At 44.2% G+C, this 57,671-nt stretch carries 49 protein-coding genes (2 of these 49 cut by a window edge); 15 read left to right on the top strand and 34 right to left on the bottom strand.

What is annotated here, in order from left to right:
- The 3 genes in view from KIT51_16830 to KIT51_16820 are tightly spaced (at most 13 nt apart) and all read right to left on the bottom strand, a layout consistent with a single transcriptional unit that may run on beyond the window.
- On the bottom strand, positions 1-316 hold the 5' end (the start) of the coding sequence (locus KIT51_16830; protein UYN86504.1) for a hypothetical protein. Its footprint begins 1,022 nt before the window's first position; 316 of the gene's 1,338 nt are visible here — the first part of the coding sequence; its start codon is at positions 314-316; its stop codon lies beyond the left edge, outside the window.
- Between the two features lie 13 nt (positions 317-329).
- Entirely contained in the window at positions 330-1,607 is a 1,278-nt protein-coding gene (locus tag KIT51_16825; GenBank protein ID UYN86503.1) for a hypothetical protein, read from the bottom strand.
- Complete coding sequence (locus KIT51_16820) at positions 1,594-2,316, bottom strand: type III pantothenate kinase (protein ID UYN88618.1); 723 nt, start codon at positions 2,314-2,316, stop codon at positions 1,594-1,596. Before KIT51_16820 ends, KIT51_16825 begins: the two co-directional genes overlap by 14 nt.
- Before the next feature lie 25 nt (positions 2,317-2,341).
- Here KIT51_16820 and KIT51_16815 point away from each other — a divergent pair, with 25 nt between their 5' ends.
- Positions 2,342-3,421: an anhydro-N-acetylmuramic acid kinase gene (locus tag KIT51_16815; GenBank protein UYN86502.1), complete on the top strand. Its 1,080-nt coding sequence runs from the start codon at positions 2,342-2,344 to the stop codon at positions 3,419-3,421.
- A 34-nt stretch (positions 3,422-3,455) separates the two neighbouring features.
- Positions 3,456-4,682, top strand: coding sequence for an amino acid dehydrogenase (locus tag KIT51_16810; GenBank protein UYN86501.1), 1,227 nt, complete (start codon positions 3,456-3,458; stop codon positions 4,680-4,682).
- Positions 4,683-4,697: 15 nt separating this feature from the next.
- Here the strand turns inward: KIT51_16810 and nhaD are convergent, their stop codons facing one another.
- From nhaD to KIT51_16780, 6 genes are all read right to left on the bottom strand, one after another.
- Complete coding sequence (gene nhaD / locus KIT51_16805; protein UYN86500.1) at positions 4,698-6,077, bottom strand: sodium:proton antiporter NhaD; 1,380 nt, start codon at positions 6,075-6,077, stop codon at positions 4,698-4,700.
- A 143-nt stretch (positions 6,078-6,220) separates the two neighbouring features.
- Positions 6,221-7,543 carry an aspartate kinase gene (locus KIT51_16800; GenBank protein UYN86499.1) on the bottom strand — a complete coding sequence of 441 codons (1,323 nt, stop codon included), beginning with the start codon at positions 7,541-7,543 and terminating at the stop codon, positions 6,221-6,223.
- A 99-nt stretch (positions 7,544-7,642) separates the two neighbouring features.
- On the bottom strand, positions 7,643-9,556 hold the full coding sequence (dnaK, locus tag KIT51_16795) for a molecular chaperone DnaK (protein UYN86498.1): 1,914 nt from the start codon (positions 9,554-9,556) through the stop codon (positions 7,643-7,645).
- Positions 9,557-9,795: 239 nt separating this feature from the next.
- Entirely contained in the window at positions 9,796-11,502 is a 1,707-nt protein-coding gene (locus KIT51_16790) for a hypothetical protein (protein UYN86497.1), read from the bottom strand.
- Positions 11,503-12,155: 653 nt separating this feature from the next.
- Complete coding sequence (locus tag KIT51_16785) at positions 12,156-13,268, bottom strand: DUF4249 family protein (GenBank protein ID UYN86496.1); 1,113 nt, start codon at positions 13,266-13,268, stop codon at positions 12,156-12,158.
- 5 nt (positions 13,269-13,273) lie between these two features.
- Complete coding sequence (locus tag KIT51_16780) at positions 13,274-15,976, bottom strand: TonB-dependent receptor (GenBank protein ID UYN86495.1); 2,703 nt, start codon at positions 15,974-15,976, stop codon at positions 13,274-13,276.
- 133 nt (positions 15,977-16,109) lie between these two features.
- Between KIT51_16780 and KIT51_16775 the strand changes: the two genes are divergently transcribed.
- Entirely contained in the window at positions 16,110-17,693 is a 1,584-nt protein-coding gene (locus tag KIT51_16775; GenBank protein ID UYN86494.1) for a peptide chain release factor 3, read from the top strand.
- Here the strand turns inward: KIT51_16775 and KIT51_16770 are convergent.
- Complete coding sequence (locus KIT51_16770) at positions 17,690-18,571, bottom strand: serine hydrolase (protein UYN86493.1); 882 nt, start codon at positions 18,569-18,571, stop codon at positions 17,690-17,692. The two genes, KIT51_16775 and KIT51_16770, sit on opposite strands and share 4 nt — an antisense overlap.
- A gap of 83 nt (positions 18,572-18,654) precedes the next feature.
- Here KIT51_16770 and KIT51_16765 point away from each other — a divergent pair, with 83 nt between their 5' ends.
- Both KIT51_16765 and KIT51_16760 read left to right on the top strand, forming a co-directional pair.
- Positions 18,655-19,347 carry an RluA family pseudouridine synthase gene (locus KIT51_16765; GenBank protein ID UYN88617.1) on the top strand — a complete coding sequence of 231 codons (693 nt, stop codon included), beginning with the start codon at positions 18,655-18,657 and terminating at the stop codon, positions 19,345-19,347.
- A gap of 68 nt (positions 19,348-19,415) precedes the next feature.
- Positions 19,416-19,727, top strand: coding sequence for a prolipoprotein diacylglyceryl transferase (locus KIT51_16760; GenBank protein UYN86492.1), 312 nt, complete (start codon positions 19,416-19,418; stop codon positions 19,725-19,727).
- Positions 19,728-19,780: 53 nt separating this feature from the next.
- On the opposite strand, the gene atpC is transcribed toward KIT51_16760, so the two are convergent.
- The 12 genes from atpC to KIT51_16700 form a co-directional block, all read right to left on the bottom strand.
- Positions 19,781-20,026 (bottom strand): ATP synthase F1 subunit epsilon, encoded by a 246-nt coding sequence (gene atpC / locus KIT51_16755; GenBank protein ID UYN86491.1) that lies wholly within the window; start codon positions 20,024-20,026, stop codon positions 19,781-19,783.
- Between the two features lie 75 nt (positions 20,027-20,101).
- On the bottom strand, positions 20,102-21,610 hold the full coding sequence (gene atpD / locus KIT51_16750; GenBank protein UYN86490.1) for a F0F1 ATP synthase subunit beta: 1,509 nt from the start codon (positions 21,608-21,610) through the stop codon (positions 20,102-20,104).
- A 165-nt stretch (positions 21,611-21,775) separates the two neighbouring features.
- Positions 21,776-23,008 (bottom strand): HAMP domain-containing histidine kinase, encoded by a 1,233-nt coding sequence (locus tag KIT51_16745; GenBank protein ID UYN86489.1) that lies wholly within the window; start codon positions 23,006-23,008, stop codon positions 21,776-21,778.
- Between the two features lie 83 nt (positions 23,009-23,091).
- Complete coding sequence (locus KIT51_16740; protein UYN86488.1) at positions 23,092-24,417, bottom strand: ABC transporter permease; 1,326 nt, start codon at positions 24,415-24,417, stop codon at positions 23,092-23,094.
- 20 nt (positions 24,418-24,437) lie between these two features.
- The gene (locus tag KIT51_16735; protein ID UYN86487.1) at positions 24,438-25,352 is read right to left on the bottom strand and encodes an ATP-binding cassette domain-containing protein; all 915 of its coding nucleotides are present in this window, start codon (positions 25,350-25,352) and stop codon (positions 24,438-24,440) included.
- Between the two features lie 65 nt (positions 25,353-25,417).
- Positions 25,418-26,317, bottom strand: a complete 900-nt coding sequence (locus tag KIT51_16730; GenBank protein UYN86486.1) for a hypothetical protein — start codon at positions 26,315-26,317, stop codon at positions 25,418-25,420.
- Positions 26,318-26,437: 120 nt separating this feature from the next.
- Positions 26,438-27,553 (bottom strand): molecular chaperone DnaJ, encoded by a 1,116-nt coding sequence (gene dnaJ, locus KIT51_16725; protein UYN86485.1) that lies wholly within the window; start codon positions 27,551-27,553, stop codon positions 26,438-26,440.
- An 11-nt stretch (positions 27,554-27,564) separates the two neighbouring features.
- A complete protein-coding gene (locus tag KIT51_16720) occupies positions 27,565-28,143 on the bottom strand; it encodes a nucleotide exchange factor GrpE (protein UYN86484.1) in 579 nt (192 codons plus the stop codon).
- 176 nt (positions 28,144-28,319) lie between these two features.
- The gene (gene obgE / locus KIT51_16715; GenBank protein UYN86483.1) at positions 28,320-29,309 is read right to left on the bottom strand and encodes a GTPase ObgE; all 990 of its coding nucleotides are present in this window, start codon (positions 29,307-29,309) and stop codon (positions 28,320-28,322) included.
- A 6-nt stretch (positions 29,310-29,315) separates the two neighbouring features.
- Positions 29,316-29,897: an adenylate kinase gene (locus KIT51_16710; protein ID UYN86482.1), complete on the bottom strand. Its 582-nt coding sequence runs from the start codon at positions 29,895-29,897 to the stop codon at positions 29,316-29,318.
- A gap of 91 nt (positions 29,898-29,988) precedes the next feature.
- Positions 29,989-30,513 carry a hypoxanthine phosphoribosyltransferase gene (gene hpt / locus KIT51_16705; GenBank protein ID UYN86481.1) on the bottom strand — a complete coding sequence of 175 codons (525 nt, stop codon included), beginning with the start codon at positions 30,511-30,513 and terminating at the stop codon, positions 29,989-29,991.
- A 60-nt stretch (positions 30,514-30,573) separates the two neighbouring features.
- Positions 30,574-31,938 (bottom strand): Gfo/Idh/MocA family oxidoreductase, encoded by a 1,365-nt coding sequence (locus tag KIT51_16700; GenBank protein UYN86480.1) that lies wholly within the window; start codon positions 31,936-31,938, stop codon positions 30,574-30,576.
- A 35-nt stretch (positions 31,939-31,973) separates the two neighbouring features.
- Between KIT51_16700 and KIT51_16695 the strand changes: the two genes are divergently transcribed.
- Complete coding sequence (locus KIT51_16695) at positions 31,974-32,504, top strand: Uma2 family endonuclease (protein UYN86479.1); 531 nt, start codon at positions 31,974-31,976, stop codon at positions 32,502-32,504.
- Here the strand turns inward: KIT51_16695 and KIT51_16690 are convergent.
- Positions 32,501-33,457, bottom strand: coding sequence for a M20/M25/M40 family metallo-hydrolase (locus KIT51_16690; GenBank protein ID UYN86478.1), 957 nt, complete (start codon positions 33,455-33,457; stop codon positions 32,501-32,503). The two genes, KIT51_16695 and KIT51_16690, sit on opposite strands and share 4 nt — an antisense overlap.
- Positions 33,458-33,725: 268 nt before the next feature.
- Between KIT51_16690 and upp the strand changes: the two genes are divergently transcribed.
- Genes upp through KIT51_16675 form a run of 3 tightly spaced genes read left to right on the top strand, consistent with a single transcriptional unit; the run spans position 33,726 to position 36,061 of the window.
- On the top strand, positions 33,726-34,370 hold the full coding sequence (gene upp, locus KIT51_16685) for a uracil phosphoribosyltransferase (protein UYN86477.1): 645 nt from the start codon (positions 33,726-33,728) through the stop codon (positions 34,368-34,370).
- Positions 34,371-34,376: 6 nt separating this feature from the next.
- Positions 34,377-34,826, top strand: coding sequence for a hypothetical protein (locus tag KIT51_16680; GenBank protein UYN86476.1), 450 nt, complete (start codon positions 34,377-34,379; stop codon positions 34,824-34,826).
- An 8-nt stretch (positions 34,827-34,834) separates the two neighbouring features.
- Positions 34,835-36,061 carry an alkaline phosphatase family protein gene (locus KIT51_16675; GenBank protein ID UYN86475.1) on the top strand — a complete coding sequence of 409 codons (1,227 nt, stop codon included), beginning with the start codon at positions 34,835-34,837 and terminating at the stop codon, positions 36,059-36,061.
- 81 nt (positions 36,062-36,142) lie between these two features.
- On the opposite strand, the gene KIT51_16670 is transcribed toward KIT51_16675, so the two are convergent.
- The 4 genes from KIT51_16670 to KIT51_16655 all read right to left on the bottom strand — a co-directional run bounded on the left by KIT51_16670 (position 36,143) and on the right by KIT51_16655 (position 39,595).
- Positions 36,143-36,913 (bottom strand): prohibitin family protein, encoded by a 771-nt coding sequence (locus tag KIT51_16670; GenBank protein UYN86474.1) that lies wholly within the window; start codon positions 36,911-36,913, stop codon positions 36,143-36,145.
- A 341-nt stretch (positions 36,914-37,254) separates the two neighbouring features.
- Positions 37,255-38,160, bottom strand: a complete 906-nt coding sequence (sdaAA, locus tag KIT51_16665; protein ID UYN86473.1) for an L-serine ammonia-lyase, iron-sulfur-dependent, subunit alpha — start codon at positions 38,158-38,160, stop codon at positions 37,255-37,257.
- Positions 38,161-38,214: 54 nt separating this feature from the next.
- On the bottom strand, positions 38,215-38,724 hold the full coding sequence (locus tag KIT51_16660; GenBank protein ID UYN86472.1) for a hypothetical protein: 510 nt from the start codon (positions 38,722-38,724) through the stop codon (positions 38,215-38,217).
- Between the two features lie 55 nt (positions 38,725-38,779).
- Positions 38,780-39,595 carry a sulfite exporter TauE/SafE family protein gene (locus KIT51_16655; protein ID UYN86471.1) on the bottom strand — a complete coding sequence of 272 codons (816 nt, stop codon included), beginning with the start codon at positions 39,593-39,595 and terminating at the stop codon, positions 38,780-38,782.
- Positions 39,596-39,634: 39 nt separating this feature from the next.
- Here KIT51_16655 and KIT51_16650 point away from each other — a divergent pair, with 39 nt between their 5' ends.
- From KIT51_16650 to KIT51_16640, 3 genes are all read left to right on the top strand, one after another.
- Positions 39,635-40,066, top strand: a complete 432-nt coding sequence (locus tag KIT51_16650) for a hypothetical protein (protein UYN86470.1) — start codon at positions 39,635-39,637, stop codon at positions 40,064-40,066.
- Between the two features lie 59 nt (positions 40,067-40,125).
- On the top strand, positions 40,126-41,499 hold the full coding sequence (locus KIT51_16645) for a M20/M25/M40 family metallo-hydrolase (GenBank protein UYN86469.1): 1,374 nt from the start codon (positions 40,126-40,128) through the stop codon (positions 41,497-41,499).
- Between the two features lie 66 nt (positions 41,500-41,565).
- Positions 41,566-41,721 carry a hypothetical protein gene (locus tag KIT51_16640; GenBank protein UYN86468.1) on the top strand — a complete coding sequence of 52 codons (156 nt, stop codon included), beginning with the start codon at positions 41,566-41,568 and terminating at the stop codon, positions 41,719-41,721.
- A 183-nt stretch (positions 41,722-41,904) separates the two neighbouring features.
- Here the strand turns inward: KIT51_16640 and KIT51_16635 are convergent, their stop codons facing one another.
- From KIT51_16635 to gcvP, 4 genes are read right to left on the bottom strand one after another with little or no spacing between them, the layout of a single operon-like run.
- A complete protein-coding gene (locus tag KIT51_16635; protein UYN86467.1) occupies positions 41,905-42,369 on the bottom strand; it encodes a DUF3299 domain-containing protein in 465 nt (154 codons plus the stop codon).
- 8 nt (positions 42,370-42,377) lie between these two features.
- Entirely contained in the window at positions 42,378-42,644 is a 267-nt protein-coding gene (locus tag KIT51_16630) for a type II toxin-antitoxin system RelE/ParE family toxin (GenBank protein UYN86466.1), read from the bottom strand.
- Positions 42,641-42,838 (bottom strand): hypothetical protein, encoded by a 198-nt coding sequence (locus KIT51_16625; protein ID UYN86465.1) that lies wholly within the window; start codon positions 42,836-42,838, stop codon positions 42,641-42,643. The genes KIT51_16630 and KIT51_16625 overlap by 4 nt, the downstream gene beginning before the upstream one ends.
- A gap of 26 nt (positions 42,839-42,864) precedes the next feature.
- Positions 42,865-45,744, bottom strand: a complete 2,880-nt coding sequence (gene gcvP / locus KIT51_16620; GenBank protein ID UYN86464.1) for an aminomethyl-transferring glycine dehydrogenase — start codon at positions 45,742-45,744, stop codon at positions 42,865-42,867.
- Positions 45,745-45,942: 198 nt separating this feature from the next.
- Between gcvP and KIT51_16615 the strand changes: the two genes are divergently transcribed.
- From KIT51_16615 to KIT51_16605, 3 genes are read left to right on the top strand one after another with little or no spacing between them, the layout of a single operon-like run.
- On the top strand, positions 45,943-47,433 hold the full coding sequence (locus tag KIT51_16615) for a M28 family peptidase (protein ID UYN86463.1): 1,491 nt from the start codon (positions 45,943-45,945) through the stop codon (positions 47,431-47,433).
- A gap of 8 nt (positions 47,434-47,441) precedes the next feature.
- Positions 47,442-49,028 carry a D-aminoacylase gene (locus tag KIT51_16610; protein ID UYN86462.1) on the top strand — a complete coding sequence of 529 codons (1,587 nt, stop codon included), beginning with the start codon at positions 47,442-47,444 and terminating at the stop codon, positions 49,026-49,028.
- Between the two features lie 58 nt (positions 49,029-49,086).
- Positions 49,087-50,733: a serine hydrolase gene (locus KIT51_16605; protein ID UYN86461.1), complete on the top strand. Its 1,647-nt coding sequence runs from the start codon at positions 49,087-49,089 to the stop codon at positions 50,731-50,733.
- Positions 50,734-50,749: 16 nt separating this feature from the next.
- Here KIT51_16605 and lipA read toward each other — a convergent pair whose 3' ends face one another.
- The 3 genes from lipA to sprA form a co-directional block, all read right to left on the bottom strand.
- Entirely contained in the window at positions 50,750-51,637 is an 888-nt protein-coding gene (gene lipA / locus KIT51_16600; protein UYN86460.1) for a lipoyl synthase, read from the bottom strand.
- Between the two features lie 77 nt (positions 51,638-51,714).
- Positions 51,715-52,095, bottom strand: a complete 381-nt coding sequence (gene gcvH / locus KIT51_16595) for a glycine cleavage system protein GcvH (protein ID UYN86459.1) — start codon at positions 52,093-52,095, stop codon at positions 51,715-51,717.
- Positions 52,096-52,159: 64 nt separating this feature from the next.
- Positions 52,160-57,671, bottom strand: partial view of a cell surface protein SprA gene (sprA, locus tag KIT51_16590; GenBank protein UYN88616.1) — the 3' portion only. 1,418 nt of this gene lie beyond the right edge of the window; 5,512 of the gene's 6,930 nt are visible here — the last part of the coding sequence; its start codon lies beyond the right edge, outside the window; its stop codon occupies positions 52,160-52,162.

The raw sequence follows: 57,671 nt of genomic DNA, 5'->3' as shown, positions 1-57,671 counted from the left end.
AAAGCGAATCGACCAAAGCATTTTTCCTGGCTGCATCTTTTTCTGCGCTGGCCAGCTTTTGGTAAATCTCGGCACCGTTGATGTAGATGCTGGTGTTTAGGTTCGGTGTGTTGGTCAACAACCAGTTAAGGTGAGGTTTTGCTTTTGCAAACTCACTGTTTTTGCGGTAGTCGTCATACAACGAAACTTTTTCTTCTGCTTTTGCTTTCTGCTCAGGTTCAGTTGGCCACTTCCATTCTTTGCACTGGGCAAACAATGCTGGAGTGTTTGAAATGAACACGATCAGGATAAGGGGCGCAAAAAACTTTTTCATCATTTCTAGTTTAATATTAATCAAATCGTCTCCTAATAAACCACTGGTCGTTAAATGTGATGCCAAAGTAAACCCTGAAATAGGATTCTTCTAAAACATTTTTTGACTTATTGCCGCGTTTGCCCGTGCTAAAGGCAAAATCGAGGCTTGAACGGCCAGCCGGCATAGATAAGCCAATATTTATGCCAAGATCCCTAACCGGGTTATTATTGATCAAAAATGGGGAGTTTTCGTAGTGAAATCCAGTTCTGTAAGTGATTCTTTTGAAGAAATTGTCGGCCAGATAATCAGGGGTTATTTCGCCACCTGCTGAAAAACGCCACAAACGACCTAAATTTTCATTGTCTTCAGCATTTAAGCTACTGAATTTCGACCAATCTTGTAAGGTATATTCAACGCCAGCGCTCCATTTGGCCGCTTTACTTATGGAGGCGCCAGCCGTAAAGGAGGCAGGAAGGGAAACACTTCCTCTTCGCAGCACCAGGGTGTCTGATGTTATTGGATTGCCACCGAAATTCCTTCGTTCGAAAACCGTTCTTTTTGATGCCTTTAAATTTGTGGCAAAACTGTATGTTAAACCTGCACTAATGCGGTACTCATCCTTGCTGCCAATCGAATCCTGGCTAAAGGATAACCCTCCGGTAAATTGAAAATCTTTTAGAAAAGTTTGTTCGTTTACTGCAATGATGTATCCAATCGGTTGAGGGACGTTGAATAATGTGTTAGTGTAATCATTTACTACTGATCCGAACAAATAAGCAGCCTTTAATCCAACAGACCAGTTATCATGAATCCTAACGCCATTTGACCAATATACTTGTGTTAGCCCTCCACTACCTTGCTCACTAACAACTACACTATCAACCGGGTTGGAATTTTCAACCACGTCAAAATACTCCAGGCGGTAATTCACATTAGTGTATGGCATTAACCCAACAGAGGTTGTCCACTTGCCCGGTTTTATCGGTAATGCTGTTACCAGGTAGCTCATGTTTCCGTTGGTGCTCTTTACATTGGTAGTATCACCGGAAATAGTTTTTGACTCCACCAATGCACCTGCCTGAAATACCGTGTAGTAATTGAACACCAGTAACGCAGGGTTTTGGTTGTTCACAAACCAATATTGTGGGTTGCTAACACCTGTTCCGCCCATGGCCTGGGTTTGAATGAGTGCATTCCCGTAGGGATCGCCAATGCCGAAAGTAGAGAAAGGAGACCGGGCTGCCTGACCCGATGCCACAAACCATAAAACAGATAATGCGAGGGTGAATAAATACTTCTTAACGAGCGACATTATGTAGCAAAATGCGGTTTAAACCTATTAGCACCAGATTTGGGCACGCAAATATGGACGCTTTCAGCTTGTTTTCAAAAAAGGGTGTATCACCACCGCACAAAATCACCCGTAATTGCGGGTATTTTATCCGATAGCGATCAATAATGCCATTTATTTCGTCAATAGTGCCCAAAACAATTCCACTTTGTATACAAAGTTCCGTGCTGTTCCCAATCAATTCAGGGTATTCTACCGGTTTCACTAACGGTAGTTTTGCCGTAAACGTATGTACTGCTTGAAATCGCATGCTTAAGCCTGGTGAAATCCCGCCACCGAGATAATTTTTGTGCTGATCGATGAAATCGTAGGTAATACAGGTACCGGCATCTATTGCAAGAGTATCCTTATCCGGAAAAAGTTGTACGGCCCCGCACACCCCGGCAATCCGGTCAACACCCAATGTGCGTGGAGTAGCATACTGGATTTTGACCGGCAAGGGCAATTGGTAATGCAGTTTAAGTTTGGTGGTTGCCTGTTGCACGTAGGCCAACAAGTCATCACCCTCCATGTTTACTGAACTTATAATAACATTTTTTGCTGTTGATTTAGCGAGGTATTCTTTCAAATCATCTGCTGAGGTAAATACGATTTTTTCAAGCAGCGTATCGTGATCGAAAATGGCTACCTTAGTTGATGTATTGCCGGAATCAACAACAAGATTCATGATTGGGCTTTAAGCAAGCAATAAAAGTATGGATTCAAAACAGAAATATAAAGTGCTCGGATTGATGTCGGGCACTTCGTTGGATGGTGTAGACGTAGCCTTTTGCACTTTTCAATACAAAAACCAACAATGGCAGTTTAAAATTGAGAAGGCCATTACCGTTGCTTATAATGCTTCATGGCTAAAAAAACTCTCTCAAGCTCATCAGCTTTCAGCACAACAACTTTTGCAGTTGCATGCCGAGTATGGCAAATACCTGGGCACTCTTTGCAAGCGTTTTTTTTACTTGTACGGAATTAAGAAAGTAGATTTTATTGCTTCGCATGGCCACACTATTTTTCATCAGCCCGTTAAGGGCTTTACATTTCAATTGGGTTGTGGATATGCCTTGCATGCCGCGGCAGGCAAGCCTGTAGTGTGTGACTTTAGAAGCATGGATGTTGCCCTGGGTGGAGAAGGTGCGCCTTTGGTGCCCATCGGTGATCAGTATCTTTTTTCAGATTATGATGTTTGCCTGAACCTTGGCGGCATTGCAAACCTTTCGCAACAGGTAAAGGGCCAACGTATAGCTTACGACATTTGTTTTGCCAACATGGGCCTGAATTATTTGGCGGAGAAGAAGGGCAAGTTGTTTGATCGTGATGGTGCACTGGCTGCTGATGGCACCATGGATGAGAATATGTTGAAGAAGCTTTCCATGATTTACAAAAGAATTGAAACGAAAAGGCCTTCATTAGGGCGTGAGTTTTTTGAACAACACTTTGTTCCGGTACTTAATGATGAAACAATTTTATTGAACGACAGACTGCACACGTTTACCGAATCAGTTGCCCTGCAGATTGCATCGGCAGTAAATTATAGCCGAAAGCGTATTTCTGTTTTTTGCACGGGTGGAGGTGCATTCAATGCATATTTGGTTTATCGGTTGGTTGAGCATTTTGGTGATCGTGCAGACCTGATTATTCCTGAACACGATATTATCAAATACAAAGAAGCCCTGGTTTTTGCCTTTTTGGGCGTAAAACGTGTACGCCATGAACCAAATTGTTTGATGAGTGTAACCAAGGCAGAACGCGATAGCAGCGGAGGTGTGTTGATTGGTTTCTGAGGGTTTACCATCTTTGCCGCCAGATTTTTACTGTATGCAGGAACTCCTTAAAAAATTCGAGAACAAACGTCCCGAAATTGTATTTGAGTGGAAAGATGCCGAGACCGATGCCGAAGGTTGGGTGGTTATAAACTCACTGCGTGGAGGCGCGGCCGGAGGAGGTACACGCATGCGTGTTGGGTTGGATAAGCGCGAAGTAGAGTCGTTGGCCAAAACCATGGAGGTGAAATTTACTGTTTCAGGCCCTCCGATAGGCGGTGCAAAATCAGGCATAAATTTCGATCCGAACGACCCGCGTAAAGAAGGAGTGCTGCAACGTTGGTACGCGGCTGTAATGCCATTATTGAAATATTACTATGGCACCGGTGGTGATTTGAATGTGGATGAAATCCATGAAGTAATACCCATAACCGAAGACGTGGGCATCTGGCATCCGCAGGAAGGTGTGTTTACCGGCCACTATAAACCCACCGAGGCACAAAAGGTAAACCGAATTGGCCAACTTAGGCAAGGGGTTATTAAAGTTATTGAAGATGAACGCTACTCACCTTCTCTTTCAAAAAAGTACACGGTTGCCGACATGTGTACTGGATATGGTGTGGCAGAGGCTGTAAAGCATTTTTATAAATTTTGGGGAGGCAACCTGAAGGGGAAACGTGCAGTTGTACAGGGCTGGGGCAATGTCGGGGCAGCGGCAGGCTTTTACCTGGCCAAAATGGGCGTAAAAATAGTGGGTATCATTACCCGCGATGGCGGTGTGGTTCGCCATGAAGGCTTTACGCTGGAAGAAATTACACAGTTGGTTGTAAACCGCGTAAACAATAAGATACAAGCGACAGATCTTATTCCTTATGAGGAGTTAAACAAGAAAATATGGGATCAGCGCTTTGAGATATTCATCCCTGCGGCCGCTTCACGTTTAGTTACACGAGACCAGGTTGACCGTATGATGGCTTCCGGCCTGGAAGTTTTTTCTTGCGGGGCAAATGTTCCCTTTGCCGATCCCGAAATATTTTTTGGGCCAACCGGGTTATATGCCGATGAAAAGTTTTCCGTAATACCGGATTTTATTGCCAACTGTGGCATGGCCCGTGTTTTTGCCCATTTTATGGAAAGGGAAGTGAGCATGGATGATGAATCCATTTTTTCGGATATATCCGAAACGATCGGGCGTGCCCTGGCGAAAACTTATCAGGTACATAAATCCAAAACCGGCCTGGCGCAAGCTTCCTTTGAGATAGCGTTACAACAACTCGTATAAGTTAATACAGGTTGTTTAATGTACTGCAAAGAACGGATACGTAAGCAGGTAAACTGCAGCTCCTGCGAAATATCCCATTAGTGCCAAAAGCGTTATCCGTTTCAGGTACCAGATAAAATCAATTTTTTCCATGCCCATAGCGGCCACACCTGCAGCCGAGCCGATAATCAACATGCTTCCGCCAGTTCCGGCACAATAGGCTAAGTACTCCCATATCATGTGGTCTGTAGGGTAGATGTTCATATCATACATGCCCATGCTGGCCGCTACCAGCGGCACGTTATCAACGATGGATGAAAGAATACCGATCAGGGTTATAATAATGCTGATGTTACCCACCTTTTCAGTAAGCATTTCTGCGAAATTGTGCAACGTGCCCATAGCCTCCAACGATCCGACCGCAAGCAAAATCCCTAAGAAGAAAAGCACACTGGGCATATCAATACGGGTTAGCGCATGGGCCGCTGTATACTGTTTTTTTGTGGCTTCATCCATATCGGGATTAATCAATTCCGACACTACCCACAAAACGCCAAGGCCTAACATCATGCCTAAGTAAGGAGGCAAATGCGTTACGGTTTTAAAGATGGGTACAGATATGAGCGCACAAACACCGACTATCAACATTAAGGTGCCACCGCCACTGCTTTGGTGGTCTTCTTCTTTTGTTTTTTGCGGAGCCTCGCCAAGCTCTCCCTTCAATTTGAAGTTGAGATAGATAAGCGGTATAACAGCACACACAATGCTGGGCAACAATAAAGTCTTTACAATATTTACCGCGGTTATTTGCCCGCCAATCCAAAGCATGGTGGTCGTAACATCACCAATGGGCGACCAGGCGCCACCGGCATTGGCAGCTACCACAATCATACCGGCAAAGAACAACCGCATCTCTTTGTTCGGTATCAGCTTTCGGATAAGCGATACCATAACAATGGTTGTGGTCAGGTTATCCAGTATGGCCGAAAGAATAAATGCTACACCGCACACAATCCATAAAAGTTTCTTCGGGTTTTTGGTACGTATGCGATCAGTAATGAATTTAAAACCATGGTGTGCGTCCACCAATTCAACGATGGTCATGGCCCCCATAAGAAAGAACAGGATTTGTGCAATTTCATCGAGGTGTTCACCTAATTGTTCAAGAACAAATTCGCGGTGAATTTCGCCAGTTGAAAGAGTACTGAAATCGGCTGCGGTTCTTTTCAGGTCATCTAAAAAATGATTATAGTGCGAACTGTCCAACAACGTTTGTGGAGAGTCGGCCACCATAAAGAGTGTCCAGCAGATAACACCAGTTAACAGGGCCGAAGCTGTTTTATTGATTTTAATGGGGTGTTCAAGGGCAATGGCAAGATACCCTATGATGAAAATGATAATGATGGCCAGTTCCATTAATCCAAAAGGTTTAGTATCAACGCACTAATATTAGCGCATCAGGGCAGCATCACCAAATTAATTTGTGATTAACGGAAAGTGACCGAATAAACCCTGCCGGGAGCCTGATTTTTACAAATTTTTTGAACGGTAAGGGCAGCTTAGCCGAGCTTAAAAATACCCTCGTTTAACTGTATCAAGGTTTTCTCTTTATACCGGGTATCTACCAGTATGGATATGTTGTTGTATGAACCACCCACAGAAACCATGCGTATCGGAATGTCGCCCAGGCAGCCGAACAGTTTATCTAATATTCCATGTTGGTTCCCGATCCGATGCCCTACAATACAAACAATGGTTTGGTTTCGGTCAATTTCCACATTGCCAAAGGTGGTAAGTTCTTCAATGATTTTATCCAGGTGTGTATGGTTGTCGATGGTTAACGATACGGCCACCTCGGATGTGGAAATCATATCAATCGGGGTTTTGTATTGTTCAAACACTTCAAATACCCTTCTCAGGAACCCGTAAGCCATGAGCATGCGTGATGATTTTATCTTAATTGCGGTAATGCCGTCCTTGGCTGCCACTGCTTTGATTGTACGCTCAGTTTCCTTGTTGCTGATAAGGGTACCCGGGGCTTTTTCGTCCATCGTATTTTTAAGCCGCACAGGCACATTGTATTTCTGGGCAGGAACTATTGTGGAAGGGTGAAGGATTTTTGCCCCGAAGTAGGCCAACTCAGAGGCTTCATCAAAAGTGAGTTCACTGATCGGAACGGTTTTTTTAACAACGCGCGGGTCATTGTTGTGCATGCCGTCAATATCAGTCCATATTTGTATTTCTTCTGCGCCAATAGCGGCTCCCATTAACGATGCCGTATAATCACTTCCGCCCCGCTTCAGGTTGTCGATTTCGTTGCGATGGTTGCGGCAGATATAACCTTGCGAAATAATAATATCAACTTGTTGCAATGACTTGAGCAGGGGCTTAAGCCGCTGCGAGATTTTTTCCAGTTCAGGTTCTTCGTTTTCGTCAATAGACATAAAGTAAAGCGCGGGCAAAAGCCGGGCGTTTATTTTTTGCTCCATCAAATACTGATAGAAAAGCTCTGTTGAGATTAGTTCACCCTGGGCCAGCAATTCGCGGTAGCTCTTATCATCAAACTGCCCGGCTGCCAGCAAACGGATGAAAATGAAAAACCGGCTAACAATTTCCTGGCCTATGGTTTTGAAATTTTCAGATGCGTATAATTCTAGTATAAAGGCCTGATAATGTTTTTCCAGCGAGGCAATTTCTTTTTCGGCCGCATCCAAATCATTTTTCAACAAAAAATCACCGATGGATACCAGGGCATTGGTGGTGCCTGAAAGGGCTGAGAGTACAACTACTTTTTGTCCGGGTGTTTCCGTTACAAGTGAGGCAATTTTTTTCATTCGCTCGGGCTTGCCAACCGAGGTGCCGCCAAATTTGAGTACAAGCATATACCTGAAATTGAGGCGACAAAGTTAGGGAAGGTGACAAAATAAAAAAGTCCTGACGGTTCTCATCAGGACTTTTCAAGTTTACAAGTCAACCAGCGATTACTTCTTGTCGTTCACCTCTTCGTATTCAACATCCGATACGTTATTGCTATCGGTGGAAGCACCAGTGTCTGCTGTGTTAGCACCGGGTTGTGGGCCTGCGCTTTGTTGTGCCTGGTAAATTTCCTGCGAAGCAGCCTGCCAGGCGCCATTAAGGGCAGCCATGGCGGCATCGATAGCGGTAATATCCTGGCTCTTGTGCGCTTCCCTTAGTTTATCAAGGGCGTTGGTGATGGCACTCTTATTTCCATCAGAAAGTTTATCGCCATATTCTTTCAATTGTTTTTCCGTTTGGAAAATCAACGAGTCGGCTTGGTTAATCTTTTCAACGCGTTCCTTGGCTTGACGGTCGGCTTCAGCATTGGCTTGCGCCTCACGTTTCATTTTTTCGATCTCGGCATCGGTAAGCCCACTGGAGGCTTCAATGCGTATCTTCTGTTCCTTGCCGGTTCCCTTATCCTTGGCCGAAACGTGCAGGATACCATTCGCATCAATGTCGAAGGTTACTTCAATTTGTGGTAACCCGCGTGGTGCCGGTGGTATGCCATCGAGGTGGAAACGGCCTATGGTACGGTTATCTTTCGCCATGGGACGTTCGCCCTGCAACACGTGTATTTCAACCGAAGGTTGGTTATCGGCTGCAGTGGAAAAAACTTCCGATTTTTTAGAAGGAATGGTTGTGTTGCTTTCAATCAATTTGGTGAATACACCACCTAATGTTTCAATGCCCAAAGAAAGCGGGGTAACATCCAGCAAGAGCACATCCTTAACTTCCCCGGTTAATACACCACCCTGAATGGCCGCTCCGATGGCCACAACCTCATCGGGGTTAACACCTTTGGAAGGTTTCTTGCCGAAGAACTTTTCAACTTCTTCCTGTATGCGGGGTATGCGGGTTGAACCACCCACTAAGATCACTTCATCGATTTGGCCAACGGAAACACCGGCATCTTCAACCGCTTTGCGGCAAGGTTCCAAGGTCCTGCGCACCAAATCGTCAACCAGTTGTTCGAACTTGGCACGGGTCAGCTTTTTCACTAAGTGTTCGGGAACACCATCGATTGATGTGATGTACGGCAGGTTTATTTCGGTTTCCTGCGAGCTTGACAATTCAATCTTGGCTTTTTCAGCAGCTTCCTTTAAGCGTTGAAGTGCCATCGGATCTTTACGCAAGTCAATGTTGCGTTCGGATTTGAATTCATCGGCCAGCCAGTTAATGATCTTCATATCGAAGTCATCACCGCCAAGGTGTACATCACCGTTGGTTGATTTTACTTCAAATACACCATCCCCTAATTCAAGGATGGAAATGTCGAATGTACCACCACCCAGGTCGTACACGGCAATCTTCATGTCTTTGTTTTTCTTATCGAGGCCATAAGCCAATGCAGCGGCTGTAGGCTCGTTTATAATACGCTTAACATCCAGCCCGGCAATCTGACCGGCTTCTTTAGTAGCCTGACGCTCGGCATCATTGAAATAGGCCGGAACGGTAATAACAGCCTCGCTTACGGTGGTGCCCAAATAATCTTCAGCAGTGCTCTTCATTTTTTGAAGGATCATGGCTGAGATTTCCTGTGGGGTATAGAGGCGATCTCCGATGCGAACACGCACGGTATCGTTGTTGCCGCTTTCTACCTGGTAGGTAACAATTTTTTTCTCCTCGCCAACATCGTTGAATTTTTTGCCCATGAAACGTTTAATGGACATAACGGTGTTTTTGGGGTTGGTGATGGCCTGACGTTTGGCCGGGTCACCCACTTTGCGTTCACCTTTTCCGCCATCTAAAAAGCCCACTATGGATGGCGTTGTTCTGCGACCTTCGCTGTTGGGTATAACAACGGGTTCGTTGCCCTCCATTACGGCTACGCAGGAGTTGGTCGTACCCAGGTCAATTCCAATAATTTTTCCCATGATTATGCTGTATTTTATAGATTCAAATTCTTAAAACTGCTAAGGGCTTATCAATGGGTATGCCAGCAGGTTTTTTGGGGTAAAAGGGTGACACAATGACAGAATAGGAGTGTGCATTGTTCTTTTACAGATGCCATAATTAAGTGCTTTACGCCCGATTATGACGTTAGACCAAGAAATAGCAAAACGCAGAACCTTTGGGATTATCAGCCACCCCGAAGCGTGTTTGAGTAGATTGATTACTTCCTTTGAAATTGAACAGTAAAATCTCTTTTTAAGAATATCGGGTTCCGGTTTTCAGAAATGCCCTGTAAAACTATTATCATATCTCCCAGGTCATCGGATGTGAACACAGAATGACCCCCATCCGCTCCATTGGAAGCTTTAGAAAACGGCTCCCAAAGCAAGGTGGACTGTAGAACGGGCACATGATTACTTTGCTCGAATGAAGGTGGGGATTTAATAGGCCGGCTTAGCCCGACTTGTAAGGAATAATTGCTTTTTAGTAAAGCTTGCGCAAGATTTCCTTTTTTTGATTCAACCAGGATAACACCATTTTTACCCACTAACCCTAAGCGAGAGAGTTTATTAGGATTATTCATAATTTTAATTTTTGCCAGATCAACAGGGTTAAGAGCAATAAAATAGTGTGTGTCGCGGGTCATTAAACCATCGATGATGTAAAGCGGGTTAGGATCGTATATTTTGGTGCCAGAGTTATTTCGAAACATTACCCGCACAATTGATTCTCCCGCTTTTTCTCGATGCTTTACAAATGGGATCACTTCTTTGATTAGGTCCTTCATGTTCGAAAAAGTCACAAAATCATTAAGTCTTACTTCATAATCAGCGCCCCCAAATTCATCCTCAAATTCTGAATTTGGATTACCCGGACGGTTAACTCTAGCAGATTCATGATTTTCATGGAACGCGTACGATTTTTTTACGATCCTTCTGTTTTCAGAGTAGATTCCGTAGGATGAAAGACTATTATTTTGAGAATAGCCCCACGGCATGACAAGCTGAACGCTGTCGGAGTATATGGTTATTGTATATTCTTTATCGAGAATAGAATTTTTTCGTTGTAAGCCCATAAAGGCATAATCCTCTCCCCAAAAATCATTTACAAATGGTATTTTGAATTCACCATTAATTACCTGAGTTTCGTAGCCCTTTGTATTTTTTTGAAAAAAAATAAGGAGCATGGTAGAATCTGGAGGAGGTTCGCCAGTTGTCCGATCGTGAACTGTACCCTCAATTTTTAGGGTACTTTCAAATGTTGCGGTAATTGGTTTGGCTATATTTTTAGTAATAGCATGCCAATCTATTCTATCCCAATGTTCGGTAATTAAATAGTTGTTTATAGCCTGGGCTGAAAGATCTCCAGTATTTTCCAACCACTCTAATGTTCTGGGTAAATCTCCATATTTGAAAATATTTTGAGGGTGAAAATCAGGGAAGAGTCTTTTCTGCAAAATGGAAACAGCATACTCGCCTGCTAAAGGTTGATCCAAGTTGTTTTGAAGTGTGACCCTAAAGGGCACAGTTTCTCGTTGCGCTACGGTTTTGGGTAACTCGATAAATCCAATCACACTTGGCGAAGTTTCAGGCAAAAAAATTCGTTCCCCAATCATTTCTCCGGAAGAACTGAAAAGATAGAGTTGATGGTATTCATCAGTTAAGTTATTAGGCAAGTATAACTGCTGTAAAAGGGATTGGTTAAACCGGATTTTTTTGCGGAATATAATTTTACCCTTGCAAACGATTAAAGCGCCAATTTCTTCATTTACATATTTTGAATTCTCTGATATGTGAAATGTAAAACTTTGTTGGGACCATGTAACGCCAACTCCATCTTTGTTTACCATTGGTATAGGCCAATTTCTCCCCGCTCCAGAAATGGAGGCAGTGAAATCTGATTCCAAATCAGGCGTGATGGTTGCCACACCCAGCCCGGTCGAGTCAATGTAAACACGAGCGATCCGTTCAGAACCTTTTTCAATGTTAACCCAAGTGTTGGAAGGCCCGGTTATGGCAATCTTACACGGTACGTTGGCGATGAGTGAGCCTCCCTCAGGAAAAATGGATAACAGGTTATTGGCATTTAAATGTTGTGAAAAATTTTTGGAGGAAATTATGGATACCTTCTTTCTGAAGAACCATTGTTCGCCAGCATTTTTCATCCTATCACTAAAGGCGGTAAATTCATAGATACCAGCAGAAAGTTCGGCTGGAATAATGATTTGATTTGAGGTTTGTCCCTCTGTTAGTTTAAAACGGTTAACCTTAACGATATCTCCTTTATTGCTGATTACTAAGAGCGTTATTATGTGGCTTCCAACAATGGGGGTAAAATCTTCTTTATGGTACCAGGCGCTAAAGTATGCAGTATCGCCTGGTGAATAGGCGGGTTGGTTAAAAACGAACGTAAGCCTAACGGGTTGAAAATTAGTTTGATAACTTTCAAACCTTTTCTCCAACTCATTGAGAAAGTCATTCGTGCTTAGGCTTGTTAATGTAAATAACACCAAGAGGGCTGAGAATGAAGCCTTGGATAAACTGGCTAATAAGCACATAATGGATTTTATTGGTTTAAGCATCATTCTTCCCAATATTCGGGTTTTATATTAGTTGAGAACGGAAATAGCTTTAAGCATGAGTCCGAGAACGGCATTTGCTGCACCGGAATTATGCTTTGATTGGAAATATCGTTTCGTGATATGTAAACCGAATTTTTGAAAATGGAAGTGGCAAAAAATAAGCCTTCTATCGGTCCTTTCTCTCCACTGATTTGAATGAAATTGCTGGGGATTTTTCCTGTTATGGGTTGAAAAATATTTGAAGCAGCCTCTTTTTGGGTTCGAATCGCTTTCCAAAAAGCAAAGGCATTACGGGACAAGCTCATTTGTTGTATTTCGGCATGTACTTTATGCATAAATGTCCATTGGTTTATCGGAACTCTGGTTGCCTTTACGCCAATAAATCTGCCGGTTTGATTAAATTGATTATCGCTTACAAGAGGCAGGGTATTAAAAAAATTAACCCAGCATGTGCAGCATTCACAGGGCTTAACCCATTCTAACCCATTCGGTCCAAGCACGTATGAGCTACAAAAAAGTGGTGCCGGGCATCGGCTCTCGCCACATGACCGTGTGAAGAATTCCGGGTTTGTTTCTATTTGATATGTGCCTACAAATTTCCATAAAAACCTGTAAGAGCTGAGATTTTTGGCATTGGAGTCAAAGAAAACATCAAAGCCATATGTTGTCTGACCTTCTGGTGTTTTCTCGGCAACAAATTGATGGTAAACGCGCTCAACCTCACCTGCGGGCATCAATGAATCCGGTATTGATTCATAAATACGGTCATCAAGTAATTCAATCCGAAGTTTATAGACTCGTCCAACAACACCCCTAATACCATCAGCATTTGTGCGATAAATACCCCGACTTACTTCCGATAGCTCCTCTTCATTACCCGTATTATCGGAAATAACTACACGTTTAACCGAAACGTATTCTTTAAACGATGATTTTGATTCAATGTCAAAACCTCTAGTTAGTTCAATGGTATAGGGCCCCGGCTGATCGGATATCATCCCATCAACAACAATCGAGAATTTTGCAGGAATCTCGAAATCGAGCATTACCCGGTCAATACAGGCGGCCATAAAGACAATTAATAGAATTGAAAACAAAGACTTTTTCCTCATGAAGTTTAAAATTTCAGATTGTAGGTAATGGAGGGTAGCGCTGTTCCAATAATTGATAAGCGGTATGGCCTGAAAATTCCGGGGCGAACCTCTTTAAAAAAAACTGTGTAGGGATTTCTCCTTGCATAAATATTATATACCGAAAAGGTCCAGGTACCATCAAACAGTTTTTTTCGTTTATGGCTACCCTCAACAACTAGTCCTAAATCTAATCGATGATAATCAGGTATTCGGTATTGATTTCTTTCAGAGAATGAAGATACCGTGTTGTTACCTACATAAAATGCCGACAACGGGAGGGAGATTGGGCGCCCGGTATGGTAGGTAAATCCTCCGGTAAAATAGATACGTTTAGAGGCCCGGTGACTCCAATTCAGATTGATTACGTGTGGCTGATCAAAATTTGAAGGGAAGGCCAGCCCGTTATTTATAATCTCCTCAGGAAATTGCCCGTTAAGGGTAAGAAATGATCGTGAAAAGGTGTAACTTATTGAACCTGTTAGCTTCCCGTTTTTCTTGCTGATTTGTGATTCAACGCCATAGGCTTCGATAGACCCCTGTAAAAGATCCGTTTCAATATGTGGGTTAAGTATTAGTTGGGCTCCATCTTTAAAGTCCAATACATTGTTTATTTTTTTGTAGTACACTTCTACAAATGCATCATAGTTCTTTTCCTTAAAATCTTGAAAGTATCCTAAGCTTATTTGATCTGCTTGCTGAGGCTTAAAATAGTATCCACTAGGCTGCCAAATGTCAACGGGTGTGATAGCAGTTGTATTGGTAACCAAATGAAGATATTGGTACAATCGATGATAGCCTGCTTTAATGGAAGATTTTGGTGATAGTTCAAAACGTAACCCCGCACGTGGTTCAAAATTATTAAATGACTTCATTGACTGTCCCTTTTTGAAAGTCAGTGTATCTACCACATTCTGGATATCTTTTGTGCTGTTTTGGTTATAAATGTAGACATTACCAGGGCCTGTTTGTGCAAAACCCGAAAGCCGAATGCCTGCATCAAGCGCAATCCTATGGCCTACTTTTATTTGATTTGCAATGAATAAGCCTGATTCAAACGCGTGTTGATCTTCAATATCAATAAATGGTTTATTGGAGTCGGGAGAACCCGGGGTCAAGGTTCCCGGATTGAACTGATAAAGCATACCCTGAAAGCCAAACGATAATTTGTATTGATTTTTTACAACCAGGAATTCAAGTTTAGTGGTTGGGTAGGTAACCTTATAATTTAAATTAAATCCCGTTACCGGATCGGAACTCGATAACTTGTATGTGTATTCGCCTAATCCAAGGGTAAGTGCACCACTTATAGTTTTATTGAATTCATGATCAATCCTCGCAGAACCTAACGTTGTATTCCACCTGAAAGTGGAGTCACCCGACAAACTAAATTGGTCATGACTTTTATAAATGGAAATGTTAAATTTTGTCTTCTTTGAAAATATATGCGTGAATTTAAGGGTGCCATCATAAAAGGATGCTGAAGTGCTTGATAGGTTTACATAATCGGTTGGTATGGCCTTCAATAACCAATTTGAATATGTTGTCCGCAAAGACAAAGCAAGCGAGTTCTTGCTTTTAACGATGGGCCCATTGGCTGAAAGGCTGCTTGATATAAGACCGATTCCTCCTTGAAATTTCCATTTCTCAAGGTCACCTTCCTTGGATCGTATATCCAAAATAGATGAAGACCTTCCGCCATATTCTGCCGGAATTCCACCTCTGTAAAAGCTTACATCACGTATTGCCTCTGCATTGAATGAAGAAAAAAACCCGAAGAGGTGAGCACTATTAAATACGGGAAGGCCATCATATAAAATCAGGTTTTGATCAACCCCACCACCACGAACATTAAAACCCGATGCCGCCTCGCCAACGGAAGTCACACCGGGCAGCAGTTGAATCTGCTTAATGATGTCAACTTCTCCTAAAAGGGCCGGAGCCCGTTTAAGTTCTTTTAAGTTAAGCTGAACCAGACCAATTTCGCTGGTAACTAATTCACGCGATGCTAAATCCTGGATAATGACATTTTCAAGATAAATTGGTATTTCCTCTAACTGAAAAGTCAAGAAACCATTTTGATTAATTTCAACATCTACTGTTTTTTCTTCGTAATTGACATAATTTAACTTGAATGCATACGAGCCGGCCGGAATTTGAAGGGTAAATTCACCTTTATCATCCGTAATGGCTTTACTATTATTATCGCTAGATTGGACACTAACACCAGCAAGTGGTATTTTGCTTTTGGCATCTTCAACTTTACCTGTAAGTGTAACCAACTTACTAAATGTTGTACCGTCTCGCGTTCCAATGACTATTTGATCAATCTTTTTTTGTTCTCTTCTTGCCTCGTTCAGCATGGCAACGCGTTGAAGGGCTTGGTCTGTATCCGTTACGATAATAATCGTGTGTTGATTTAATTCAATGAAGTTCAGTTTTGAATCCAAAAACAGCTCTGACAAAATAGTTCGTAAACTTTTTCCCTCATCATTTTTTTGCAAAATGAATCCATCAATCCAATCTTTCTGATAGTAAAATTTAATCGGATACTGCTTTTCCAGCTCCGTAAAATATTCAACAAGTTTTTTAGAATTAGTTAACTCTTTTACAGAAACATCTAATATTGATTGTGAATGGCATAAGTTTATGATAAAAAAGAGACTGATAACGACAGCAATCCTACTCATGAGCTAATTAATGATGCGCTGAAAGATAAAAAGATTTTACAGCATCAGCTTGCAATGTTTATTTATAGTTGAAGAAAAATCAATTGCTCTGTAATGTTTTGTTTTTATTTACTTTTGCACCCACTTTACACGAATGTCGCTAGAAACAGAAATAGCAAAACGCAGAACCTTTGGGATTATCAGCCACCCCGATGCCGGAAAAACTACCTTAACTGAAAAGCTGCTCCTCTTTGGTGGGGCCATTCAAAAGGCGGGCGCTGTGAAGTCATCGAAGATAAAAGACCATGCCCGAAGCGACTGGATGGAGATTGAAAAACAACGTGGTATTTCGGTGGCCACTTCGGTGATGGGCTTTAATTATAAAGATGTTAAAATCAACCTGCTTGACACGCCCGGCCACCAGGATTTTGCAGAAGATACCTACCGCACGCTAACGGCTGTGGATAGTGTGATCATGGTCATCGACTGTGTGAAGGGTGTGGAGATTCAAACCGAAAAATTAATGGAGGTTTGCCGCATGCGCAATACCCCGGTAATTTGTTTCATCAATAAGCTCGATCGCGAAGGCCGTGATCCGTTCGATTTGTTGGATGAAATTGAAGAAAAACTAAACATCAGGGTGCGGCCACTCAGTTGGCCAATCAGCATGGGTAAAACCTTTAAAGGGGTGTATAGTATGTATGAGAAAAGCCTGCATTTGTTTACACCCAGTAAAATTACCGTTGAGGAAGGTATCGAAATCAAAGACATCAACAACGAGGAAGTTGACCGGCTGGTTGGGGAAAACAATGCCAGGCAACTTCGGCATGATGTTGAGTTGATCGAAGGGGTTTATCCCGATTTTCAGGTGGAGGATTACCTGAGTGGAAAAGTTGCCCCGGTTTTTTTTGGCAGTGCCGTGAATAATTTTGGTGTAAAGGAATTGCTCGATACGTTTATTCGTATTGCACCACCGCCTGTTCACCGTGAAACCACGTTGCGCATGGTTGAACCAGAGGAGCGCAAATTCACCGGATTCATTTTTAAGATTCACGCGAACATGGATCCGAAACACCGTAACCGTATAGCGTTTTTGCGGGTGTGCTCCGGTAAGTTTGAACGGGGCAGCAACTACTTTCACGTTCGCCAGGAAAAGAGCATTCGCTTTTCAAATGCTACGGCATTTATGGCCCAGGATCGCGAAACCGTTGAGGAAGCCTGGCCAGGCGATATTGTAGGTATTTATGATACAGGCAATTTAAAGATCGGTGATACACTTACAGCGGGCGAAAAGATGATCTATACGGGCATCCCCAGTTTCTCACCTGAAATTTTTAAAGAGGTCCAAAACCTGGATGCGATGAAGACCAAGCAGTTGGAAAAAGGTTTGGTGCAGCTTATGGAAGAGGGTGTGGCGCAGCTTTTTACCTACGAGCTTGGCAACAAGAAGGTAGTTGGCGTTGTGGGTGCGCTTCAATTTGAAGTGATCCAATTCCGGTTGAAAAATGAATACAGTGCAACGGTTCAGTTTGTGCCACAAAACATTTACAAAGCTTGCTGGATCAGCAGCAAAGACCCTAAAAAACTGGATGAATTTATAGCTTCCAAGCAAAGGCACATTGCCCGCGATAAGGATGGTAAACTTGTGTTTATGGCCGAATCAAAAGGCTGGCTTCAAATGGTACAAGAAAATTTCCCGGATATTAATTTTCACTTCACTTCAGAGTTCAGGGATTAATTGCGGATCACGTAGTCATAAATCATCCGCGACACAGTGGCCATGGCTTCAACACCGGCTTCGGGGTCTGTCATCCCTTTCGAAAGCAACACCAGAACATATTTCCTTCCATCGGGCAGAAAAATTATTCCTGAATCATGCCGCACCCCTGTAATGGAGCCTGTTTTGTGGGCAACCTTAACTTCAGCGGGTAATTTTGCAGGAATGATCTCTTTGAATTTCTGGTCCATTAAAATCCGGGTCATATCCTCGCAAGCTTCTTGGTTTACAATATTTCTTTTTGCCAGGTGTTCAAAAATCAACAGGAGATCGTAAGCAGTGGTAGTGTTGTTCAATCCTTGTTCAAATGCTTTTCCGTCTTCCACGCCCCGCAACACTTGTATATCCATGGCGCCTAAAGTGCGCATGGTTTCGGTAACTTTTTTAGCATCCACTAACTCAATAACTATGTTGGTTGCCAGGTTTGAGCTAACAATAATCATTTCATACACCAGGTTGGCAAGGGTTTGTTTGCTGCCCACCTGTGCATAAAGATCTTGTTCACTATCGTCACCCAAATCAAGTTGGTAAAGGCTCCCATCCACTATACTGTGAAATTCATTTTTTACATCTATCGAATCGGATAAGGATAATTTTCCTTGAGCAACTTGCTTATAAACTTCTATCATTACCGGGGTTTTCATGGTGCTGGCGGCATGAAAGTTTTGGCGTGCATTGATCAGCAGGGTATCACCGGTTTGTAAATCCTTAAACGCTACCGCAAAGGTTCCTTCGTTTTTGCCAAGTTCATTTTTGATTTGCTCTTTCAGTGAGGCCAAACCTGAAGGTCTATTGCAACCGGTAATGAACAGGATGGTAAGTATGAAGAAATAGCGCATGGTTTAACTGGGATTTTTTTGTGTATCCGAAAATAACCATTCTCGTCAATCAATCCTTTTTTCAATTGAATATCTTTGGTGGTATGTCGGCCTTACAAGCTTTATTTGAAGATAATCACCTGCTTATTGTCAATAAGCCGGCCGGTGTTTTGGTGCAAGGCGATGAGACTGGCGATAAGCCTTTGGTTGAACTCGGAAAGGCATATATAAAAGTTCACTACCAAAAGCCTGGGGCTGTTTTCCTGGGGGTGGTGCACCGGCTTGATCGTCCGGTTAGCGGGGTTGTGGTGTTTGCCCGCACTTCAAAGGCACTGAAGCGGATGAATGCTTTGTTCCGCGACAGGCAAACGGAAAAGATCTATTGGGCAATAGTGGGTTCAAAGCCCCCTAAGGCGGAGGGATTGCTTGTTCATTGGTTGCGAAAGGATGAAAAGAAAAACAAGACGACAGCATTTAGCCGCGAAACGGATGGCACGCTTCGATCGGAATTGTCCTACAGCATCCGGCATCAACTTGGTAACTTCTATTTATTGGAAGTAAAGCCGGTAACAGGCCGACCGCACCAGATTCGTGTGCAACTGGCCAGTATGGGTTGCCCGATTGTTGGTGATGTAAAATATGGCTACCCTGAACCTCATCCCGATGGAAGCATATGCCTTCATGCCCGTTCACTCACGTTTACCCACCCGGTAAAAAAAGAGCCCATAAAAATCACTGCCCCGCTTCCACATACGCAAGCCTGGGCTAACTTTGCCGCGTTTGAGGATAAGGGCTAATGACTTTAACAAACCGGGACGAAGACAAGCAATTTTGTACCCTATTGATAGACTGAGGTAAGAAAATCATGGCAACACCACAATGGATTGAAAAACTAAAGAGTAGGTGGAATTTAAAAAGCACGGGACAGGTGGTGCTTGTATTGATTGTATTTGCCTGCACCGGAACTACTGTTCTCCTGATCAAACGCCCCTTGTTTGCCTATTGGTTTCCAGATGGTGAAAAACCATTGTGGGCCTCCCTCACATATTTTATTTTGATATTGCCTGTTTACAATGTGTTCCTGTTGTTTTATGGATTTGTGTTTGGGCAGTTTAAGTTTTTCTGGGAGTTCGAAAAGAAATTTTTTAAACGGATTTTCCCTGGTCGAAAAGCTTGAAATAAAAAAAGGCTACCCATCGGTAGCCTTTTTTACATTGGTAAGCTTAAATTTTATTCAACGATTCCGTCAGCCAACAAAATTACCTTATTGCCCAGTACTTCTACTACACCTCCGGTAATCTGTACGCTGTGTTGCGCTGCCTTTTCCTTGTATTCAACGGTGCCTTCTTTCAGCAAGCTGATGAGTGGGGCATGGTTGTCCATAATCTGAAAGGAACCATCGGCACCCGGAAAGGTGGCAAGGTTTACATCCCCTTCAAATATTTTCTTTTCAGGTGTTAATATTTCTAAGTGCATAAATCAATTTGAAAATTGATCGATTTGAAATTTGAAGATTACATTATCAAATTTTCAAATCGGCTCATTAACTAATTATCCTTTGGCTTCTGCCAACATTTTCTCACCTTTTGTCACGGCATCTTCAATGCTTCCTACCAGGTTAAAGGCCATCTCAGGCAAATGATCGTATTCGCCATCCATAATGGCATTGAAACCTTTAATGGTATCTTTAATATCTACCAAGGCACCTTTCAAACCGGTGAAAGCTTCTGCCACGTGGAAAGGTTGCGACAAGAACCGCTGCACACGTCTTGCGCGGTGCACAACAAGCTTGTCTTCGTCAGAAAGTTCATCCATACCTAAAATGGCGATGATATCCTGAAGTTCTTTATAACGCTGCAAAATGCTTTTTACGCGTTGGGCACAGTTGTAGTGCTCATCGCCTACAATATCGGCACGAAGGATCCTGGAGGTAGAGTCCAGGGGATCTACCGCAGGGTAAATGCCAAGCTCGGCAATTTTGCGGCTCAATACGGTTGTAGCATCAAGGTGGGCAAAGGTTGTGGCCGGTGCAGGGTCAGTCAAGTCATCGGCAGGCACATATACAGCTTGTACCGAAGTGATGGAACCATTTTTAGTGGAAGTAATGCGTTCCTGCATGGCCCCCATTTCGGTTGCCAGCGTAGGTTGATAACCCACCGCTGAAGGCATACGGCCCAGAAGTGCTGATACCTCAGAACCTGCCTGGGTAAAGCGGAAAATATTATCGATAAAGAACAGGATGTCGCGGCCTTTGCCGGTGCCGTCACCATCGCGAAAATATTCGGCTACAGTAAGACCTGACAGTGCAACACGTGCACGCGCTCCGGGAGGCTCATTCATTTGACCAAACACGAAGGTAGCCTTCGATTCTTTCAAATCTTCTTCTTTTACTTTTGATAAGTCCCACCCACCAGCGTGCAGCGATTTCAAAAAGTCCTCACCGTAGTTTACAATACCGGCTTCAATCATTTCGCGCAGCAGGTCGTTTCCTTCGCGTGTACGCTCACCTACACCGGCAAACACAGAAAGACCGGAATAAGCTTTTGCGATGTTGTTGATCAATTCCTGGATCAACACCGTTTTACCCACACCGGCACCACCAAATAACCCGATCTTACCTCCCTTTGCATAGGGTTCAATCAGGTCTATTACTTTAATACCGGTATAAAGTACCTCGGTTGAGGTTGATAGATCTTCATAAGCAGGTGCGGGGCGGTGTATGGGAAGGGATTTATCGCCCTTAGGTTGTTTAATCCCGTCAATTGCTTCACCGACTACATTGAACAACCGCCCTTTTATATCGTCACCAATAGGCATTTCAATAGGTGTTCCGGTGTCCAGTACTTTCATGCCACGTACCAAACCTTCGGTGCCATCCATGGCAATGGTCCTCACGCGGTCTTCACCAAGGTGCTGTTGGCATTCCAAAACGATTTTGGTGCCGTCCGCTTTTGTTACTTCCAATGAGTCGAGAATGTTCGGGAGTTTTGAACCCGGTTCGTCAAAGGCTACGTCAACAACGGGGCCGATTACCTGGGTTACTTTACCAATATTTGCCATGTTTTAGGATTAATGATTAAGCGTTTTACCTTAAAAAATTCGCTCGCAAAAGTAGCGTTTACGGTAGGAAGAACAAAGCCCGTTTCGCGAATTATTAAGACCGTTTAAGATTGGCCAAGGCCTTTGAAAAGCGCATTTTTATTCGGCAAAGCGCATTTTTTGCCATCAATTTTCTAACTGGGTTTCGCCCGATATGGCGTTGAGGGATATGCGGAAAGTGGTGCCCTGGTTTTCCTCAGAAGTGCGCACAAATATTTTACCGTTGTGGTAGGCTTCAATAATTCTTTTCGCCAGGGCCAGGCCTAATCCCCATCCGCGTTTTTTAGTGGTGAACCCGGGCTTGAATACCATAGAAATTTTTGATCGGGGGATGCCTTTTCCGGTATCGGAAACATCAATAAAAACTTTTGAATTGCTGCCCCGCAGGATTTTGATTGCAATGGAGCCAGAGGAGCCAATGGCATCAACAGCATTTTTGCACAGGTTTTCCAAAACCCACTCGAATAGCGGGGCATGCACCAGCACCTGAATGTTTTCAGAAAGCGTAAATACCTCAATACTTATTTTTGACGAGATGCGTGGACGCAGGTAGTGCACCACGTTGTTCACCAGCGCTACCACATTTTCCGCCTTAAGGGCGGGCACTGATCCGATGCTTGAAAAGCGTTCGGTTACCACCGTAAGTTTTCGGATGTCCTTTTCCAGTTCAGCAATAATTTCCTTTTGTTTCAGATCAGGGTCTTCACGCAATACCTCTATCCAGGCCATTAGTGAAGAAATGGGGGTGCCCAATTGGTGCGCGGTTTCTTTGGCAAGGCCTACCCATACACGGTTTTGTTCTGCGGCTTTTGAGTAATTGAATGCCAGGTAGGCGATAAAGGCAAAAATGGCAATAACCGAAAGCTGTAAGTACGGGTAGAGGATCAACTGGGTTAGTAAAAATGAATTTTTGTAATACACGTAGCCCAGTATCTCCACATCGCCTGCCTCGTTGCGATAGGTCATTTCAATCGGGTCGTACAGGGCCTTCATTTCTTCAACCTGGTTGTGAAGAAACTCTTCTTTTCGTTTGGCAGACCATGATTCGTTAACCTTGATGTTGCGATACTGGTAATTATTTTCCCCCGTGATATAGATGGTTGGAATGGAATTGTTTTTGAAGATTATTTCATCGGTAACGAACAACAGGTTTTCGGCCTCATTGCTCAAGGTGTATTCAATGGCGCGCGCAAACAATTCAACCTGCTGCCGTTCGCGGCTTTTCAGTTGATCGACCAATACTTTTGTGTAGTAAATGGAGCCTACGCTGATCAACACCGAGGCGGCCAATACGATCCATTTCACATGGGTATTGCTTTCGTAGAATTCGGATGAAGGAATGGAAGTTCGCCTGGCCATTGGTGAATGAAAAATAAACAAAAATAGCGGATGCGAGGCATCCGCTATGCGGTGAGGGAGCAAAAGGGCAGTAGGCTATTCTATTACCCCTTCATCATAAACCACTTGGCCAAAACTTTATAGTTAACCTTAGTGCCATGCATCAATATGCCCACCCGGTAAATCCTTCCGGCAATCCAGGTTGTAAAAATAAAACCACCAATAAGCAACACTTGCGAAAGGAGGAGTTGCCAAAGCGGAGGATCATAGCCCAACCGGCCTACCATGGCCACGGGCGATGTGAAGGGTATGACCGAAAACCAAAAGCTGGCTGTGCTGTGCGGATCGTTGAGGATGAACATAAACAAACCAAAATAAGCAATGATAAGCGGCAACGTTATTGGAAAGGTGAATTGCTGTGCCTCTTGTTGCGAATCAACAGCCGATCCAACGGCTGCAAACAGCGCCCCGTATAACAGGTAGCCGCCTAAAAAGTAGAAGGCAAAATTAAATGCGATGTAGCCGAAGGGTATTTCGTTAACTGATTTAAGTATGTTCATTATTTTCTGGTTGCTCTGCATGGCTTCAGCAACTTCCGGATCATCTACTTGCTGCATGACTTGTTCCATGGCCTGTTGTTGAGGATTGTTTAGCCCAAACAAGCTTAACGTAGCCGTAGACAAAACGCTTATCAATACAACCCAAATGGTAAACTGAAGCAAGCCTACGGAAGCAATACCCAGGATTTTACCCATCATGAGTTGAAAGGGTTTTACCGAAGAAACAATCACCTCTACAATCTTGCTGGTCTTCTCTTCAATAACCCCCAGCATAATCTGCATGCCATAAATCAGCACGAACATGTAAATCAAAACCCCCAGCGCAAAACCCAAAATGTAAAGCATGCCGGTATTGCTGTCGCGTTCTACTCCGGTTTCACTCAGGTTAATGGATTTCAGGTCTACAGAAGTTTTGAGGCTTTTAATGGTTTCTTTATCAAGATTGAATTGTTCCAGTTTCAAATCATGGATTCGTTTCTCCAACATACCCTCCAGATCGCCCATTTTCCTCACCCCGGGGTTTTCTTTGGTGTACAATGTCATGCCTTCGGGTTTGGCGAGTTCGAACGGAGGGATATACAGAAGTGCAAAGTGAGACGATTGACTGAACGCAGTTTTGGCCTGGTCAAGGTTTCCGGTGAGTTGAATGAACTCAAATTTGTGCGTGTTTTCAAGGTTTATTTTACCACTTTCATCAAGCACTTCAACTATGGAGGTGCCTGCACTCTTTTCCTGCTTCATTAAAATGAAGGCCATTATACCTATTACGGCAGGAAAAATTAATGGGATGAGAATAGTAGCAATGAGAAAAGATTTTTTCTGAACCCGGTTCAGGAACTCACGCTGCATGATTAACCATATCTTATTCATAGTGTGTTTTCGTTGAAAGGTTAAAGGGATGGATCTTCTTTTACCAGGCTAATAAAAATTTCGCTCATGGTGGGCACTTTTTCCATAAAGCCATGTACTTCCGTAGTCTCCACCAGGTCGCGTATCAGTTGATTGGGCGTGCCGGTACCTCGAATGCGAACCGTGGAGTGGTAGAAACTATCTTCGGGATTTTGTTGTGCAACGATTTCATACTTATCTGCGGGTAGCTGGATGTTGCCCTTATGCTCAACCAGGTAGGTATTGGTTTTGTAGGCATCTTTGATTTGTTTTTTGGGCCCCTCCAAAATCTTTTTTGAGCGATTGATCAAGGCTATGTGGTCACATAACGACTCCACAGTTTCCATACGGTGGGTGGAGAAGATGATGGTGGAGCCTTTTTCACGAAGTTCCAATATTTCGTTGGTGATCAGTTGAGCATTGATCGGGTCAAAGCCTGAGAAGGGCTCATCCAAAATGATCAGTTTGGGTTGGTGCAAAACAGTGCTCACAAATTGTACTTTTTGGGCCATGCCTTTACTCAAGTCTTCAACCTTCTTGTTCCACCAGTCTTTGATTTCGAATTTGGTGAACCACACCTTAAGCTTATCCATAGCTTCTGCTTTGGTAAGGCCTTTTAGTTGAGCGAGGTAAAGCAGTTGTTCACCTACTTTAAGTTTTTTGTAAAGCCCACGTTCTTCCGGCAAGTAACCTATTGTGCCAATGTGCTTTGCGCTTAGTTTTTCATTGAAGATGGTAATGTCTCCGCTGTCGGCATCAATAATCTGGTTAATGATGCGGATAAGGGTTGTTTTACCGGCTCCGTTTGGCCCCAAAAGTCCGTAGATACTTTTTTCAGGGATGGTTATGGACACATCATCCAAAGCCAGGTGTTGTGTATAACGCTTGGTTACATGTTTAGCGGTAAGTGCTTCCACAGGTTTCTATTTTTTACACTCCAATTAGTGTCAAAAGATAGAAAGGAATTACGGAAAACCTTGAATTACTGATTTACGTGCTTGAATACAATGTTGCCCATCGAAACGTCAAGGTCGAAGTTGAGGGCATTTTTTGAATCTTTCTGATAGGCTTCATTGGCGTAGCTGCCATCGCTTAATTTCTTAAAGCTTTTCGGCATTTTCACACTGCACAACCACGACTCTTTTATCTTAACCGTAACAGGTGTTTGGTCAGCGAAGGGCAGCAAGATTACAAGATTACCCGCCCCAACACTTCCTTTAATGGTGTTGCCGGCAACAGAACCGCTGCTAAAATCCAGCATAATGTTTCCGAGGCCAACATCGGCTGTTATAAATTTACTTTTTGCCAGGCTTATATTTTTTGCGCTTACTGAGCCTAGGTCCACCTTAAAGGCAAGGGTATCCATGGTTACCAGGTTATCCATACCGTTATAGTAACCCACCGTTACATCAGCACTAGCGGTGTTAATTTTTAAATTTTTTACCGCTAATCCGGAAAGATCAATATTGGCACTGCCCAGTCCATACGAAAATTCAAGATCGTAAGGCTTGTTATCGGTCAGGTACATTTTCCAAAGCTTGTCTGAAGTCGGTTTTTCAGAGCTGAATACTTTATAGGAAATTGATTGGCTAAAGCCTTTACTGGCGGCATCTTCAAGGGAGAGGTAAACATCGCAAACTTTGCCTTTGATTTCCTTTTTAAAGTGATGGGAATAAGCGCCAGGCTCCAGGTTGCTGAATACGTTGAGGACTTCCGGATTATGGCTGGGTTTTATGAAGCAATTACCGCTATTGGCTTTGATTTGTAATTTGATGGTTTCACAGGAGGTGTTGTCCTCCACCATAAATTGTTTTTTGATCTGGCCCACGGCCAGCCCCGCATAAAGCACAAAAATCCCCGAAAGGCCTAAAATTCTCTGCATGCAGAATAGAACGAGCCACAGCCTTTAGGGTTGCAGCTTGTAAGGTTATTTACATAATTGGTTAAAAAAACCGACTTAGCCCTGTTTATTACGGGGCTTTTGCAAGTTGGGTTTTAAAGATTAATGGAAAAATTCCTTCATTTTATCAAAAAAACCCTTGTCGGATGCGTCCGGATGGGGTGTAAAATTGGCTGAATGCCGCAGGCTTTCCAAGGTTGCCCGTTCTTCTGGCGAAAGCCTTTTTGGGGTCCAAACATTTATGTAAATAAGTTGGTCCCCTGTTTCATAGCCATTTATGTCCTTAATGCCTTTACCGCGTAGGCGCAGGATTTTACCGCTTTGTGTCCCGGGTTCAATCTTTATTTTAACCTTGCCTGAAATAGACGGGACTTCTACCGAAGTGCCCAGTGCTGCATCAATAAAACTGATGTACAAATCGTATATCAGGTTGTTTCCGTCACGCTTCAGTATTTTGTCTTCCTGCTCTTCGATGAGGATCAATAAATCACCGGCAATACCCCCACCGGGTGCTTCGTTGCCCTTGCCTGACATGGAAAGTTGCATGCCATCACTAACCCCAGCCGGTATTTTTATGCTGATAACTTCTTCTTTCGAGATTAATCCTGAGCTATCTACCCCGGGAGGGCGCTTGTCCAGTAACTGACCTGTGCCATTACATTGCGCGCAGGTAGTTGATGAAACCATTTGGCCCAGCATGGTATTAACCACTTTGCGCATCTGCCCGGTGCCCTGGCAGGCTGTACAGGTTTTAAAAGTAACGCCATCGGCTTGTACCAAACGGTTTACCTTAATTTTCTTCTCAGCCCCATTGGCAATTTCTTCCAATGAAAGCTTAAGCTTAATGCGCAGGTTTGATCCCTTGCGCTGTCGCCTGCGACTGCCCCCGCCCCCAAAAAAACTATCAAACGGGCTTCCGCCACCGCCAAAAATATCCCCAAACTGACTAAAAATATCCTCCATATCCATAGTATGGCCCCCACCAAAGCCTCCATTACCCCGTGCATGACCAAACCGGTCATACTGTGCACGTTTAGTAGAGTCGCTCAGCACTTCATAAGCTTCAGCGGCTTCTTTAAACTTTTCTTCTGCCTCTTTATTATCGGGGTTTTTATCGGGGTGATATTGGATAGCCACCTTGCGGTATGCTTTCTTTATCTCCTCAGCCGAAGCGTTTTTTCCAACGCCCAATATTTCGTAATAATCTCTTTTTGCCATGATCAGGTTTTTTATTGACCCACTACTACTTTAGCAAAGCGAATCACTTTATCGTTCAACAAATACCCTCGTTCAACCACATCGACAATTTTTCCTTTCAGGGTTTCTTCCGGTGCGGGTACCTGGGTTATGGCTTCGTGTACATCCGTATTAAAGTCTGAACCGGCTTTAAGATCCATGGATTTTACACCACTTTGTTCCAGCACTTTTTTGAGTTTATTATAAATGAGTTGAAAACCTTCCAATTCTTTGCTATCAGCACCCTGCATGGCTTTCTCGGCACGTTCAAAATCGTCAATTACCGGTAACAGGGAAACGATAAGGCTTTCGTTAGCAGTTTGAATCAACTCCAATCTTTCTTTGGCGGTCCTGCGCCTGAAGTTTTCAAATTCAGAGTATAGTCTTAAATATTTGTCTTTTGATTCTGCCAATTCGTCTTGAAGTTTTTTGATCTCCACCTGAAATTTCGACTCATCCAATCCATTTAAGGTTTCAAATGATTCCGGAGTGGCTTCAGGTGTAGCTTCTTCTACACCTTGAGGCGTAGCTTCTTTTTGCAAATCCTGTTCAGTTTGCGGGTTGTTTTCCATGGTAAACAGTACTTAACGTTAAAATCTTGTGCAATTTGTCAATAATTCTGCCAATTGCCTTATGCGTGCCAGAGTGACATTAGTGAAACGATTGTTATTAGTCACAGGTCATTGGTTATTAGTCATTAGTAGATTGAGTATAGCTGCTGATGACCAATGAGATTAACCAATGACAATTAATGGAGATTTCTCCAGATCATGTCTTTCAGTTCTGTCAAGCCTTTTTGTGTTACTGACGAAATAAACACATTCGGCAAATCTGTAGGCAATTCTTTTTTGATGGCTTCTGTTAGTTCCTCATCAAGCATATCGCACTTTGATATGGCGAGTACACGTTTCTTATCCAGCAGTTCAGGATTGTATTTCTTTAGCTCATAAAGCAGGACTTCGTATTCTTTACGGATATCTTTCGAATCGGCCGGAACGAGAAATAACAACAAGGAATTTCGTTCGATATGCCTTAAAAAGCGTATGCCCAGCCCACGCCCTTCGGCAGCGCCCTCAATTATGCCAGGTATATCGGCCAGGACAAACGACTTGTCATCGCGGTATGAAACAACACCCAGGTTTGGCGTGAGTGTAGTAAATGGATAGTCGGCAATTTTTGGTTTGGCGGCCGAAACAACCGAAAGCAATGTTGATTTTCCGGCATTCGGAAAACCAACCAAGCCAACATCTGCCAACAGTTTCAGTTCAAGAACAATCCACTCCTCCTTTCCGGGTTCACCCGGTTGGGCAAAGTTTGGTGCTTGCCGGGTGGATGTGGCGAAGTATAAATTACCCCGGCCACCACGACCGCCTGGAGTTAGGATAAATTCCTGGCCATCTTCCGTGATTTCTACCCGCACATCTCCGGTTTCAGCATCGCGCGCAACCGTGCCGAGCGGAACGTCAATGATCTCATCTTTGCCTTCTGCACCCGTACAATTTTGTGATTCACCGGGCTTACCGGATTCAGCGATGACGTGTTTGCGGTATTTAAGGTGCAACAGGGTCCATAATTGTTTGTTGCCCCGCAGGATTACATGACCGCCCCGCCCACCGTCACCACCATCAGGGCCACCCTTGGGAACAAACTTTTCGCGATGAAAATGCAAACACCCGGCCCCGCCTGCTCCTGAACGGGAACAGAATTTTACATGGTCAATAAAATTCGGGGACGACACGTGCTATTACGACAACAGGTGATTATCTATTTCGCGGCACAGGTTGTTAAAAATCTGTTCAATGTCGCCTACGCCCACTACCGCAGAATACTTGCCGAGTTTTTTATAGTGTTCGGCTACCGGCACTGTTTCGGCTTTGTAAACAGCAATGCGGTTTTCAATTACTTCGGGTTTGGCATCATCGGGTCGGTTTTCTTTATTGGCGCGTTCGGCCAATCGTTTTTTCAGCTCATCCTCATTCACCATTAACTCCACCAATGCCGTAATGCCGGTGTTGTTCCTGGCCAGCAAAGCATCAAGTGCTTCGGCTTGTTTTACGGTGCGCGGAAAGCCATCGAAAATAATGCCGTTGATGTTGCCGCTGCTTTTGATTTTGTCGTCCACCATGTCAATCACTACCTGGTCGGGCACCAGGTTACCTTTGCTCATGTAGTCTTGCGCAAGTTTACCCAGCGGAGTTCCTTCTTTCAGGTGTTTACGAAACAAGTCGCCAGTTGAAATGTGAATGAGTTGGTACTTTTCAATAAGCCTGGCGCTTTGGGTGCCTTTGCCTGCGCCCGGAGGGCCAAATAGAACAAGGTTAATCATAGTGCTAACGTTAAAGGTTCGCAAGATAGTGATCTATTCGTAAATAAGCCGATGACTGGAATAGGGGTGCCATCGGGGTATGCTGTCTCGCTCAGGATTGTTTGTAAATATCTTTCAGGTTTCTTCCCAAGCCTTCATAATCAAGCCCGTATCCTAAAATAAATTCATCGTCAATATCAAAACCAATGTACTTGGGTTGAACGGCATGCTGGCGGGCAGGGGCTTTGCGAACCAGGGTAATCACTTCTACCGATCGCGTGCCGAGGCTGCGAAGTTCCTCCACTACTTTACTTAGGGTTAACCCGGTGTCCATGATGTCTTCAACAATAAGTATATCTTGGTTAAAAATACTTTCTGTTAACCCGATCAGGGTTTTAAGTTGACCGGTGCTGGCCGTGCCCTGGTAAGAGGAGTGCTTAACAAATGACACGCGACACTCCAACCTGATTTCACGGATCAAGTCGCTGGCAAAAATGAATGAACCGTTAAGGATAGGGAGGAATAAGGGCATTCGACCTGCATAGTCATGATTAACCTGATCGGCCAGTTCGCTGACCTTGCTTTTTATTTTTTCTTCGCTGATAAATTTTTTGAATGTAAGGTCTTTAATCTTCATAGTCCGATAAAGGCTGCAAAGATAAAGGAATCGACAAAAGAACTATAAGTCGTTTTTAAATCAGTAGGAATCATCCTGTGCAAACGTATTCTTACGCAGCATCCATTGCCCTTTGGTAAAATCAGGAAATGCCATGGTTTCTCCACCCAGGCGAATGGAGGTTTCTGATAACGGGGTTATGGCACTCCAGGCCACGGCATCATAAACATCCATAGGAGGTTGTGTTTTTCGTTTTACCGCTTCGATAAATGCATTCAGCACAAACCAATCCATGCCGCCATGTCCGGCACCGGCCGCATCGCTTGCATATTTTTTCCACAGCGGATGTTCGTATTTGTCCAGCCAGGGTTGGGCATCTTCCCAGCGGTGAGGTTGTTTACTTTGGCCTTCAATGTAAATGGATTTGTTTACGTCCATCCATATTCCGTTGGTGCCCTGCACCCGAAAGCCAAGTGAATATGGCCGGGGAAGATTCGTGTCATGCTGGAGCAGGATCGTTTCTTCGTTGGCGCATTTGATCAGTGTAGTAACCACATCGCCAAGTTTGAAATTAATTTTTGCATTGGGATGGTTTTCACCAGCCTGCTTCACGATGTAATCATGCAGCCCGCGTGCCTTTGATGAGTACGAAACCAACTCGGTAAAACGATTTCCGCGGTTGATGTTGATCATCATAGCAATTGGCCCGATGCCGTGGGTTGGGTACAAATCGCCATTGCGATGTACTGAATGTTCAGTGCGCCACTGTGCTTCTGAAAATCCCTTCTCGCCAAACTCTACACCACCGCCATACGGTTTTACACCATCGTTAAATTTTACTTCCCGTAAGTCGTGCTGGTAACCACCTTGTAAGTGAACCAGTTCACCAAAGATATTTTGACGTACCATGTTCAGCACGGCCATTACATCACGCCTGTAACAAACGTTTTCCAACATCATTAAGGGCATACCCGTGCGTTCCGATGTTTGCACCAACTCCCAGCATTCCTCTATGGTTGTTCCGGTAATTACTTCGCATCCTACATATTTTTTTGCATTCATGGCATCGAGGCATTGAATGGTATGCCACTCCCAGGGCGTAGAAATAATCACCGCATCAATGTTTTTATTTTCCAGCATTTTCCTGTACCCATAGGGCCCTTCCAGGATTACCTGTGGTTTTGGTTTGCCTGCCTTCTGCACCATGTTCAAACTCATATCCATCATGCGTTGCTGGATGTCGCACAAAGCAACTATTTCAACATCATTTCTGTGCAAAGCAAGATCAAGATGGTTTTGGCCGCGTAAGCCTACACCAATAAAACCCAACCTTACCTTTTGTGATTTGTCTTGCGCGAATAGCGAGGAGGAGGGAAGAATTGAAAAGGCAGCACCGGCAAACGCGGTGGTTTGAATGAATTTTCTTCGGGAGGTGGATGTTTTCATAAGGGCAATGGATGAATTTTCTTTAAATTTGAACTATGCACGAATCAATTACAAGGCCGCCCAAAACAATTATGGAAGTTTATAAAATGCTTCCGGAGGGTACGCTTGCCGAACTTATTAACGGGATACTGTATATGAGCCCATCACCAGTTGAAAAACATCAGCGAATTATTACCCGACTTATAAGCCAAATTTACGCCTTTATAGAGAAGTATGATTTGGGCGAAGTTTTTACTGCTCCATTCGATGTTTATCTAGATGCTGATGCCAATGCAGTTCAGCCTGATATTTTATTTATTGCCAAAGAAAACCTGTCCATCATTCAAGGCCACGTGTATGGTGTGCCTGATTTGATTATTGAAATTCTTTCTGAAGGTAATCCTACACATGACACTAAGCGCAAGAAGGAGTTATATGAAAAATTTGGTGTAAAGGAATATTGGATTATTGATCCGGAAACAAAGCAAACAACAGGATATTCTTTTGTTAAGGGTGCTTTTAAAACATTGCCCTCACAACCGGGACAAATTAGTTCATCATTGCTGGCGGAGACTTTTTCTTTTTAAAGTTCCCTTATTAGTTTATCGTACAAAACAATCATGCTTTTGATATCGTGCTTATGCACTTTTTCATCGGGCGTGTGCGCGTATTGCTGAGGTGCGCCAACAAAGCACCAATCGAACGGATAGGCTGAGGTTTGCAATTCACGACCATCGCTCGAACCCATGCCTTCCACTTCAAGTTGAAATTCGAGTTTATTTTTTTGTGCGATCTCGATAATACGATTCACAAATTTTTTCCTGGGAATATTCCGGTCGCGCATGGAGATGACGGTGCCCTTGCCGGGTTCTACACCATCCGATACCCAGGTGATGTCGGCAATCAGGGCCTGGCGCACACCCCATTGCTCGTATATGTATTTCGCGAGGTATGGAATTGCGCCCCCGCCATGTTCCTCCCAGCAACTGAAAGCGATCACACCGTTTTCCAGTGTTTCGGCAATCTTTAGTGCTGCATAAATCCCAAGTCGATTGTCGAGGTAAGCCGATTGAATGTATTGTTGCGTTTCCCTGAAGTTAATTTTATACGTGAGTGATGTGCCGCGATCAATGGCGCGGCCAAACCGATAGAAGGCATGGTTTTCTTTATCGTATTCAAGCTCACATTCAATCGGCCCTTTACTATCATGGCCAACGAGCTTAGTACCCATTTCTGCCTCCGGGCTTCCAATGGGCAACAATTGATTAAAGTACCGAACGGTAAACCCAATGCTGTCCATATGTGCAAAGATGGCCGTGCGTGGCTTCCCGAATTTCAGTAGCAGGCAATCCTGAAATTCATCTTCTCCATGAATAATATCAGGTTGGGTTTTCCACGATTTTTTTGCTTTGCCGATGTGCTTCAACAAAAATCCCTTCATGGCAAATTCTTCGCCCGATGGGGCGTGTACTTCGCAAAGCTGTTTGAGAAGCCTGAAATCACTTCCGGCAGGTGATTCTATTTTTTTATTTCGCGGCATGGTATTCGGTATACAACATACTTATTACTTCAGCTAGAAAGGATTAACAAAGTTTAAATTTCATTATTCGAATATTTTCAGTGTGCTTGGGCTACGCCTATTTCTATCTTTGGCCTGGCAGGGGTATGCGCGGATAGAAATCAGCGTTGACCAAGTACACGGGGCCATGCGGCCCGAGAGCAAAATATCTTATCGTTTAAAGTTCTTTCTTAGATTTCTTATTGTGTTAAAGTAGCATTAAATTTTGGTTGGAAAAAAGCCTAGCATCATGACATTCATTTTAAACCAGACTAATTCCATTGCCAATAGTATGTTGAAAGAATTGCGCGATAAAAATCTTCAGCAAGATCGCACACGGTTTAGAAATAATGTTCAAAAACTCGGTTCCATACTCGCTTATGAGATTTCGAAGCAATTGTCTTACCGAACTGAGCAAGTTGAGACACCTTTGGGAACAGCTACGCTTCAGGTATTGTCAGAATTCCCTGTTTTAATTACCGTATTGCGTGCAGGCTTGCCTTTCTTTCAAGGGTTCCAGTATTTTTTTCATAAATCCGATGGTGGGTTTATCGGGGCATACCGGAAAGAAAATGGCGAAGACATTACCATCAACTTAGCGTATCTTGCTGCGCCCGATCTTTCCGGTAAACAATTAATTATCATTGACCCGATGCTGGCCACAGGAAAGTCGTTTGTAAAATCGATAGAGGCATTGATGAAACACGGAAAACCAACGCATGTTCATATTGCCTCATTGGTGGCCGCACCGGAAGGTATCGCATACCTGAAGGAAAAACTTACACTTCCCTATTCTGTGTATACCTGCGCGTTGGATGAAAAACTTAATACGCAATCATACATTGTGCCTGGCTTGGGCGATGCGGGTGATCTATGTTATGGAGAAAAGATTTAATCCGGTATGTGGGAAGAAATACTAAAGGCTATTCCGATTTACTTACTGTGCACACTCAAAGTTATTTTTGGGCCAACACTGGGGTATGCCGCCAAACTAAATATTGTTACCACCATTATAATAACGGCTGCAGGCATGATGACCAGCGTTGTGGCGTTTACGTATTTTGGCGACTGGTTGCGTAATAAGATTTTGAAGCGAAGGATCCATAATCAAAAGAAATTCACACCAACAAACAGAAAAATCGTTACCGTGTGGAAGAAGTATGGATTAGCCGGTGTCGCATTATTAACCCCATTGGGCTTAACCCCAATTGGCGGAACCATACTGGCGGTGGCATTGGGTGCGCCTAAAGAGAAAATTATTTTGTATATGCTCATCAGCGCAGTTATTTTTTCGGTTGTATCCAGTGGTTTGGTTTATTTTTTTGGTGATGCCATATTGAAATATTTTTAAGGTGAACAATGAGTGCTAAGCGACTTTTTTGTTTTGTTTTTTTTCTTCTGCCGGTCTCTGTGTTGGTAGCTCAGCCAAAAGCTATCTTTATAATCCTGGATGGTATCTCGGCTGATGTGTTAGAAAAAGTTTCAACACCGGCTATTGATGAAATTGCTTCATGCGGAGCCTACACCCGCGCTTACACAGGTGGCCTAAAGGGCCATCACAGTCAATCGCCAACCGTTTCAGCTGTTGGCTACAACCACATCCTAACCGGAACCTGGTCCTATAAACACAACGTGTGGGACAATGCTATTAAGGAACCCAACTATCATTATTGGAATATTTTCCGGCTGGCAAAGCAAAGTAATCCCGCACTGCAAACGGCAATTTTTTCTACCTGGCTGGACAACCGCACCAAACTTGTTGGTGACGGCCTTCCGGAAGCCGGAAATATCACGATCGACTATGCCTTTGATGGTTTTGAGTTGAATGAGGAAAAGTTTCCGCACGACCCCGAGAAAAAGTATATCCTCGCCATTGATGAGTACGTTGCCGATGAGGCCGCTCGCTACATACGTGAACAGGCTCCGGATTTATCGTGGGTGTATCTGGAATATACCGATGATGCCGGTCATCGCTATGGTGATGGTGTTGAGTATGAAGAGGCTATCCGTAAGGCAGATGGCCAGGTAAATAGAATCTGGGAATCGGTGAAATACCGTGAGTCGGTATTTAAAGAGGATTGGCTCGTGCTTGTTACCACCGATCATGGTCGTGATGCCACAACCGGTAAAGAACATGGCGGGCAAAGTGATCGTGAACGAACTGTTTGGATAAGCACAAATTCAAAAAAACTAAATGAAAAGTTTGGCAAGCAAACAGCCGCGGTGGATATTCTTCCTTCCATGGTGAGGCATATGGATTTTCAGTTGCCCTTGCAGCTTGAACAAGAGTGGGACGGAATACCATTTATTGGTAAAATCTCCTTAGGCGATCTAACGGTAACAAAACGTACTAAAAAACTACTATTGAGCTGGACAGTTTACGATCCTCAAGGCGTTGCAGAAATTTATGTTTCTGTTTCCAATCATTTTAAGGAAGGCGTGTATGATCCCTATGCGCTGGCTGCGAAGCGAAAAGTAGCGAAGGGTTCAGCAGAACTTAGCTTAACCCGCCATCAATCTGATTTTTATAAGATCGTGATCAAGGCACCTTTTAATACTGCTCAGGCATGGGTTTTTGTTCAATAAATGGTTGCTGAGTTTTAGCGTGTATTGAAAAAAGAGGAGCTGTTTTTCAGGAACAGCTCCAGTCATAAATTAAAATCTTGCCTATTCTTTCGGCTGTATCAGGTAGGGTGTTTTGCCGTCTGTTATAATAATCTTCGTATTGGGCGAATTGGCCAACTCGCGAAAGGCTTCAATGCTTCGTAGTTCTATAATTTCCTTGCTTAAACCCTGTGAAAGAATTTGCTGTGCATCGCGCGTGCCTTCCGCTTCAATTTTTCTTCGCTCAGCTTCCCTGCGTTCACGCTCCAACACGAACTCCATGCGTTGCGATTCCTGTTCCGCTTCAAGCTTGCGCTCTACCGCGCGCGAAAGTTCAGTAGGCAGTTCTATACTTTTCAACAGCACTTGTTCAATGATAAATCCACGATGGCCAAGCACCTCTTCCATGCGCGATTTTATTTTTTCCTCAATTACCGATCGCTGGCCTGAGTGCATATCCTTCGCCATAAAGTTGGACGTTACATCGGCTGCGGCCGAACGAAATACCGGAAGGATAGCCGTACGCTCGTACTCCAAACCGATTTCGTTAAAAATGCTGGGCACCTTATCTTTTTGAATGCTGTACAAAATTGAAATTTCTGAATTGATAGTAAGTCCTTCTTTGCTGGGCAGGCGTAAACGTACTTCCAGGTTTTCGGTTTGAATAGTAGTTTTCAGCACACGGGCAAAAAATGGATTGAACGAATACATGCCAGGCCCCAGACTTCGTTCATCCAGTTTACCAAACTTGCGTTTAACACCAACCTCACCTTGCCGTATGACTGCGCACGAACCCAGCGTGACAATCAATAATCCATAAATTATGGTTTTCATAACGAAACAGTTTAACGTATACATCTTGAGTATACGCAGTTTATGCTGTATTCGTTGGAGTTAACGGATTAGAAAGGGATTAGAAAAGTATTGTTTAATTTATTTTACCTGCCCTTGTCGGTTCTTTCTGATCTGAAAAGTAGTATGGCCACAATTGATGCGGAAAATGCCAGCGTGATTACTACACCAAAAATTAAATATTGTCGATTTGTATACTTTTCACTCAAAAGAAATTCAGACGCGGACATTAGCTTCAAGAATAGGAAAAAGGTTATTCCACAAATCAGAAGCGCTTGCTTTTTAGTTGGTATAATCCATGTTTTCATAGGTACATTGATTAATTACTCCACCCCCTCATCCGGCAACATCTTAATATCATGTATCAGCACTTTCTTTGCAATGGCTTGTCCTGTTTTGGTTGCAGCAAGTCCGCCCAACGCAGTTTCCTTGTAGCGTGTTTCCATGCTCGCACCTATTTCACCCATGGCTTCAATTACCTCATCAACAGGTATTACGCTGCTTACATTGGCCAATCCAATTTGAGCGGAACTAAAAGCAATGGCTGCCGCACTTGCATTGCGTACAATGCAGGGTACTTCTACAAGTCCTGCAACCGGATCACAAACTAATCCAAGCATACACTGAACGGTAATCGCTACGGCATTAAAAATCTGGTCGGTATTACCCCCTAAACAAAATACAATAGCGGATGCGCCCATGGCTGCAGCGGTTCCGGTTTCGGCCTGGCAACCACCTACCGCACCGGCAATGCTGGCTTTCTGTTCCATGATCAGCGCCACACCGGCTGCCAGCAACATGGCTTCGAGAATTTTTTTATCGTCAACATGGTGAATTTCCTGAAGTGTATACAATACCCCCGGCATAATACCACTGGCGCCTGCGGTTGGTGCTGCCACCACTCGTCCCATGCACGAGTTTACTTCTTTCGCGGCCAACGCGCGTGAAATCAGGTTTTGAAATTCTTTGGAGAGAACGGTTTGCGGATGGTTGTATACTTTCTTAGCACCGTTGTTCACCATGCCCGAGCGCGAACTCATGTCTTCGGTAAGTCCGGTGACAACCGCTTCTTTCATTACGGTCCATGCTTTTTCAAGGCCATCCCATATCTGTTGTTCAGTTCGTCCTTTTTGCGTTTGCTCGTACTCCAGCACTACCTGTACCAACGACAGGTTGTTGTTGGTTGCGTATTTTTTCCAGTTGGCGAAGGAGTCAAAAAAGAAGGCCATAGAAATCGAGCTTGTTTTTAGGTCAAAGCCTCTTCAAAGGTACGAAAGAAAAAATCAGTCGCAGTTGCTTTCGGTAATCTGCGTTCCGTTGGAAAGCCAGCAATCGTTAAACACAGAGCAGTAGCATATTTCGTATTCGAAGTTTCTTTTGGTAAGCGCTGCGCGAATACGGTCTGCCGTTGCCTTATCCCATATTTCAAATGCTCTCATGTGTTCGCCCGGGGCAATTACCCGGCCCTGAATGGTACTGTATCCATAGTTCTGGAAAGTAGAGTCTGTCAGCACTTCAAACATTTCCGAAAGACTATTAAATTCTTTGCCGTCCAGTTTAAGGGTAACCTTTTTTACCAGCGCTGGGCCAATGCCTTTGTTCGATACTTCTACATAAAGGCCATGATCTCCCCAGGAAGGTAGCCATTCCACATACGGCCATACAGCAACTTGTTGTTGTGTTTGCATAATGCGTGCCTGGTAAACGTACACAAATAAGGTAGCCGTACTTACAAAGATGGCCGCGAATGCAACGGCCAATTCAGTTTTTATTGTTGGGAATCGGAATTTCATAGTAAGGTCAGAAGTACATGAGACTTGCACAAACTTATTTGAAAAAGCAGAATTTTCAATTCTCTAACCAAACCAGTTCGGCAATTTTTTGAATGGCCACCAGGCTAATGATGATAAGAAAAAGGATGGTAACAATTCGCGAAGATATTTTGTGACTAAGCAATACCCCTAAGGGTGACCCAATAATCACTCCGACAGAAAGCGGTAAGATAAGCGGCAATACAATCAGGCCTTTACTATGAGGTATTGTATTGGCTGGTTCAAAAAACAGATTGTTAATGGACAGCCACAACGCTATGGCGAAAATGGTTCCAAAGGAAATGGATTTGGCTTTCAGGATGTCAACTTTTTGCCACAGGTTTAGCAAGGGTATAATCAATGTTCCTCCACCCAGGCCGGTAAGGGCTGCTGCGCTGCCCGCAGTGCTTCCGGTAATAAGAAGTTTTGTTCGAGTTACCTGTTCATCTTCCGGATTGGATAGTTTTAGTTTTTTGAACGTCTGAAAAATGATAATGAACATGAAAAAAATAATGACCACATTAAATAATTCCCGTGAGTAGAAATCAGTTTTAACCACTGTTTCAAATACAATAAACGACATCACTACGGCACCCAGGGCTGTCCATGCGGTTTCTTTCCAATAGAATTTTTTTTGCTTGATGGTGGTAGCCATGTTTGCAAAGGAGGAAACCATGGTGGCAAAAATGGAGTTGGCAATGGTGGCACTTACCACATAACTATCCGGCACGCCAAAATGGGTAAGCACCAGGGGTATTACGGCCAGCATCATAAAGCCGGTGCCGATGCCGGTTAGTCCGGCAATAAAACCACCGGTCATTCCGGCCAGTGCTAAAAGAAAATTTTCAAGCATGGAGTGAAAGAAACAAAGTATATTTCAAAGTTAATGGCAATGATCAATAAACTTATCATTCTGTTTCTTTTATGTAACTCAGTTTCCTTTGCCCAGGAGGTTGACGTTTGGCAGGTGCTTTCGGAAGTGGGCTTTGAAACCCAGCCAAGCCGCGAAACCGGTTTTGAAATTGAATCACCAAAATTCAGCAAGCGGCTGTGGAGTTACAACGGTAAAGTAGTTCGGGTGAAAGGATACCTGATACCCATGGCCGAACTGGGTGGCAGGAATGAATATATGCTTTCTTCGTTGCCTTTTAATCAATGTTATTTTTGCGGAGGTGCCGGGCCGGAAACAGTAGTGGAGGTACAAACCAAACAAAATATCAAGTTTGTTACGCGTCAGATTACCCTGGAAGGAATTTTATTTTTGAATGAATCTGATCCGGATCATCATATGTATATTGTTAAGAATGCGAAGTTAATTGAGTGATTGTTGATGAGTTGATTTGTTAATTTGAAAATTTATCAATTTGAAGATTTGAAAATTTTATGAAATACTTTTTACACGCTGTGTTACTGTTGACCTATCTGGTGACACATGCTCAATCTCCTGATGAGCAATTTATTCGCAAAATTTATGATGAAGCATTAGCAAGAGGACAGTCGTACGAAATGCTGGAACATCTGTGCACGAAAATTGGTCCGCGCCTCAGCGGTTCATCCGGGGCTGCAGCAGCAGTGGAATGGAGCCGGCAGGTGATGCAAGCCTATGGTTTTGATTCGGTATGGCTGCAACCGGTAATGGTGCCGCATTGGGTTCGGGGCAAAAAGGAAATCGGGCGAATTGTCAATTCAAAAAAATTAGGATCGGAAGAAGTTAACATCTGCGCCTTGGGTGGTTCGGTGGGTACCGGTTCAGCAGGTATATTGGCCAACGTAATTGAAGTAAGAACCTGGGATGAATTGAAGCAACTTGGTGAAAAAGGTGTGAAGGGCAAGATTGTCTTCTTTAACCGGCCTATGGATCCAAAAGTGATTCCAATGTTCAGCTCCTATGGCGGAGCGGTTGATCAGCGTGCAAATGGTGCATCAGAGGCTGCTAAGCTTGGCGCCATTGGTGTGATTGTTCGTTCGATGGGTGTTAACCTAGAAGATTATCCGCACACAGGTTCGTTACGGTATGCATTGAACGTTCCGAAGATTCCCGCTGTCGCCATCGCTACCCGCCATGCGGAATTGTTGAGCAGCCTGTTGAAGGATGACAAAGAATTAAAATTCTATTTCGAAACACATTGCGAAACCTTGCCCGATGCCCCTTCCTTTAATGTGATCGGTGAATTGAAGGGCTCGCAGCACCCCGATGAGATTATTGTAGTGGGCGGGCATCTTGATAGCTGGGATCTTGGTCAGGGTGCGCACGATGATGGAACTGGCTGTGTTCAGTCGATAGAAGTGCTGCGCATTTATAAAGCCATGGGTTACAAGCCCAAACGCACCATTCGTGCCGTTATGTTTATGAACGAAGAAAATGGTTTGCGGGGTGGTGTAGAATATGCCAGCCAGGCAAAGCTTAAAAACGAAAAGCACATTGCTGCGATGGAATCTGATCGCGGTGGATTTACCCCTCGCGGCTTTACATTACCGACCGATGCAAAGGCAAAAGAGAAAATAAGAAGTTGGAAACCCTTGCTGGAACCGTACGGACTTTCTGATTTCAGTCAGGAAGGGGGCGGTGCTGATATTAGTCCGCTTGCACCGCAAGGTGTTCCGCTAATGGGTTTCTTACCCGACTCACAGCGATACTTCAATTATCATCACACACCAGAAGATACATTTGATAAAGTAGACAAACGCGAACTGGAGTTAGGGGCAGCATCCATGGCAGCTTTGGTGTACCTTATCGATCAATATGGGCTTAAATAGATAAAATACTACGGATCGGGTTACGGGCTGTGCAACTTCCTTATTAAAGCATAATTAACTATGCTCATGGAAACTGAAAAAGAGAAGCGAAGTTTTGTGCGGGAGCGTATCAGGCGAATTACACGATCATCCGATCGTTTGGATTCCGTAATTGTGAAGGTTGCTGTAGGTGCCTTGCTTGCCCTGGTGATTTTTCTTGCCGGTTATTACCTGCTTGGGTAATTAAACCCAGGTTATGCATTAGGAATAAGTTACGACATAAATAACTGACGAATGCTGACGGTGTTATCAGCATTGTCAGGGTTTAACCTTGACAATGAAAATCACCAAAAGGGTTTAAAGTCTTTACTTGTAAGTTACTGATTTTCATTCGTCAAATTATTCAATCCTATTGAATAATTGCGGTTAAAAATCAATCGTTCCTAAAAACTCAGCCTGCTCCAGCGTATAAATCATCAGGTCTGGATTTTTATCGTTGAGGCGTAAAACACCCTTTACTTCAATTGGTTTTTCGGTGTAGGTAATTGTACTTTTTAAAAATACCTGTACTACCGATTCGGGCCCGCCCACACCACAAAAGAAGCAAGCATTTAATGGTAATGAGGTAAGCATAAACACAGTGCCTTTTGTTCCGTTGTCGAACGGTACCATGTAGCCGGGCAGCACAACTGTTTTACCGGCCAGTGATTTAGCCGCAGCACTGAATATGGGTTTGTCATATTCACCGTTATCATCGAAGGCTTTTTCATACTGAATATCATACAGCTTGGGCCACACCAGAGATGGAAAACCCTGATATTTGTTTTTAGGTTGGGCAGAAAGGACACCAAACGTTATTAAAAAAAAGAATAGTGTGGGAATTCTTTGCATAATCCTTTTCAAGGAAATTTCTTGTAGATATCCTTACGATTGTCAAACGTAACAAAGGTCACCGTATTGTTACTTATTTCCAGACCAATTCTGAAATCGCCAAGTCGTATTCTGTAATAAGTCTTGTATCCCGAAAGCTTCTTAAGATTTTTAATAGATGAAAGATCGTTCGCATCCTCTACATGCTGAATCACCTCACGAATGGAATTTTTCAGTTTAGGATTTTTGGTTTTCTGTATATCCTTTAAGAAGGATTTCCGGAAAGCCGTTTTCATTTTCTCAACGCATGGAGAATGGTTTCTTTCGAAACCGATTGAGTTTTTAGTCCTTTCTCAATCTTTTTCGCAAGAGCAAAGTCTTCAACTTCTGCTTTTGACAGAGCGCGTGTCTTCATTCCTAGCCTCTTAGCCAAATCAACAAGAGCCTTCAAATCAGTTTTGTTTTTTGCTGTAAGAAGAATTGTTTCCATGGAGTGAAGGTACAAAAATTTGCAAACTAAACTTCTACAGTATCTGCTTGTGCGTAAGCTTCTAACGGCAAACAACTGCACACCAGGTTTCGGTCGCCATAAGCATTGTCGACACGGCTAACACTTGGCCAAACCTTTGCTTCGCGTATATACGGTAGCGGGTAAGCAGCTTTTTGGCGGCTATAAGGACGTTCCCAGACATCGGCAGTAATTACCGATGCGGTGTGCGGTGCATGCTTCAACACATTGTTTTCCTTATCGGCTTTGCTTTCTTCCACCTCACGTATTTCATTTCTGATTTCAATCAGCGCATCGCAGAAGCGATCGAGTTCATCTTTCGTTTCGCTCTCAGTGGGCTCAATCATTAAGGTGCCGGCTACCGGGAAGGAAACCGTGGGCGCATGAAAGCCATAATCCATCAAGCGTTTGGCAATATCTTCTACTTCAATGCCTGTCTTTTTGAAATCACGGCAGTCTACAATCATTTCGTGTGCGCAACGACCATTGCTGCCGGTGTATAAAATTTTGTAGTGGCCTTCCAGCCGGTCTTTAATATAGTTGGCGTTTAGTATAGCCATCTTGGTTGCGTTGGTCAACCCTTCAGCACCCATCATGGCAATGTAGGCATATGAAATAGCCAATATGCTTGCGCTTCCCCAAGGTGCAGATGATACAGCCGTAATGGCGTGATCACCACCGGTTTTTACTAGGGCATGTCCCGGAAGGAATGGTTTTAATTTATCGTTTACACAAATCGGTCCCATGCCGGGGCCGCCTCCGCCATGCGGAATACAAAATGTTTTGTGCAGGTTAAGGTGACACACATCGGCACCGATGTTGGCCGGTGAGGTTAAGCCCACTTGTGCGTTCATGTTGGCGCCATCCATGTACACCAGGCCACCGTTGGCATGAATGGTTTCACAGATTTCAGTAATGGCTTCTTCAAACACACCATGAGTTGATGGATAGGTTACCATGAGGCACGAAAGTTTTTCTTTGTGCTGCGATGCTTTTGCTTTCAGGTCGGCTACATCGATTTTTCCATCCGCATCTGATTTCACAATCACTACCTCCATGCCGGCCATCACGGCACTGGCAGGGTTTGTTCCGTGTGCGGAGGCAGGAATCAACGCAATGTTTCGGTGATGGTCACCACGGTGCTGGTGGTAAGCGCGAATAACCATCAGTCCGGCATACTCACCTTGGGCCCCACTGTTGGGCTGAAGTGACACTCCGGTAAAGCCGGTGATCTCTGCTAACCATACTTCGAGGTTCTTTAAAATTTGTTGGTAACCTAGGGTTTGATTGGCCGGTGCAAAAGGATGCAAGCCCCCCAGTTCTGGCCAGGTAACTGGAATCATCTCCGTAGTGGCATTGAGTTTCATCGTACATGATCCCAATGAAATCATGGAGTGAACCATGGAAATGTCTTTGTTTTCCAAACGCTTGATGTAGCGCAGCATTTCATGCTCGGCATAGTAAGTGTTGAATACCGGATGCGTCATGAAGGAACTTGTACGCGCAAGTGTAGCAGGTATTCCAGCATCCTTTACTTGCTTATGTTGTAAAAGTGGAGAAGTAATCCGGAATATTTCCAACAATTCATTTACATCTTCAACGGTTGTGGTTTCGTCTAAAGAAATACCAACATGATTGTCGTTAAAATACCGAAGGTTAACACCACGTTTTTCAGCTTCTGCTGCAAGAGCAGTTTTGTTCGGGCATGGTATAGTAAGGGTATCGAAAAAGTTGTTGCTAACTGGCTGAAGTCCGATGGCGAGTAAGCCATCAAACAGCATTCTGGTAAGCGCATGAACACGCCCTGCTATTTTCTTCAATCCTTCCGGTCCGTGATAAACAGCATACATGCCTGCCATTACCGACAGTAATACCTGGGCGGTACAAATATTGGAAGTAGCTTTTTCCCTGCGGATGTGTTGCTCGCGGGTTTGCAACGCCATGCGATATGCAGGTTTGCCTTGTGCATCGATGGAGGCGCCAATGATTCTGCCGGGCATTTGGCGTTTAAAGTCTTCCTTTGTAGCAAAGAAAGCGGCATGTGGTCCGCCAAAACCCATGGGTACACCAAACCGTTGGCTTGATCCCACCACTACATCAGCACCCATTTCACCGGGTGATTTCAATAAAGTTAACGCCAGCAAGTCGGTAGCCATGCAAACGAAAACATCGTGCTCGTGTGCTGCTTGAATAAATGCCGAATGATCTTTAATGGCACCGTTGCTATCGGGGTATTGAATAAATACAGCAAACAAATCCGGATCGGTAACATCAATCTTCGCAAGGTCATCAATCACAAGTTCAACACCCAGCGGAGCTGAACGGGTTTTCAGTACATCAAGGGTTTGTGGAAATGTATTTTTATCAACAAAAAATTTGCGTGCATTCTTTTTGCCTGGCTTCAATGAAGCGTGTAATAAGTGCATGGCTTCTGCCGCAGCAGTGCCTTCATCCAATAACGAGGCGTTTGCGATTTCCATGCCGGTTAAGTCAATCACCATGGTTTGGTAGTTGATCAGGGCTTCTAGTCGGCCTTGGGCAATTTCAGCCTGGTAGGGGGTATAAGCCGTGTACCATCCTGGGTTTTCTAAAATATTACGAAGGATGACATTCGGAGTGTAGGTATTGTAATACCCCATACCGATATAGGATTTAAAGAGCTTGTTTTTAGCGGCCAATGCTTTGAATGACTTCAAAAAAGCCTGTTCGGTTTGGGCGGCAGACAGGTTCAAAGGTTTTTTCAACCGGATGTTGGCGGGCACAGTTTGTTCTATCAATTGATCTACAGAAGAAGCCTTTACGGTTTTAAGCATTTCGGCTATCTGCTGTGGATTGGGGCCATTGTGGCGGTATTCAAATTTTTCAGCGTAAGTAGTATTAATATTCATAGTCGTGGTTTCTAATCGCCCGGAAGGGAAAATTTTGCACAAATGTAAATCAGGCGGAACACAATTGTACACCGCTCACCCATGATTTCCATCATCCCATTTAACCACTCCACAACCTTTTTGTTAAAGCCTGAATGTCAAGGCTTTTCTATTCTATACCGATCCCTATCTTTGAAAAATTCTAATCCTTAACGAAATATGAAAATCAAGTTTTTAGTGTTTTGGCTGGTGGTGGTTTTTGTGGGCGTACAAGCCCAGGATCCGGTAGCCAAAAAGTACGGCCAACTGGTAACAGCAGCCGATTTAAAAGAATATTTAACCATCATAGCCTCCGATGCCCTTGAGGGACGCAGAACGGGTTCGCGCGGGCAAAAGATGGCAGCAGCCTTTATTGCGGCTCATTTCGAAGAGCACGGCTTGCAGGGTCCTGTTAATGGAAGTTATTTTCAACCGGTAACGCTCTACACATCAGGCATTCCTGAGGTTTCCCTTAATGCCGGTGGCGCACCATTAAAAGAAAACGAAGAGTTCGTGTATTTCGGATCAGGTGACACAGGTGGATTGCTGGAGTTGCCGCTGGTTTTCGCAGGTCGCGCAACGGAAGATGATTTGAAGCAAGTAGATGTAAAAGGAAAAGCTGCTGTTGTTTTTTTGGAAGCCAATGCTTCGTTGCGCAACAACCCGGCTATGGCCAAACTGCGTGAGAAGGAAGCCAAACTGATGGTGATGGTAATGAACAGCGAGGAGGATTTTAAAACTATGGCGAGCCAGCTGCGTATGTTTGCCGGTGGACGCATGACGTTAACGAAAGGCGCAGCCACGCCTAACCTGGGTTTGTTTTTGTTAACACCTGCCGCAGCAGCAAAAATATTTAAATCGACACCGGAAAAATTAAAAAAGGCCGCTGATGATAAAACATTGGCTAAAGTAAAGCCATCAACCATGGCCATCACCGTGGTACAGAAGCACAAAGAAATTAAATCGGATAATGTATTGGGCTTTTTGGAAGGCACTGACAAAAAAGACGAAGTGCTTGTCATAACCGCACATTACGATCACATCGGCAAGCGCTCATCCGGTGAGGGAGACTTAATCAATAACGGTGCAGATGATGATGGCTCAGGAACGGTAAGTGTAATGTCGCTGGCGAAAGCTTTTGCGCAGGCTAAAAAAGATGGTAAAGGCCCACGCAGAAGTATTTTATTCATGACCGTTACCGGTGAAGAAGAAGGCTTGTTAGGCTCTCAATATTATGCAGATAATAGCCCTGTGTTTCCGTTGGAGAAAACTGTTGTTAACCTGAACATTGATATGGTGGGAAGGCGCGATCCCCAACACAAAGACAGTGCGCCTTATGTTTATGTGATTGGCTCCGATAAACTTTCAAGTGAGTTGCATAGCCTGAGTGAAGATGTAAATAAAAAGTACACCAATTTGATTTTTGATTATACCTACAACGACCAAAATCACCCGGAGCGTTTGTACTACCGTTCTGATCACTGGAACTTCGCCAAGAAAAACATTCCCATCATTTTTTATTTTGATGGAATCCATGAGGATTACCACCAGCCCAGCGATGAAGTGGATAAAATTGAATTTGATTTAATGACGCAACGCGCCCAGCTTGTGTTCTACACAGCCTGGGAAATTGCCAACCGTGACGGCCGGATTGCTGCTGATAAAAAATAAATTAAACAATGATTCAGGCACCACGGGTTTCAGGTAGTATAATCTTTCTATTGATTGTTTGTTCGTATGCAGCGACCGGTCAATCTTTTGATCTTATCATTCGCAACGGAAAAATAATTGATGGTACCGGAAATCCGTGGTTCTATGCCGACCTGGGGGTGAAGGATGGAAAGATTGCGGCTATCGGTAATCTTAAAGAAGCTACAGCCACTACTATTCTTGATGCCAAAGGACTTATTGTTTCTCCTGGGTTTATTGATGTGCACACCCATATCGAAGGCAATGAAATCCGCATCCCAACGGCAGGCAATTTTATTCTCGATGGTGTAACCTCAGTAGTTACCGGCAATTGTGGTTCTTCTTCCTTAGATATTGCCGACTACTTTCGGAAAATCGATAGTGTTAAAACCTCTATCAACATTGCCACACTTATCGGACATAATACGGTCAGGCGTGCGGTATTGGGCGATTATCAACGTGACCCAACAGCGGATGAACAAAAAGCAATAGAGTTATTGGTTGAAAAGGCCATGCAAGATGGTGCCGTTGGGTTATCCACCGGTTTGATCTATGTGCCTGGCACCTATTCCAAAACCGAAGAAGTAGTTGGGCTGGCCAAAGCGGCAGCGCGGTTTGGTGGTGTGTATGCATCGCATATCCGCAATGAAGGCGATCAGGTTACAGAAGCGATTGAGGAAGCTATCTCCATTGGAGAAGTGGCGGGCATGCCTGTTGAGATTTCACATTTTAAAGTCACCTACAAACCGAACTGGGGAAGATCAGTTCACACCCTGGAACAGGTTGAACGTGCACGGTTGCGTGGTGTTGATGTTACCATCGATCAATATCCTTATGTGGCCAGTAGCACTACACTGAGCACCACCGTACCCAGTTGGGTTTTCTCTGGCGGAAAAGATTCTGTGCTGTGGCGATTGAATGATAAAACCACACGACAGAAGATCAAGAAGGAAATGACAGAAGCGCTCAAAAGCAAAAAACTGAAAAATTACAGTTATGCTTTGATTGCTCGTTATGCCCCTGACAGCACATACAACGGAAAAACAATAACAGATGTAAACAAATTAAAGGGAAGGAAAACCAAACCCATGGAAGAGGCAGAAACAATCCTGGAGTTGGTTGCTTCCACCGACCGGGTGCAAATGGTTTACTTTAGTATGGATGAAACTGACTTGCGCAGGATCTTACAATACCCGTTCAACATGTTTGCATCCGATGCCGGCATTAACCGGTACGGTACCAACATGCCACACCCACGTGCCTATGGAACCAATGCCCGTGTACTAGGACAATACGTGCGTGAGTTGCAACTCATCCGACTGGAGGAAGCGATCAGGCGCATGACTTCTTTGCCCGCTACTAAATTTAACTTACGTGATCGCGGGTTATTGCGCGAAGGCATGGCTGCTGATATTGTGATCTTTGATGAAAAGAAGGTAGGCGACAGGGCTACCTATGAAAAACCACATGCCTATTCGGAAGGATTTGAATACATTATCGTTAACGGCCAGATTACAGCCGAAAAAGGAAAACATACCGGTGTGCGTAATGGTGTGGTGCTGAAGCCTGTCCATTAAGAAATTCGTTGAAACTTTCCTGACGCCCTTTGCGTCTAACCATCAAACCAAACATACTATGATCCGAAAAACCCTGCTCCTTATCCTGCTGGTTTGTTCCATTGGCGCTTTTGCGCAGAGTACAAGTGAAAATCTTGATAAAATTTTGAAAGAACACTTTTCAGCCTCCGAGCCCGGGGCTGCCGTGCTGGTTGTTCAAAACGACAAGGTTCTTCTTCGCAAGGGCTACGGTATTGCCGAGATAAATCGTAAGCAGCCTATTGAGCCCGATATGGTATTTCGTATCGGTTCCATCACCAAGCAATTCACCTCCACGGCAATTTTAAAACTGGTTTCTGAAGGAAAGCTTTCATTACAGGATGAGTTGAGTAAACACTTACCGGATTTTAAAACAGAACATCCTGTTACAATTGAGCAACTGCTTAACCACACCTCAGGAATTAAAAGTTATACCAGTGTGCCGGAACGTATGACTACGGAGGCAAAAAAGACAAAGGTTAGTGTAGCTGAAATGTTGGGGTACATTCAAGGTTACCCGATTGATTTTAAACCCGGTGAAAAGTGGTTATACAATAACTCCGCTTATTTCTTATTAGGCGCAGTAATTGAAAAGGTTACCGGTAAAACGTACAACGATTACATCAATCAGAATTTTTTCCAGCCCTTGAAAATGACTGCCTCCTATCCGGATGATAGCAAGCCGATAGCGAGGCAGGCCGGGGGTTATAATAAAGGTGCCGAAAATGTGTATACGATGGCTGATTATGTTCACCCTTCTATACCTTATTCTGCAGGCTCAATTTTTTCATCGGTAGATGATTTATGGAAATGGAACCAGTCCGTGTTCGGTTACAAGCTGGTGAAAAAGGAACTTTTGGAGAAGGCATGGGAGCCAACCCAAACAACTTCGGGCGATGTGGAAAGTTATGGATATGGCTGGCAGTTAGGCAAGGTTGGTGGAAGTAAGGCCATTGGGCACGGTGGTGGTATAGATGGATTTTTGTCGTTTGAGGTGTATGTACCCGAACTGAAAATTTATGTGTGTTTATTAGCGAACAATACCAGTGTTAACCCGGAGGATATTGCCTACACCCTGGCCGAAGAAGTTGCCGGAGTTCGCAGCAAGAAGCCGGAGGCAATAACCTTGACAGCCGCGCAACGCGATGCTTATGTAGGTGTGTACAAGATCAATGACCAGGAAGAACGCGTGATTACCCGAAAAGGTGACCAATACTTCTCGCAACGAAGCGGTGGAACAAAGTTTGAGATTTACCCTTATGCTGTGGACAAGTTTGCCTTTAAGGAAACCAATACCCGAATTGAATTTAAAAGAGACAATAGTGGTACGGTTACAGAAATGGAGATGCTTGATCGTTCCTTTGTAACACGAAAAGCAACAAAAACCAATAAGCCCATTCCTGCCGAACGAGAAGAGTTTGTTATGAACCCAACGGATTTTGATGTGTATGTTGGTGAATACGAACTGGCCCCTACGTTTATAATAAAAGTGTGGCGCGAGGAAAATAATTACAAAGCTCAGGCTACAGGCCAGCCTCCATTTGAAATATACCCTGAGAGTGCTTCAAAATTCTTTTTGAAAGTAGTGGATGCACAAATCGAGTTTAACCGCGATGATAAGGGTGTCGTAACCAGTATGATATTGCACCAGGCAGGAAGGGCTATGCCGGGGAAGAAAGTGAAGTAGTTTGGCAGGTTAGATTTTAGTCCAACGGCACATTAACATGCCGCTCAGCATGGTAAGAAGAACGAACCAGCGGACCAGATTCAACATATTTCAGTCCGCGTTTTAAACCTTCTTCGCGGTACATATCGAATGTTTCCGGATGGATAAACTCGGCCACTTCTATATGCATTTTGGTGGGCTGTAAATATTGACCGAGTGTAAGGATCATCAACCCGTTTTCGGCCAGATCATCCATAGCCTTAAATACTTCTTCTTTGGTTTCGCCAAGCCCAAGCATAATGCCTGACTTGGTGCGCTTGCCGGCTTCGCGTGTGCGTTTAATCTGCTCAAGGCTTCGCTCGTATTTTGCCTGTGGTCGCACAATGCGGTAAAGCCTTCCTACAGTTTCCATATTATGGCTCACCACTTCCTGTCCGCCTTCAATCATGCGGTACAGTGCGTCCCAGTTTCCTTTGGTGTCGGGAATGAGTGTTTCAATGGTTGTCTCCGGACTGATCTGTTTTGTTTGTATTACGGTTTGGTACCAGATTTCCGCACCACGGTCTTTTAACTCATCACGGTTTACCGAGGTGATAACCGCATGCTTTACACCCATTAATTTGATTGCTTCTGCTACACGCCTTGGCTCATCGGTATCGTACTCGGGTGGCCTGCCGGTAGCTACTGCACAAAAGGTACAACTGCGGGTGCACACATTTCCTAAAATCATAAAAGTGGCCGTGCCTGCACCCCAGCATTCACCCATGTTGGGGCAATTACCGCTTTCGCAGATGGTGTGCAGTTTATGTTCATCTACCAGCCTGCGCACCTTGGCATACTCCGGGCCCACCGGCAACTTTACGCGAAGCCAGTTCGGTTTGCGTTGCCGTGTTTGTTCGGGAGATATGGTGGGTAGTTCAATCATATTTCGTTTTTCGCTCCTTGTTCTTCGTTGTTCGCTAATAATTTGGCGAACAACCAACAACGAATAACGAACAACCTCTATTTACCAATAAGTTCCTTGTACTGATCGGCAGTTAGCAAACCATCAACGTCAGCAGTATTTTTTACTTCCACTTTCACCATCCAGCCTTCGCCATAGGGGTCGGCATTAACTTTTTCAGGGCTACCGTCAAGGGCCTGATTGACTTCCAAAACTTTACCGCTTACGGGCATGTATAAATCTGAAACGGTTTTTACGGCCTCCACAGTCCCAAAAACATCGTGTTGGTTTACATCCTGGCCCACGGTATTAATGTCGATATAAACAATATCACCCAGTTCACCTTGGGCAAAATCGGTAATGCCTATGGTAGCTGTGTTTCCATCAAGTTTCAGCCATTCGTGGTCTTTGGTGTACTTCAAATCGGAAGGGATGTTCATAAACAGTATAATTTAGGCCTCAAATTTAGCACAATTGTTAATTGCCGGTGCAAATGCCCGGTAATTATTGGGCCAGGCTAAAGCGCACCTGAACGCCAAAGCGGGTGGTGGCCCTGCGGAACGAATTGGAAACTTGCGGATCGTTAATGGTGCGTTCAAAGTACGCCTGAACATTCAGCTTTTGGTTTACTACATAGCTGATGTTTGGTCTTAGCTGGAAGTTGATATTGCCGTTGGTGAGCACGTTCAACTCTTCTATTTTTCGTTGAATGGTAGATTGATTGCTCACCGTCATGTTCATGCGAAAGGTTACATCGTTTTTCAATACGATGGTTCGCCCCTGCGATTTGATGGGCAGTTTCATATTGTTTTTGGTATACCCCAGTTCCATGGAGACATCCTTGCTGCTTACTTCGGTAATTTGTGCGTTTGATACATTCAGTGCCAGTTCCCGCTTGGTTTTGTACTCGGCCCGTGCCGTTAACCTCTTTTTCGTTCGTAAGTTAACCCCGATAAGCGGTTGGAATTGTTCGGCAATCAATACCTGGCTTATTACATAAATAGGAACAGGCCTTCCATCGTTGATCAGGCTGGCATATATTCCATTATTATATTTTTCTATCGGAACGTTAATACCCACATCGCCAACATTTTCATATTGCAAGGAGTTGGAGTAATTCAGTACCGAGTAGGTAGATGAATACGCATGGGTTAGCGTGATGGACTGGAAAAGGTTTTTAAACAGTTCAATTTTGTTCAAGCCATTATAATCGACCCGCCAGCCGGGCAAAGGTGTTCGGGGGAAGGGACTAAGGCTAACCCGGTCTGCACTTTTTCCGGTATATGCTGCGATAAAAGCGGGTATCACCACATCCTGGCTGATGGAATCGTACTCAAACCCGGGATTTACACGCGCAAATTTTTCCTGAACGGTAAGCAGGTTTTCTTCAAACTCTTTAAAAACAGATGAACTCAGGTCGTTGTTATCCGGGCGGAAAGAAGTTCGGATAGACAATGTTGATATTTTGTAACTCCCGTACCGGCTTGGGCTTTGTGATATGTAGCCGTTCTGCAAATCGTCAAACCTGAAAATTTCTTGGTAGCCATCGGTAATATCTTTTTTGATGTCCAGTTGGATTTTTAAATCAGCCGATGGTTCAACGTTAGCCCGGCCGGTGATGGAGCGTGTGGAAGTTTGTGTGAATGGTTGTGTGAGTGAATTGGTACGCACCAACCAATTGTTTTCAGCCGCCCTGAACCTTATGTTGGGGTTTTGACTGCCCAACACAAAATTCCATCCGGGCGCATTAAATGCCTTATCCATGCCGAACAAATACGGGTCCGGTTCGAAGCCTGGCAATAGGGTACCTTCGGTTAAAGTGTAGGTGCCGTTAATGGAGCGCACCGACATCAACAGTCTCAAAAACCCTTTAACCAATGGGGGCGTGGTTTGTGTTTTTACCGTATCTGGTTTTTGGTTGGGTTGCGGACGGGTAGTCGTTGGCCGTGGAGGGTTGTTTATTTTTTTTAGAAAGCCCACTTTATTGTAAAGCTTCACCATATCCAATCGGCCCGATACCGTTTGGTCGCGGTTGTTTTGTATGATGTTCCTGAAATCCAAACTATCGGGCAGGTCGCGGATTTCGCCCGGTAAATCGGGGCGGTTAACGGGGCCGGCTTTCCAGTTGTAGTTTACCTGGTAGCGGTACTCGGCACCAATCCAATCGGTAATGGGGAATTTATCCAGCGGCACGATGTAATTGGCCGTAATGCTCTGGTCAAAATTTTTCATCCGACCAAAGCGCTTCAGGTTGGTAATCACGCTATCGCGCTTTTCGCGGGTGTCAATGTCGCCTTCGGGTTCATCAATAATGGCATTGGCGCGGGCGGCATAATTTAGCGAAAGGCTCTTGGTTAAATTCCATTGCAGGTTGTACGTGCGATTGAAGGTGAAATATTTCAGGAAGTTCGATTCGGAATTGGATAGGGCATTTCGGTAAATGATTTTAGAGAACGACCGGTCAAGGTCGCCCCGAACCATAATGTTGGATGGCAACAGGCTAAAATTGAAATCCTTAATAAACTTCAGGTAAGGCGATTTAAACCCTTCGGAATTTTTAAACGGTTCGATGCCCGTTCCTTTCGGTGAAAAATTGTAGGCCACCGATCCGCCAACATCTTTCCTTAATGACTCTGCGATGGTAAAACTCTGCCGCACATTATCGCTATAGCGGTAACTGAATGAAAAGTTTTCAATATCCCAGAGGTTGGTTTTGGCTTGTGGGTTTACCTTGGTTTTTCGAACGTTGGTAAAGTTTAAACTCCTGCGCACCTCACGGTCGCGGATAAGTTTAACATAATCATCTTTTTCTTCCTGTGTATTGAACGATGCCAGGGCAGCATCCAGCTTTTGGTCGGGGTTGGCCGGGTCGTAATTGGGGTTGATAGTGGTGCTTTGATAACTTACCAGCATGGGTACTTTTATACCGTGGTTGCCGGGTAGCAGTTTATCAACGTTTACATTGGCGGTAACATCATACGCAAAGGTTTCTTCACGGGTGCGTTCACTTATTTTGGAACTTACACTGCCAAAACCGTAAGTCATGTAGCGCATGGAACCCGACACCATGGCAAAGTCGGCCAGCTTCGCATTCAATGTGGTGTTTACTGCCCAACCTGGTGTGCGGTCAAAGTCGGTCAGGCGAAGTTCATTAGCCCACAAACAAACCGAGTAGGGCTGGCTGTTGGTGGTGCGTGGATTGCGTACACCAATCATAATCAGGCGTACATTACTTAAATCGGGGCGTCCCAACACCCGCACACCATGTTTGCCAAATTGCCGCGGGCCCTGCCGTGGGTATAGTTCATCCAACGAAAATCCTTCCCGGTCGCGTTGTGCTTTTAATCCGTACAAATCCTTCAGTGCAAAATCAAATTCATTTTCGCTAGGCCAAATATCGCGTGCTGCCGAGGCTGTGCCGGGTGTAATCTTTAGCGGCAACTCTACTTCGTAAAAGTTCTGGTCGAAATCGGTGCCGAGGCGCATGAATACGTGCAGGTCGTCATCTTGTGCATTGGGGCTGTTGGCGTGTACCAACATTTTAATGCGCCCATAGTTAAAAAAGTCCATGTCCACATTTTTAAAGATGGCTCGCGCATCACCATTCTTCAGGTTATCGATACAAACCTGAACGGATTGCTCGTTCAACTCGCGGTAGATGGAGGAGGTGTTGTCACGATCGCGTACAAAACCAGGCGGTAGCACATACGGAGGTTTACCGCTGCTTGGATCGGGCGCTGAGTTTTCTTCAATGTTCACTACCGACAAGGTGAAGTTGTCAAAGTCGGGTTCCGGATCAGGTACCAGTCCGCCTTCTTCCAGGCTTTCAAGGTAGCGTCTCCACCGGCTGCCGATCAACCGGAAATTAGCCATCCGCATGATCACGGGCTGCTCAAAATCGGTAACCACCATGCGCACATAGCGAATGGATTTAAACCCTTCGATGTTGCCCACTCGGTTATCGAAATTACGTACCGGTATGCGGAACAGGTACCAGGTAACCTGGTCGGGGTTGTTTTCGGCTGGTGTTATTTTATCAACGATGTATTTTTTGCCAATATCAAGGTTTGATTTGCGCAAGTCGATCACATACTCGTAGTATTCCTCCAGTTCGTTTAAGGTATTGTCGGCATTCAGGTCTTCATTGTCAGGTAAAAACCCGTTTGACCGTGGAATATCACTACCGGTATTAATGGGTGTGTTGTTTTCAAGCCCGTTGTACAGTTTATAGCGTTCTAAAATTTTGGCGTTGCGTGCATCCAGGTCGTTTCCAAAATAAAACTGAAAGTCATCTGCGGAGGGATCTGCTGCAAAATCGGGATTAAGGTTGGCAAATGCACTGAATTTTATCCGCTCAAGTTGATTGCCAATACCGTCCCAGCCTACATCCTGGTTGGCGCGGGCGGTGGGCGAGTTGTCAAAAGCGTTGGTAATGTATTGCCGGTTGGCTACGTACCCCCAGGGTGTTTCGGTGGCCAGGGTTAAGTCACCATCGGGTGGCAAGCCATTTTCAAATCCGTGGCGCCCATCACGAATTACATCTTCAGAGATACTGCCTAAATGAAAAATAAGTTTTCCGCCTGTGGTGTTGAAATCGTTGTACGCCCCGTCAATAATCCTACCGCGTTCTGTGTTGTTAATGAACGGATCGAGCATCCAGAATTCCACATACTCAATGTTGGCTTTATCAAAATCAACTTCGGTGCGTATGGCTGTAGTGATACCGGCCCAATTGTCCTTTGCTTCGGCAGGGGTATAACCCGATTTTGTGTTAGTTAAGCGTTGGTTGTCATAATTATAAGGACCGCGTTCGCGCGGATAGTAGGCGATATCCAAAACTGGCTCAAAGAAATTTCCCTGGGGAGGGTTACGTTTCGGGAAAATTTCAGTAGGCAACACAGCTCGCACATAATGATTTTCAAGGTCGGTACTGGTAATGTTGCTGGGTTTAAACCTTCCGCCATCGCGGTAAAACTGGTTATCTACGATGTACCAGGCCAGTCGCGCCCTTTTGAAACCCGCACGCGTATCATTCAAGGCACCATTGGTTTGATCGAAATCGCGTGGTACGGCAGCTAGCCTCCATGCCTGCGGGCTCATTAATGAGTATGGAGTAGCCGTATTTTCAAAATCATCGATGTACGCTGTACCGTCACCATCTACAATGTTTGAAGTACCCGGCAGTAGCTGGGCAAATTCACCGCTCCAGTTAATGGACGACAACTCTTTAGTTTGAACGCCCGGTATGGCATCAATGATTTTTGTGAGCAGTCGGCTGTCTTTGCGCACGTTAAAATCAAAACCATACTGAAGGTTGCGTGCGGGTTCGGTACCAATAGCATTACGGGTAATGAGCGGCCGCTCGTTGTAATAAAGCAAGGTTGAGCCGAGACTGATGTCATCATTCAGTTGATAATCGAACCGTGTGCCCACCAACGATCGTGTTTGAAAGGCAAAGGGGTCGGCTTGTTCATACTGTATACTAATGTTTTTACCGGAATTTAAGATGGCATCACTTAAGATGGTTACCCGTCCGAAAGTATAATCCACGGTGTACTCCGTTCCTTCCATCAATGGCGTGCCACCGGCATAAACACGTACGGAACCGGGAGAAACGCCAAATCCTGGTATTAATATTTCTTTGGATGATCCTGCTGAATAGGTGCCCACTAAAAAGAATTTGTTTTTTGTGGCCACTAATTCAGCATCGGCCCGCGTGGTTCGGTATAAGGTATCGAACACATATTTTTGAACGAGAAAGGTTTCCTGTGGGTCGTTTCGGAAGGCATCGCGCAATGCGGTATTGAAGGGTTCCAGGTATGGAAAAATAATGACACCGGTTTGCGTGTTAATGGTCACGCCTTCAACAAAATCAAAATTGCCATCGCGTTGGGGATCGTTAACGGGATTAAGCTTATCCAACCCGAATACTTCAATCAATTGCCGGTTGCGCACATCTTGCCCTTCCTGCAACTGTGGGTTATCGATACCGGTGCGGTCATCGCGGTAAATAATG

This window comes from Cyclobacteriaceae bacterium (assembly GCA_025808415.1).
Lineage (GTDB): Bacteria > Bacteroidota > Bacteroidia > Cytophagales > Cyclobacteriaceae > UBA2336.
This window is presented reverse-complemented; position numbering and strand designations above follow the sequence as displayed.

Excerpts from the sequence above, each read along its gene's own strand:
- KIT51_16825 (UYN86503.1), bottom strand. The coding sequence starts at position 1,607 with ATGTCGCTCGTTAAGAAGTATTTATTCACCCTCGCATTATCTGTTTTA.
- KIT51_16815 (UYN86502.1), top strand. The coding sequence starts at position 2,342 with ATGGATTCAAAACAGAAATATAAAGTGCTCGGATTGATGTCGGGCACT.
- KIT51_16810 (UYN86501.1), top strand. The coding sequence starts at position 3,456 with ATGCAGGAACTCCTTAAAAAATTCGAGAACAAACGTCCCGAAATTGTA.
- nhaD (UYN86500.1), bottom strand. The coding sequence starts at position 6,077 with ATGGAACTGGCCATCATTATCATTTTCATCATAGGGTATCTTGCCATT.
- KIT51_16800 (UYN86499.1), bottom strand. The coding sequence starts at position 7,543 with ATGCTTGTACTCAAATTTGGCGGCACCTCGGTTGGCAAGCCCGAGCGA.
- dnaK (UYN86498.1), bottom strand. The coding sequence starts at position 9,556 with ATGGGAAAAATTATTGGAATTGACCTGGGTACGACCAACTCCTGCGTA.
- KIT51_16785 (UYN86496.1), bottom strand. The coding sequence starts at position 13,268 with ATGAGGAAAAAGTCTTTGTTTTCAATTCTATTAATTGTCTTTATGGCC.
- KIT51_16780 (UYN86495.1), bottom strand. The coding sequence starts at position 15,976 with ATGAGTAGGATTGCTGTCGTTATCAGTCTCTTTTTTATCATAAACTTA.
- KIT51_16775 (UYN86494.1), top strand. The coding sequence starts at position 16,110 with ATGTCGCTAGAAACAGAAATAGCAAAACGCAGAACCTTTGGGATTATC.
- KIT51_16770 (UYN86493.1), bottom strand. The coding sequence starts at position 18,571 with ATGCGCTATTTCTTCATACTTACCATCCTGTTCATTACCGGTTGCAAT.
- KIT51_16765 (UYN88617.1), top strand. The coding sequence starts at position 18,655 with ATGTCGGCCTTACAAGCTTTATTTGAAGATAATCACCTGCTTATTGTC.
- KIT51_16760 (UYN86492.1), top strand. The coding sequence starts at position 19,416 with ATGGCAACACCACAATGGATTGAAAAACTAAAGAGTAGGTGGAATTTA.
- atpC (UYN86491.1), bottom strand. The coding sequence starts at position 20,026 with ATGCACTTAGAAATATTAACACCTGAAAAGAAAATATTTGAAGGGGAT.
- atpD (UYN86490.1), bottom strand. The coding sequence starts at position 21,610 with ATGGCAAATATTGGTAAAGTAACCCAGGTAATCGGCCCCGTTGTTGAC.
- KIT51_16745 (UYN86489.1), bottom strand. The coding sequence starts at position 23,008 with ATGGCCAGGCGAACTTCCATTCCTTCATCCGAATTCTACGAAAGCAAT.
- KIT51_16740 (UYN86488.1), bottom strand. The coding sequence starts at position 24,417 with ATGAATAAGATATGGTTAATCATGCAGCGTGAGTTCCTGAACCGGGTT.
- KIT51_16730 (UYN86486.1), bottom strand. The coding sequence starts at position 26,317 with ATGCAGAGAATTTTAGGCCTTTCGGGGATTTTTGTGCTTTATGCGGGG.
- dnaJ (UYN86485.1), bottom strand. The coding sequence starts at position 27,553 with ATGGCAAAAAGAGATTATTACGAAATATTGGGCGTTGGAAAAAACGCT.
- KIT51_16720 (UYN86484.1), bottom strand. The coding sequence starts at position 28,143 with ATGGAAAACAACCCGCAAACTGAACAGGATTTGCAAAAAGAAGCTACG.
- KIT51_16710 (UYN86482.1), bottom strand. The coding sequence starts at position 29,897 with ATGATTAACCTTGTTCTATTTGGCCCTCCGGGCGCAGGCAAAGGCACC.
- hpt (UYN86481.1), bottom strand. The coding sequence starts at position 30,513 with ATGAAGATTAAAGACCTTACATTCAAAAAATTTATCAGCGAAGAAAAA.
- KIT51_16700 (UYN86480.1), bottom strand. The coding sequence starts at position 31,938 with ATGAAAACATCCACCTCCCGAAGAAAATTCATTCAAACCACCGCGTTT.
- KIT51_16695 (UYN86479.1), top strand. The coding sequence starts at position 31,974 with ATGCACGAATCAATTACAAGGCCGCCCAAAACAATTATGGAAGTTTAT.
- KIT51_16690 (UYN86478.1), bottom strand. The coding sequence starts at position 33,457 with ATGCCGCGAAATAAAAAAATAGAATCACCTGCCGGAAGTGATTTCAGG.
- upp (UYN86477.1), top strand. The coding sequence starts at position 33,726 with ATGACATTCATTTTAAACCAGACTAATTCCATTGCCAATAGTATGTTG.
- KIT51_16680 (UYN86476.1), top strand. The coding sequence starts at position 34,377 with ATGTGGGAAGAAATACTAAAGGCTATTCCGATTTACTTACTGTGCACA.
- KIT51_16675 (UYN86475.1), top strand. The coding sequence starts at position 34,835 with ATGAGTGCTAAGCGACTTTTTTGTTTTGTTTTTTTTCTTCTGCCGGTC.
- KIT51_16670 (UYN86474.1), bottom strand. The coding sequence starts at position 36,913 with ATGAAAACCATAATTTATGGATTATTGATTGTCACGCTGGGTTCGTGC.
- sdaAA (UYN86473.1), bottom strand. The coding sequence starts at position 38,160 with ATGGCCTTCTTTTTTGACTCCTTCGCCAACTGGAAAAAATACGCAACC.
- KIT51_16660 (UYN86472.1), bottom strand. The coding sequence starts at position 38,724 with ATGAAATTCCGATTCCCAACAATAAAAACTGAATTGGCCGTTGCATTC.
- KIT51_16655 (UYN86471.1), bottom strand. The coding sequence starts at position 39,595 with ATGCTTGAAAATTTTCTTTTAGCACTGGCCGGAATGACCGGTGGTTTT.
- KIT51_16650 (UYN86470.1), top strand. The coding sequence starts at position 39,635 with ATGATCAATAAACTTATCATTCTGTTTCTTTTATGTAACTCAGTTTCC.
- KIT51_16645 (UYN86469.1), top strand. The coding sequence starts at position 40,126 with ATGAAATACTTTTTACACGCTGTGTTACTGTTGACCTATCTGGTGACA.
- KIT51_16640 (UYN86468.1), top strand. The coding sequence starts at position 41,566 with ATGGAAACTGAAAAAGAGAAGCGAAGTTTTGTGCGGGAGCGTATCAGG.
- KIT51_16635 (UYN86467.1), bottom strand. The coding sequence starts at position 42,369 with ATGCAAAGAATTCCCACACTATTCTTTTTTTTAATAACGTTTGGTGTC.
- KIT51_16630 (UYN86466.1), bottom strand. The coding sequence starts at position 42,644 with ATGAAAACGGCTTTCCGGAAATCCTTCTTAAAGGATATACAGAAAACC.
- KIT51_16625 (UYN86465.1), bottom strand. The coding sequence starts at position 42,838 with ATGGAAACAATTCTTCTTACAGCAAAAAACAAAACTGATTTGAAGGCT.
- gcvP (UYN86464.1), bottom strand. The coding sequence starts at position 45,744 with ATGAATATTAATACTACTTACGCTGAAAAATTTGAATACCGCCACAAT.
- KIT51_16615 (UYN86463.1), top strand. The coding sequence starts at position 45,943 with ATGAAAATCAAGTTTTTAGTGTTTTGGCTGGTGGTGGTTTTTGTGGGC.
- KIT51_16610 (UYN86462.1), top strand. The coding sequence starts at position 47,442 with ATGATTCAGGCACCACGGGTTTCAGGTAGTATAATCTTTCTATTGATT.
- KIT51_16605 (UYN86461.1), top strand. The coding sequence starts at position 49,087 with ATGATCCGAAAAACCCTGCTCCTTATCCTGCTGGTTTGTTCCATTGGC.
- lipA (UYN86460.1), bottom strand. The coding sequence starts at position 51,637 with ATGATTGAACTACCCACCATATCTCCCGAACAAACACGGCAACGCAAA.
- gcvH (UYN86459.1), bottom strand. The coding sequence starts at position 52,095 with ATGAACATCCCTTCCGATTTGAAGTACACCAAAGACCACGAATGGCTG.